The sequence below is a fragment of the Mycobacterium sp. HUMS_12744610 genome (assembly GCF_041206865.1).
In the GTDB taxonomy this organism is placed as follows: domain Bacteria; phylum Actinomycetota; class Actinomycetes; order Mycobacteriales; family Mycobacteriaceae; genus Mycobacterium; species Mycobacterium servetii.
On sequence record NZ_JBGEDP010000001.1, the window covers coordinates 5955076 to 6012746 of the forward strand.

Annotated in this window: 52 protein-coding genes and 3 pseudogenes (2 of these 55 only partly in view); 36 read left to right on the top strand and 19 right to left on the bottom strand. The window is 69.8% G+C overall.

What is annotated here, in order from left to right; translation table 11 throughout:
* Positions 1-149: the 5' end (the start) of an SAM-dependent methyltransferase gene (locus AB8998_RS28925; RefSeq protein WP_369741305.1), read on the bottom strand. The gene continues 739 nt to the left of window position 1, outside the view; the window shows 149 of its 888 coding nt (coding positions 1-149); its start codon is at positions 147-149; its stop codon lies beyond the left edge, outside the window.
* A 205-nt stretch (positions 150-354) separates the two neighbouring features.
* Between AB8998_RS28925 and AB8998_RS28930 the strand changes: the two are divergent.
* From AB8998_RS28930 to AB8998_RS28955, 6 genes and pseudogenes are all read left to right on the top strand, one after another.
* Positions 355-1108: pseudogene (locus AB8998_RS28930) on the top strand (cutinase family protein).
* 84 nt (positions 1109-1192) lie between these two features.
* Entirely contained in the window at positions 1193-2236 is a 1044-nt protein-coding gene (locus AB8998_RS28935; RefSeq protein WP_369741306.1) for an amidohydrolase family protein, read from the top strand.
* A complete protein-coding gene (locus tag AB8998_RS28940) occupies positions 2233-4470 on the top strand; it encodes a xanthine dehydrogenase family protein molybdopterin-binding subunit (RefSeq protein ID WP_369741307.1) in 2238 nt (745 codons plus the stop codon). The genes AB8998_RS28935 and AB8998_RS28940 overlap by 4 nt, the downstream gene beginning before the upstream one ends.
* The gene (locus AB8998_RS28945) at positions 4467-5324 is read left to right on the top strand and encodes an FAD binding domain-containing protein (protein WP_369741308.1); all 858 of its coding nucleotides are present in this window, start codon (positions 4467-4469) and stop codon (positions 5322-5324) included. The genes AB8998_RS28940 and AB8998_RS28945 overlap by 4 nt, the downstream gene beginning before the upstream one ends.
* A gap of 4 nt (positions 5325-5328) precedes the next feature.
* The gene (locus AB8998_RS28950) at positions 5329-5805 is read left to right on the top strand and encodes a (2Fe-2S)-binding protein (RefSeq protein WP_369741309.1); all 477 of its coding nucleotides are present in this window, start codon (positions 5329-5331) and stop codon (positions 5803-5805) included.
* Entirely contained in the window at positions 5802-6068 is a 267-nt protein-coding gene (locus AB8998_RS28955; RefSeq protein WP_369741310.1) for a YdeI/OmpD-associated family protein, read from the top strand. The genes AB8998_RS28950 and AB8998_RS28955 overlap by 4 nt, the downstream gene beginning before the upstream one ends.
* Before the next feature lie 13 nt (positions 6069-6081).
* Here the strand turns inward: AB8998_RS28955 and AB8998_RS28960 are convergent, their stop codons facing one another.
* Positions 6082-6966, bottom strand: coding sequence for a cyclopropane mycolic acid synthase family methyltransferase (locus AB8998_RS28960; protein WP_369741311.1), 885 nt, complete (start codon positions 6964-6966; stop codon positions 6082-6084).
* A 223-nt stretch (positions 6967-7189) separates the two neighbouring features.
* Here AB8998_RS28960 and AB8998_RS28965 point away from each other — a divergent pair, with 223 nt between their 5' ends.
* The 4 genes and pseudogenes from AB8998_RS28965 to AB8998_RS28980 all read left to right on the top strand — a co-directional run bounded on the left by AB8998_RS28965 (position 7190) and on the right by AB8998_RS28980 (position 13373).
* Positions 7190-8437, top strand: a complete 1248-nt coding sequence (locus tag AB8998_RS28965) for a mechanosensitive ion channel family protein (RefSeq protein WP_369741312.1) — start codon at positions 7190-7192, stop codon at positions 8435-8437.
* Between the two features lie 77 nt (positions 8438-8514).
* Positions 8515-9492, top strand: a complete 978-nt coding sequence (locus AB8998_RS28970) for a YihY/virulence factor BrkB family protein (RefSeq protein ID WP_369741313.1) — start codon at positions 8515-8517, stop codon at positions 9490-9492.
* A 409-nt stretch (positions 9493-9901) separates the two neighbouring features.
* Positions 9902-11898, top strand: a pseudogene (gene malQ, locus AB8998_RS28975) (4-alpha-glucanotransferase).
* Between the two features lie 116 nt (positions 11899-12014).
* The gene (locus AB8998_RS28980) at positions 12015-13373 is read left to right on the top strand and encodes a WS/DGAT/MGAT family O-acyltransferase (protein WP_369741314.1); all 1359 of its coding nucleotides are present in this window, start codon (positions 12015-12017) and stop codon (positions 13371-13373) included.
* A 25-nt stretch (positions 13374-13398) separates the two neighbouring features.
* Here the strand turns inward: AB8998_RS28980 and AB8998_RS28985 are convergent, their stop codons facing one another.
* Positions 13399-13863: an ATP-binding protein gene (locus AB8998_RS28985; protein WP_369741315.1), complete on the bottom strand. Its 465-nt coding sequence runs from the start codon at positions 13861-13863 to the stop codon at positions 13399-13401.
* A gap of 132 nt (positions 13864-13995) precedes the next feature.
* Here AB8998_RS28985 and AB8998_RS28990 point away from each other — a divergent pair, with 132 nt between their 5' ends.
* Positions 13996-14928, top strand: coding sequence for an LLM class F420-dependent oxidoreductase (locus AB8998_RS28990; RefSeq protein WP_369741316.1), 933 nt, complete (start codon positions 13996-13998; stop codon positions 14926-14928).
* Positions 14929-14941: 13 nt separating this feature from the next.
* Here AB8998_RS28990 and AB8998_RS28995 read toward each other — a convergent pair.
* Positions 14942-15160 (bottom strand): annotated as a pseudogene (locus tag AB8998_RS28995) (formate/nitrite transporter family protein); the annotation flags it as partial.
* A gap of 162 nt (positions 15161-15322) precedes the next feature.
* Here AB8998_RS28995 and AB8998_RS29000 point away from each other — a divergent pair.
* The 9 genes from AB8998_RS29000 to AB8998_RS29040 all read left to right on the top strand — a co-directional run bounded on the left by AB8998_RS29000 (position 15323) and on the right by AB8998_RS29040 (position 23470).
* Positions 15323-16069 (top strand): SDR family NAD(P)-dependent oxidoreductase, encoded by a 747-nt coding sequence (locus AB8998_RS29000; RefSeq protein WP_369741317.1) that lies wholly within the window; start codon positions 15323-15325, stop codon positions 16067-16069.
* A gap of 473 nt (positions 16070-16542) precedes the next feature.
* Positions 16543-17184, top strand: coding sequence for a cutinase family protein (locus AB8998_RS29005; protein ID WP_369741818.1), 642 nt, complete (start codon positions 16543-16545; stop codon positions 17182-17184).
* A gap of 90 nt (positions 17185-17274) precedes the next feature.
* Positions 17275-17964 (top strand): class I SAM-dependent methyltransferase, encoded by a 690-nt coding sequence (locus tag AB8998_RS29010; protein ID WP_369741318.1) that lies wholly within the window; start codon positions 17275-17277, stop codon positions 17962-17964.
* A gap of 72 nt (positions 17965-18036) precedes the next feature.
* Positions 18037-18894, top strand: a complete 858-nt coding sequence (locus tag AB8998_RS29015) for an LLM class F420-dependent oxidoreductase (protein WP_369741319.1) — start codon at positions 18037-18039, stop codon at positions 18892-18894.
* Positions 18895-18975: 81 nt separating this feature from the next.
* A complete protein-coding gene (locus tag AB8998_RS29020; RefSeq protein WP_369741320.1) occupies positions 18976-19875 on the top strand; it encodes a class I SAM-dependent methyltransferase in 900 nt (299 codons plus the stop codon).
* 28 nt (positions 19876-19903) lie between these two features.
* The gene (locus AB8998_RS29025; RefSeq protein ID WP_369741321.1) at positions 19904-20845 is read left to right on the top strand and encodes a cytochrome c oxidase assembly protein; all 942 of its coding nucleotides are present in this window, start codon (positions 19904-19906) and stop codon (positions 20843-20845) included.
* 95 nt (positions 20846-20940) lie between these two features.
* Positions 20941-21813, top strand: coding sequence for an SDR family NAD(P)-dependent oxidoreductase (locus AB8998_RS29030; RefSeq protein WP_369741322.1), 873 nt, complete (start codon positions 20941-20943; stop codon positions 21811-21813).
* Positions 21810-22841, top strand: a complete 1032-nt coding sequence (locus AB8998_RS29035; protein ID WP_369741819.1) for an NAD(P)H-dependent amine dehydrogenase family protein — start codon at positions 21810-21812, stop codon at positions 22839-22841. The genes AB8998_RS29030 and AB8998_RS29035 overlap by 4 nt, the downstream gene beginning before the upstream one ends.
* A gap of 2 nt (positions 22842-22843) precedes the next feature.
* The gene (locus AB8998_RS29040) at positions 22844-23470 is read left to right on the top strand and encodes a TetR/AcrR family transcriptional regulator (RefSeq protein WP_369741323.1); all 627 of its coding nucleotides are present in this window, start codon (positions 22844-22846) and stop codon (positions 23468-23470) included.
* A gap of 1 nt (position 23471) precedes the next feature.
* Here the strand turns inward: AB8998_RS29040 and AB8998_RS29045 are convergent, their stop codons facing one another.
* Both AB8998_RS29045 and AB8998_RS29050 read right to left on the bottom strand, forming a co-directional pair.
* Entirely contained in the window at positions 23472-24191 is a 720-nt protein-coding gene (locus AB8998_RS29045; protein WP_369741324.1) for an NUDIX hydrolase, read from the bottom strand.
* 16 nt (positions 24192-24207) lie between these two features.
* Positions 24208-25065 (bottom strand): acyl-CoA thioesterase, encoded by an 858-nt coding sequence (locus AB8998_RS29050; protein WP_369741325.1) that lies wholly within the window; start codon positions 25063-25065, stop codon positions 24208-24210.
* Between the two features lie 107 nt (positions 25066-25172).
* Between AB8998_RS29050 and AB8998_RS29055 the strand changes: the two genes are divergently transcribed.
* Entirely contained in the window at positions 25173-25349 is a 177-nt protein-coding gene (locus tag AB8998_RS29055; protein ID WP_369741326.1) for a hypothetical protein, read from the top strand.
* Between the two features lie 242 nt (positions 25350-25591).
* Here AB8998_RS29055 and AB8998_RS29060 read toward each other — a convergent pair whose 3' ends face one another.
* On the bottom strand, positions 25592-26065 hold the full coding sequence (locus AB8998_RS29060) for a GtrA family protein (RefSeq protein ID WP_369741327.1): 474 nt from the start codon (positions 26063-26065) through the stop codon (positions 25592-25594).
* A gap of 79 nt (positions 26066-26144) precedes the next feature.
* Complete coding sequence (locus AB8998_RS29065) at positions 26145-26366, bottom strand: hypothetical protein (protein WP_369741328.1); 222 nt, start codon at positions 26364-26366, stop codon at positions 26145-26147.
* 173 nt (positions 26367-26539) lie between these two features.
* On the opposite strand from AB8998_RS29065, the gene AB8998_RS29070 reads away from it, so the two are divergent.
* The 3 genes from AB8998_RS29070 to AB8998_RS29080 all read left to right on the top strand — a co-directional run bounded on the left by AB8998_RS29070 (position 26540) and on the right by AB8998_RS29080 (position 28550).
* Positions 26540-26761 (top strand): hypothetical protein, encoded by a 222-nt coding sequence (locus AB8998_RS29070; RefSeq protein WP_369741329.1) that lies wholly within the window; start codon positions 26540-26542, stop codon positions 26759-26761.
* Positions 26762-27049: 288 nt separating this feature from the next.
* Positions 27050-28081, top strand: a complete 1032-nt coding sequence (locus AB8998_RS29075) for a fused (3R)-hydroxyacyl-ACP dehydratase subunits HadA/HadB (RefSeq protein WP_369741330.1) — start codon at positions 27050-27052, stop codon at positions 28079-28081.
* Between the two features lie 247 nt (positions 28082-28328).
* Complete coding sequence (locus tag AB8998_RS29080; RefSeq protein ID WP_369741331.1) at positions 28329-28550, top strand: hypothetical protein; 222 nt, start codon at positions 28329-28331, stop codon at positions 28548-28550.
* On the opposite strand, the gene AB8998_RS29085 is transcribed toward AB8998_RS29080, so the two are convergent.
* The 6 genes from AB8998_RS29085 to AB8998_RS29110 form a co-directional block, all read right to left on the bottom strand.
* Positions 28532-29020, bottom strand: a complete 489-nt coding sequence (locus AB8998_RS29085) for a hypothetical protein (protein ID WP_369741332.1) — start codon at positions 29018-29020, stop codon at positions 28532-28534. The two genes, AB8998_RS29080 and AB8998_RS29085, sit on opposite strands and share 19 nt — an antisense overlap.
* A gap of 503 nt (positions 29021-29523) precedes the next feature.
* Entirely contained in the window at positions 29524-33738 is a 4215-nt protein-coding gene (gene eccCa / locus AB8998_RS29090) for a type VII secretion protein EccCa (protein WP_369741333.1), read from the bottom strand.
* Between the two features lie 2 nt (positions 33739-33740).
* Entirely contained in the window at positions 33741-35228 is a 1488-nt protein-coding gene (eccB, locus tag AB8998_RS29095; protein WP_369741334.1) for a type VII secretion protein EccB, read from the bottom strand.
* Positions 35228-36082, bottom strand: a complete 855-nt coding sequence (locus AB8998_RS29100; RefSeq protein ID WP_369741335.1) for a transglycosylase — start codon at positions 36080-36082, stop codon at positions 35228-35230. Before AB8998_RS29100 ends, eccB begins: the two co-directional genes overlap by 1 nt.
* A 249-nt stretch (positions 36083-36331) precedes the next feature.
* A complete protein-coding gene (locus tag AB8998_RS29105; RefSeq protein WP_369741820.1) occupies positions 36332-37303 on the bottom strand; it encodes a hypothetical protein in 972 nt (323 codons plus the stop codon).
* Positions 37304-37496: 193 nt separating this feature from the next.
* Complete coding sequence (locus tag AB8998_RS29110) at positions 37497-38096, bottom strand: DUF5631 domain-containing protein (protein ID WP_369741336.1); 600 nt, start codon at positions 38094-38096, stop codon at positions 37497-37499.
* Between the two features lie 10 nt (positions 38097-38106).
* Between AB8998_RS29110 and AB8998_RS29115 the strand changes: the two genes are divergently transcribed.
* A complete protein-coding gene (locus AB8998_RS29115; RefSeq protein WP_369741337.1) occupies positions 38107-38703 on the top strand; it encodes a hypothetical protein in 597 nt (198 codons plus the stop codon).
* 1801 nt (positions 38704-40504) lie between these two features.
* Here AB8998_RS29115 and AB8998_RS29120 read toward each other — a convergent pair.
* From AB8998_RS29120 to AB8998_RS29135, 4 genes are all read right to left on the bottom strand, one after another.
* Positions 40505-41068: a hypothetical protein gene (locus AB8998_RS29120; RefSeq protein ID WP_369741338.1), complete on the bottom strand. Its 564-nt coding sequence runs from the start codon at positions 41066-41068 to the stop codon at positions 40505-40507.
* Positions 41069-41160: 92 nt separating this feature from the next.
* On the bottom strand, positions 41161-41475 hold the full coding sequence (locus AB8998_RS29125; protein WP_369741339.1) for a DUF2563 family protein: 315 nt from the start codon (positions 41473-41475) through the stop codon (positions 41161-41163).
* A 74-nt stretch (positions 41476-41549) separates the two neighbouring features.
* Positions 41550-42059, bottom strand: a complete 510-nt coding sequence (locus AB8998_RS29130; protein WP_369741340.1) for a pullulanase — start codon at positions 42057-42059, stop codon at positions 41550-41552.
* A gap of 24 nt (positions 42060-42083) precedes the next feature.
* On the bottom strand, positions 42084-43520 hold the full coding sequence (locus AB8998_RS29135; RefSeq protein ID WP_369741341.1) for a CCA tRNA nucleotidyltransferase: 1437 nt from the start codon (positions 43518-43520) through the stop codon (positions 42084-42086).
* Between the two features lie 281 nt (positions 43521-43801).
* Here AB8998_RS29135 and AB8998_RS29140 point away from each other — a divergent pair, with 281 nt between their 5' ends.
* The 11 genes from AB8998_RS29140 (at position 43802) to AB8998_RS29190 (ending at position 57371) form a co-directional block, all read left to right on the top strand.
* The gene (locus tag AB8998_RS29140; protein WP_369741342.1) at positions 43802-45325 is read left to right on the top strand and encodes a putative alpha/beta hydrolase; all 1524 of its coding nucleotides are present in this window, start codon (positions 43802-43804) and stop codon (positions 45323-45325) included.
* A gap of 28 nt (positions 45326-45353) precedes the next feature.
* A complete protein-coding gene (locus AB8998_RS29145; RefSeq protein WP_369741343.1) occupies positions 45354-45686 on the top strand; it encodes a hypothetical protein in 333 nt (110 codons plus the stop codon).
* Positions 45687-45696: 10 nt separating this feature from the next.
* Entirely contained in the window at positions 45697-45996 is a 300-nt protein-coding gene (locus AB8998_RS29150; protein WP_369741344.1) for a hypothetical protein, read from the top strand.
* 355 nt (positions 45997-46351) lie between these two features.
* Positions 46352-47086, top strand: a complete 735-nt coding sequence (locus tag AB8998_RS29155) for an NUDIX hydrolase (RefSeq protein WP_369741345.1) — start codon at positions 46352-46354, stop codon at positions 47084-47086.
* Between the two features lie 29 nt (positions 47087-47115).
* A complete protein-coding gene (locus AB8998_RS29160; RefSeq protein ID WP_369741346.1) occupies positions 47116-49500 on the top strand; it encodes a hypothetical protein in 2385 nt (794 codons plus the stop codon).
* Positions 49497-53132 (top strand): lipid II flippase MurJ, encoded by a 3636-nt coding sequence (locus AB8998_RS29165; protein WP_369741347.1) that lies wholly within the window; start codon positions 49497-49499, stop codon positions 53130-53132. The genes AB8998_RS29160 and AB8998_RS29165 overlap by 4 nt, the downstream gene beginning before the upstream one ends.
* 67 nt (positions 53133-53199) lie before the next feature.
* On the top strand, positions 53200-53778 hold the full coding sequence (gene sigM / locus AB8998_RS29170; RefSeq protein ID WP_369741348.1) for an RNA polymerase sigma factor SigM: 579 nt from the start codon (positions 53200-53202) through the stop codon (positions 53776-53778).
* Positions 53779-53818: 40 nt separating this feature from the next.
* The gene (locus AB8998_RS29175; protein ID WP_369741349.1) at positions 53819-54586 is read left to right on the top strand and encodes a hypothetical protein; all 768 of its coding nucleotides are present in this window, start codon (positions 53819-53821) and stop codon (positions 54584-54586) included.
* A gap of 96 nt (positions 54587-54682) precedes the next feature.
* Positions 54683-55687 (top strand): thioredoxin-disulfide reductase, encoded by a 1005-nt coding sequence (gene trxB / locus AB8998_RS29180; protein WP_369738150.1) that lies wholly within the window; start codon positions 54683-54685, stop codon positions 55685-55687.
* The gene (gene trxA, locus AB8998_RS29185) at positions 55680-56018 is read left to right on the top strand and encodes a thioredoxin (protein WP_369741350.1); all 339 of its coding nucleotides are present in this window, start codon (positions 55680-55682) and stop codon (positions 56016-56018) included. The genes trxB and trxA overlap by 8 nt, the downstream gene beginning before the upstream one ends.
* A gap of 132 nt (positions 56019-56150) precedes the next feature.
* Positions 56151-57371 carry an N-acetylmuramoyl-L-alanine amidase gene (locus tag AB8998_RS29190; RefSeq protein WP_369741351.1) on the top strand — a complete coding sequence of 407 codons (1221 nt, stop codon included), beginning with the start codon at positions 56151-56153 and terminating at the stop codon, positions 57369-57371.
* Here AB8998_RS29190 and AB8998_RS29195 read toward each other — a convergent pair.
* On the bottom strand, positions 57368-57671 hold the end of the coding sequence (locus AB8998_RS29195; RefSeq protein ID WP_369741352.1) for an acetyltransferase. The gene runs 449 nt beyond the window's last position; the window shows 304 of its 753 coding nt (coding positions 450-753); the start codon falls outside the window, past its right edge — the gene reads right to left on this strand; it ends in the stop codon at positions 57368-57370. The genes AB8998_RS29190 and AB8998_RS29195 overlap by 4 nt on opposite strands.

Here is a 57671-nt window from a genome sequence, read left to right on the forward strand (position 1 = left end):
CCGGCGGCGGCGACGAAGCCGGCCGCGAAGGCGTCGTCCGCCAGCGGCGGGTCCAGCGCGGCATCGAGCGCCCGCGCCGCACACACGGCCAGCGCCGTGAAGCCGACGCTCGTGACGATGTCCCAGGTGTCACCGGCAGTGCGGGCCACCACGACCTCCCCTCTTCGCCGGTACCGCGCGGGTCTGCGCGCGCAGCACCACACACGGCAACCGGCATTTCGTTTGTTTAGCTAACGACAGCGTACGCCCGATTCCGTCGCGGTCGCCGCCGGGCGTGCCGGTGTGCGACGACGGTCACGAGCCGCGCATGATCTCGCAGGTTTGGCATCCGCGGGTGGGGGGGATTATCCCGTCATGATCGCACGCCACATCGCTCGTTTTCTCGGTCCGGCCGTCGTCGCCGCCTCCGGACTCAGCGCCTCCGCCCTCACCTCTGCCGCCGTCCCGTTCGCCGCCGCCGCCGGCTGCCCCGACGTCCAGGTGGTCGCCGCCCGCGGCACCGGGGAAGACCCCGGCCCCGGCCCGACCGTGCAGGCCTTCATCGACAACCTGCGCCCCCGCGTGGCCGGCAAGTCCTTCGACGTCTACTCGGTCAACTACCCCGCCAGCGACCAATGGGACACCGGGGTCGAGGGCGTCAAAGACGCTGGGGCACACGTCCTCTCCATGCCAACAATGCCCCAACACCAAGATGGTGCTCAGCGGCTACTCCCAGGGCGCGGCCATCATGGGCTTCGTCACCTCCCCCGCCGTACCCGACGGCATCGACCCCACCAGCGTGCCCAAACCCCTGAGCCCCGAGATCGCCAACCACGTCTCCTCGGTCGTGCTGTTCGGCACCCCCAACGAGCGCGCCATGAACTTCCTCGGCGAGCCGCCGCTGGCCATCGGCCCGCTGTATCAGGCCAAGACCATCAAGGTCTGCGTCCAGGACGACCCGGTGTGCTCCGACGGGCTCAACTTCGCCGCCCACAACACCTACATCGACGACGTCAGCATGATCGACAAGGGCGCCGCCTTCGCCGCCAGCCGCATCAACGGCACCCCCGACCCCCAGGCACCGGTCTCGGTGGCCGGCGCCACCACCGGCGGCGGCTTCGGCGACTGAGACCCATCGGCCGCGGCGCCTCCGGAATGACAGGTCCCCGTTCGCGTTGACTAGTGCGGGTGAACGCGACAGCCAGGAGGTGGCGTGAAGGTCATCGGTTTCGAGGAGCACTACAAGCTTGCGGCCGTGTCGGAGGAACATCGCAGGCGGGGCAGCACGTCGGCGACCGACCTGCTCGGGGCAGCCGGTTACGGGGGCACCGGCACCCAGGGCGAGTGGCCACCGGGCATCTACGACCTGGGTGCGGGGCGGATCGCGGCCATGGACGCCGCGGGCATCGACATGCAGATCCTCTCGCACAGCGTCCCGGGACCCGAGACCCTCGAGCCGCCGGTGGCGGTCGAGCTGGCCAGGCAGGCCAATGACGCCGTGGCCGCCGCGGTCGGCGAGTACCCCGACCGGTTCCGTGGCTTCGCCACGCTGCCGATGCTCGCCCCGGAAGCGGCCGCGGCCGAACTCGAACGCACTGTCCGCGAGGGCGGCTTCGTCGGGGCGTTGGTCAACGGTCACGTCAACGGCCGCTATCTCGACGACCGCTTCTTCTGGCCGGTCTTCGAGGCCGCCGAAAGTCTGGGCGTGCCAATCTATTTGCATCCAACCATCCCGCCGCAGCCGGTGATCGACGCGTGCTACGGCGGCTTCGACCCGAAGATATCGGCGCGGTTGGCGGCCGCCGGCGTCGGCTGGCACATCGACACCGGGATCCACTGCCTGCGCCTGATCCTGGGCGGGGTGTTCGACCGGTTCCCGACGCTGCAGGTCATCGTCGGACACCATTTCGAGGCGCTGACCTGGATGGGCTGGCGCGCCGACTACTCGTTCCCGCGCGAAGCGACCGGCCTCGAGCGCACCGTCAAGGACTACCTTCGGGAGAACTTCTACGGCGGCATCCTCGCCGGCGACTTCTACAGCCAGGATCCCGGCGCGATGGACCCGACGTGGAGCCTGTCCTTCACCGCCTATCGGGCCATGGTCGACGCCATCGGCATCGACCGCATCGTGTTCACCGCCGACTATCCCTACGGCAACATGACCGCGTGCCGGCGGTTTCTCGACCAGATGCCGATCAGCCCCGCCGACAAGGAGAAGATCGCCCACCGCAACGCCGAGCGCCTGCTCGGGCTGTGAGCCGACGGCCGATGGCCCGGCTGATCGGCGCCCGCCTGCAGCGCCGCGAGGATCCGCCCCTGGTGCGCGGGGCCGGCGCCTACGTCGGGGACCTGCGCGTGCCCGGCTGCCTGGAGGCCGCGTTCGTGCGCAGCGACGTCGCCCACGGTGAGCTGCGCGCGGTGGACCTGGCGCCGGCCCGGCGGCTGCCGGAGGTGGCCGGCGCCTGGTCGCACGCCGACCTGCCGGCCCTGCCCGACACCCCGCCGATGCTGGATCGGGAGTCCGTGCGCGGGCGCCCCTGGCCGGCCCTGGCCACCGGGCGCGTGCGCTACGTCGGGGAGCCGCTGGCGATCGTCGTCGCCGCCGACCGCTACCTGGCCGAGGACGCCCGCGACGCCGCACGGATCGACATCGCGCCGCTGCCGGTCGTCCTCGACCCGACCGAGGCCGCCGCGAGCGCCGTGCGGCTGTTCCCCGGCTCCGACAACGTGGCGCTGCAGCGGGATTTCGGCGAGCCGATCGGCGACCCGGTGTGGCGCGCCGCGGCCGTGGTGGTCGAGGCCCGCTACCGCCAGCAATTGCTCGCCCACACCTATCTGGAGGCCAGGGCGATCCTGGTCAGTCCCCGCCCCGACGGCGGACTGACCGTCTGGGCGTCGCACCAGGCGCCGCACCGGCTGCGCGGCGACCTGGCCGGCGCGTTCGGGCTGCGGACCGAACAGGTCCGCGTCATCGTGCCCGACGTGGGCGGCGCCTTCGGCGGGAAGAGCCAGACCTGGCCCGAATACCTCGCGGTGGCGGCGGCGGCGCTCCAGCTGGGCCGGCCGGTGCGGTGGACGGAGGATCGCGCCGAGGCCCTGGCCGGCCCCCCGCACGGACGCGGCCAGAACCAGTGGGCCCGCATGGCCGCCGACGCCGACGGCCGCATCCTGGCCTACGAGCTGCACATCGACGCCGACGTGGGCGCCTATCCGCACACCGGCGCGTTCGTGCCGGTGATCTCGGCGATGATCGCCACCGGCGCCTACTCGATCCCCCAGGTGCACGTGAAGACCCGCTCGGTCGTCACCAACACCGCCCCGACCAGCCCCTACCGGGGCGCCGGGCGACCGGAGGCCGCGGCGGCGATCGAGCGCACCGTCGAATTGCTGGCCCGGCGGCTGGGCATTGACCCGGCGGAGCTGCGGCGGCGCAATTTCATTGCGCCGCAGGACTTTCCCTATACCACCCCGACCGGGTTCACCTACGACAGCGGCGACTACGCGGCCGCCCTGGACGTGGCCCTGCGGGAACTGGGCTACGACCGGTGGCGCGCCGAGCAGGCCCGCCGCCGCGACACCGCCGCGCCACCCCTCGGCATCGGGCTGTGCGCCTATGTCGAACGCTCGGGCATCGGCGAGGAATTCGGTGCCGTCGAGGCGTGCCCCGACGGCACCTTCGTGGCGTTGTCGGGTTGCTGTTCCACCGGCCAGGGCCACGCGACGTCGTTCCCGCAGGTTGTCGCCGACGTGCTGGACGTCGACGTCGACCGGGTGCGGCTGGTCGAGCGCGACACCGCCGTGATCCCGCGGGGCACCGGCTCGTTCGCCAGCCGGTCGATGCAGATCGGGGGCGCCGCGCTGTACCGGGCGGCCGGTGAGCTCATCGACCTCGCCCGGCGGCGGGCGGCCGAGAAGTGGGCGGTGCCAGTCGACGACGTCGGCTACGACGGCGGCGAGTTGGTCGCCGGGGACCGGCGGATGCCGCTGGGCGAGCTGGCCGGTGCCGCGCAGCTGCGGGCGGAAGTGACCACCTCGGCGCCGGAGGCCTTCCCCTTCGGCGCCTACGCCGCAGTGGTGGAGGTGGACCCGGAGCTGGGCGACGTCACGGTGTTGCGGATCGTCGCCGTGGACGACTACGGCGTCGTGGTCAACCCGCTGATCGTCGACGGGCAGGCCTACGGCTCGACCATGCAGGGCCTCGGCCAGGCGCTCTACGAGGACGTCCGCTACGAACGCGACGGCACCCCCGCCGCCCGCAGCCTGCTCGACTACCTCATCCCCACGGTGTCCGAGCTGCCGCCGCTGGCCTTCGCCGAAACGTGCACCCCGAACCCGAACACGCCGCTGGGCGCCAAGGGCGCCGGCGAGTCCGGCTGCATCGGGGTGCCCCCGGCGATCGTCAACGCCGTCGTCGACGCGCTCGGCCTCGACGACCCGTCGGCGCTGCAGATGCCCCTGACCCCGTACACCTGCTGGAGCGCCGCGCAATGAAGCCCGCGCCGTTCGACTACGTCGCCGCGCAGAGCCCCGACGACGCCGTGGCCACCCTCGCCGACGGCAACACCCACGTGCTGGCGGGCGGGCAGAGCCTGGTGCTGGAGATGAACTTCCGCCGCGCGCGGCCGCGCCGGCTCGTCGACATCAACGGCGTAGCCGGCTTCGGCGCCATCGCCGTGGACGGGTCGGTCCTGCGGGTCGGCCCGCTGGCGCGCCACCGCGCCTTCGAGTCCGCCCCGTTAGCCGGTCCGCTGGGCGCGCTGCTGCAGCGGGTCGCCCACCACATCGCCCATCCGCCCATCCGCGCCCGTGGCACGATGGCGGGGAGCCTCGCCTACGCCCACCCGGCCGCCGAGTGGCCCGCGGTCGCCGCCGCGCTGGACGCCGAGATCGAGTTGCGCGGCCCCGGCGGCAGTCGCCTCGTGCGGGCCGGCGAGTTCTTCACCGGCCCGTTCCGCACCGCCCGACGCCCCGACGAACTGCTCGCCGAGGTGCGCCTGCCGTTGCTGCCGCCCGGCACCGGCGTGGGTTTCGTCGAACACCGGCGGACCCACGCCGGCTTCGCCGAGCTCGCGGTGCTGGCCGCGGTCACCGTCGGCGACGGCCGTGTCGTGTCCGCCTCGGTGGGGTTGGTCAACGCCGCCGATCGCCCGGTGCGGGCGGCGTCGGCCGAGGCGGCGCTGATCGGCCGGCCGTTCGACGACGACGCCATCGCCGGCGCGGCGGCGGCCGCCGCCGCGCACGACGCCGACCCGCGCCCGCAGCCCCACGCCGACATCGCCTACCAGCGCCACGCGGTGGCCGTGCTCACCCGGCGCGCGCTCACCCAGGCCCGGGACGGAGACTGACGGGATGCGAATAGCGTTGCGGGTCAACGGGGCCGGTTACGACATCGAGGTGCCGCCGCGCCGCACGCTGGCCGACGCGCTGCGCGAGGAGTGCGGGTTGACCGGAACCCACCTCGGCTGCGAGCACGGCGTCTGCGGAGCGTGCACGGTGCTGGTGGACGGCGACGCGGTGCGCTCGTGCCTGATGTTCGCCGTGCAGTGCGACGGCCGGCAGGTCCGCACCGTGGAGGGGCTGGCCGCGGCGGACGGTTCCGAGCACCCGCTGCAGGCGGCGTTCACGGCCGAACACGCTTTGCAGTGCGGCTTCTGCACGCCGGGCTTCCTGATGCTGGCCGCGGGCGCGCTGGAAGCCGATCCGGGCGTCGCCGAGGATCCCGAGCGGCTGCGGGAGCTGCTCACCTCCAACCTGTGCCGCTGCACCGGTTACGAGGCGATCCGCCGCGCCGTCATCCGCGCCGCCCGCGATACCCTGAGCCGGTGAGCGACCAGCGGGTGCTCGGCGGGGTGGTCCACGAACTCCCCGCGGACCTGCGCGACTCGCTCGTGGCCAACCCGACGGCACTCGCGGCGTGGCAGGACATCACCCCGCTGGCGCGCAACGAGTTCATCTGCTGGGTCGAGGACGCCAAGCAGGAGAAGACCCGGCAGCGCCGCATCCGCCGCACCGGCGAGGAGCTGGAGGAGGACAAGCGCCGGCCCTGCTGCTGGCCCGGCTGCAACCACCGTGAGCGCACCAGACGGTAGCCGTCCCCGTCGGTCAGCCCTTGGCGAGTGTGAACTGCGCGACGTCGGTGTAGCCCTCGCGGAACAGGTCGGCGCAACCGGTCAGGTACTTCATGTACCGGTCGTAGACCTCCTGGGACTGGATCGCGACGGCCTCGTCGCGGTGCGACTCGAGCGCGACCGCCCAGGTGTCCAGGGTGCGCGCGTAGTGCAGGCGCAGCTGCTGGATCCGCGTGACGGCGAAACCGGCGGCCTGCGCGTGGTCCACGACGGCCTTGGCATTGGGCAGGTCTCCGCCCGGAAAGATCTCGTCCATGATGAATTTCATGAACCGGATCTTGGTCATGGTGATGGGCAGGCCGCGCTCGGCGAACTCCTCGTCGCTGGGCTTGATGATGGTGTGCAGCAGCATCACGCCGTCAGCGGGAAGCGCCTCGTAGGCCATCTTGAAGAAGTCGGTGTAGCGGTCGCGCCCGAAGTGCTCGAAGGCCCCGATCGACACGATCCGGTCCACCTTGTCGCCGAACTGCTCCCAGCCTTGCAGGAGCACCCGCTTGTCGCGTGCGGACGGATGCTGGTCGAGGCGTTGCTGCACATGGGCCTGCTGGTTCCGGCTCAGCGTCAGGCCGATCACGTTGACGTCGTGGCGCTCGAGCGCGCGGACCATCGTGGTGCCCCACCCGCAACCGACGTCGAGGAGGGTCATCCCCGGCTGCAGCCCCAGCTTGCCCAGTGAGAGGTCGACCTTGGCGAGCTGCGCCTCCTCCAGCGTCATGTCGTCGCGCTCGAAATAGGCACAGCTGTAGGTCTGCGTCGGGTCCAGGAACAGCCGGTAGAACTCGTCGGAGAGGTCGTAATGGGCTTGTACGTCCTCGAAATGCGGTTCCAGGCTGTCGGATTCGCTGCGTTCGTCGGGCAAGTCACAACCTCTGGTTTCGTGTCGGGTACGGCCGCGCGCGCTCGAAGCCGGCCGGCGCTGCCGTGCTAGTCTATCTGGCCCGTTCGACCAGGCCAGAGGCCGCGACCGGTGTGACCCCGGTCTCGATCGCGAAACACCTCCGCCCGACGTTTTCTTGTTCGCGCACAACGGGAACGTCTATCTGCGGACCATGCCCACCCCCGATCCAGGAGCAGACTTCTTCATGCCCCAAGCGATCCAGCTCGAACCGGTAACCCACGTCGCCATCAACGTCGCCTGGGTGGTCGGCGCCGTGGCGGTCGCCTACGGCCTCGGCATGGCGCTGTCGTGGCTGCTGCAGCGCATCCACGGCCGCAGCGCCGTCGTCGACGACATCGAGGAACTGACGCGGCGCCCGCTGCGCGCGACACTGATGGTGATCGCCGCCAAGACCGCGGTGCACCACACCTCGGATCCGTCTTCGGTGTGGCGCGAAGGAATCGACCACGCGCTGGTCATCGCGCTGATGGCGACCAACACCTGGCTGGTCGCCAGCCTGATCCTGGTCGTCGAGCGGCGCGCGATCGCCAGTTTCGCCGGTGGGGACAAGGCGATGACCGACGCCGACCGGCACCGGCGCAAGGTCCGGACCCAGATCACGGTGCTGCGCCGGCTGGTCGTCGCACTGGTCGTGGTGTTCGGTCTGGCGTCGGTGCTGATGACGTTCCCGGCCTTCACCAACATCGGCAAGACGCTGTTCGCCTCGGCCGGCGTGTTCTCGGTGGTCGCCGGCCTGGCCGCGCAGACCTCGCTCGGTGCCGCGTTCGCGGGAATCCAGATCTCGTTCTCCGATGCCATTCGCGTCGGCGACGTCGTGGTGGTGGAAGGCGAATGGGGCCGCATCGAGGAGATCACGCTGACCTACGTGGTCGTGCACATCTGGGACGAACGGCGCCTGGTGCTGCCGTGCACCTACTTCATCAAGACGCCGTTCCAGAACTGGACCCGCAACGCCACCGCGCTATTGGGCACGGTCCAGCTCGACGTCGACTTCACGGTGCCGCTGGAGGCCATGCGCGCCGAACTGGACCGCCTCCTGCGCGCCGACGAGCTGTGGGACGGCCGCGCCGGCGTGCTGCAGGTCATCGATGCGGTGGACGGCTCGGTGCGGGTGCGCATCCTGGTCAGCGCCGCCGACGCGGGTGCGCTGTTCGACCTGCGCTGTCACGTCCGCGAGGGCATGGTCACCTGGCTGCAGCGCACCCAGCCGGGGGCGTTGTTGCGCCACCGGCTCGAGCACGCGACGGCCCGCACCGCCGACACCGTGCGGCCCCACGTCGGCGCCGGGCAGCCGCGCGCGGATTCCGGTCTGTTCACCGGCAGCCCCGGGGCCGAGGAACGCGGCCGCGCCTTCGAGGGCCCGGACAGCGCGGATGACGAGGACCGCGCCGACGGCCGGGAGTTCGCGCACGCCCGCTCCCGCGGCGAGTGAGGCCGCGCACCCGCGCGGTTGGGGGTTGACCGATCCGGGTATGCCGCGCCCGACCCATCTACGTGCGGGGAAGGGCGATGGTCGGGTGGCTTGACAGGCTCCAGCGACGGAACCGGGCCGTCGGGCTGATGATCGCCGTCATCTACAAGTACGCCGACGACCAGGGCGGTTATCTGGCCGCGCTGATCGCCTACTACGGGTTCGTGTCGCTGTTTCCGCTCCTGCTGCTGTTGACCACAGGCCTCGGCGTGGTGCTGGCGGGCCGGCCCGGCCTACAGGAGCAGATCGTGCACAGCACGCTGAGCCAGTTCCCGGTCATCGGCAGCCAGCTGCACCAACCCGAGGGGCTCAGCGGCGGCGCGGCCGCCGTGATCATCGGCCTGCTGGGAGCCCTGTACGGCGGCCTGGGCGTCGGCCAGGCGGTACAGAACGCGATGGACTCGATCTGGGCCGTCCCCCGGGACCGGCGCCCCAACCCGATCCGATCGCGGCTGCGCAGCCTGCTGTTGCTGCTGGTGCTCGGCTCGGCGGCCATCACGGCGACCCTGCTGTCCGCGGTCGGCCAGGTGACCGGAACCCTGGGTGTCTTCGGCCAGATCGTCGCCACCGTGGCGGCGGTGGTGATCAACGCCTTCATCTGCCTGGTCGCCTACCGGGTCACGACCGCGCGCGACCTCACCTACCGCCAGGTGCTGCCCGGGGCGCTGGCGGCCGCGTTCGTCTGGCAGCTGCTGCAGTCGTTCGGAGCCGGATTCGTCGGTCACACCGTGAAGAAGGCCAGCGCCATCAACAGCGTCTTCGCGTTGGTGCTCGGGTTGCTGGGCTTCCTTTTTCTGGTGTCGGTGACGCTGGTGCTGTGCGCCGAGATCAACGTCGTCCTGGTGGAGCGACTACACCCCCGGGCGTTGCTGAGCCCGTTCACCGGCGACGCGGACCTGACCCCCGCCGACCGCAGGATCTACGCCAAGAAGGTCCGGGCCGAACGGCTCAAGGGTTTTCAGCGCGTCAGCGTCAGGTTCGGCGACCTCGACGACAGACCGACCCGCGTGCGGTGAGCCGAAGGACCCGCCGAATCCGCTGCGGCAGAAAGCCTTCGGCATGCGCCCGCGGTGGGCCGGTCACCGACGGGCCGGTCGGCGAGGCCATGCGACGGTCGGGGCCGGCCCGGCGGCGAGCGTCCGGGGCTGCGCTCCTGCCAACCCGGCGACCGCCATCGTGACCCGCTGACGGGGTGATCTCCAGCAAACGGATCGCCCCGTGGCATGCGGCGCCGGAGACCGCGCCCTCGGGGCCGGTGGGCCACATCCGGCGAGGGCCGGCGTGGCAGCGTCGATCGTGTGGAAAATTCCCACGCGGGTATACCACTCGGGTGTCGACCGCTCAGGATCGTGCCAGCTCCCACGTCGTGTCCCCGAACAGCATGGCGCCGGCCGCCGCCGTCGCCGTGCCGGTGCGGACGCGGTGATGGCAAATCCCCGACCGGTCTCCGACGAGCTGCGCCGGCTGGCCGCGGCGCACGGGGTGGCGACCTCCTACCGCAACGAGCGCCGCGAACCGGTCGAGGTCGACGCCGACGTGGTGGTCCGGGTCCTCGGGCTGCTCGAGGTCGACGCCGGCACCGACGCCGGCCGGCGCCGCGAGTTGGCCCGCCTGGTCGAGCGCGACCGGGCGGGGGCGTTGCCGCCGACCGTAGCCGTGCGGGTGGACGGCCGCCCCCGTCCGATGCCCGGGGCCGCCGCGCTGGTGCGCGAGGACGGCTACCGGTTCGAGGTGCGCGACGAGATACCGGCGGGGCTGTTGCCCGGCTGGTACCGGCTGCACACGGGCGACGGCCGGGAGTCCACCCTGGTGGCCGCCCCGCCACAGGTGCCCACGGCCCCGGCCGCCTGGGGCTGGATGCTGCAGCTGTATGCGCTGCGCTCGGCCCGCTCATGGGGCGTCGGCGACCTGGGCGACCTGCGGGAGTTCGTCGAGTGGACCGCCGCCGAGCACGGGGCCGGCGCGGTGCTGCTCAACCCGCTGCATGCGCCCGGGCCGACGCACCCCGTGCAGCCTTCGCCCTACACGCCGTCGAGCCGGCGGTTCGCCAACCCGCTCGCCCTGCGCGTCGAGGACCTCGACGCCTACCGGCGAGCCGATCCGGTCACGCGCGCCGAGGTGGACGCGCTGCGGGTCTCGCCCACGACCGAGCGGATCGACTACGACCTGGTGTGGGCCGCCAAGCGGTCGGCGCGGAGTTGCTCTGGCGCGCCGAGGGCCGCCCCGACCCGTTCGACGCGACGCCGGTCGGCGCGGCCGCGCTGGCCGACTTCGCCACCTACTGCGCGCTGGCCGAGCGGCACGGCGGCCGGTGGTCCCGGTGGCCGCAGCCGCTGCGCGACGTCGCGGGGCCCGCAGTGGCCGCCGCGCGCCGGGAGCTGGCGCCGAGGGTGGCGTTTCACGCGTGGGTCCAGCAACGCTGCGCCGAGCAGCTGGTCGCGGTGCGCGACGCGGCACAGGGCGCGGGCATGGCCCTGGGCGTGCTGCACGACCTCGCGGTGGGAGTCGACGCCGACGGCGCCGACGCGTGGGCGCTGGCCGACGTGCTCGCCACCGGGGCGAGCGTGGGGGCGCCGCCGGACAACTTCACCCCGCGCGGCCAGGACTGGGGGCTGCCGCCGTGGCGGCCGGATCGCCTGGCGCGCACGGGCTATGCGGCGCTGCGCGACATGCTGCGCGCAGTCCTGTCCCACGCCGACGGTCTGCGGATCGACCACGTCGCCGGTTTGTGGCGGCTGTGGTGGATCCCGCCGGGCGACGGCCCGGACCGCGGCACCTACGTGCACTACGACGCCGACGTGATGCTCGCGGTGCTGGCGCTGGAGGCGCACCGGGCCGGCGCCACCGTCGTCGGCGAGGATTTGGGCACCGTCGAACCTGAGGTCACCGACGCGCTGGCCGGCAACGGGATGCTCGGGTGCGCGGTGTCGTGGTTCACCCGCGACGACACCGCGCCCGGCGAGCCGCTGCTGCCGCCGCAGCGGTGGCCGTCGCGAGCGGCCGCCAGCCTATCCACCCACGACCTGCCCACCGCGGCGGGATTCCTGCGGGGCGAGCACGTGCGGGCGCGCGCCGATCTGGGGCTGCTCGACGACGTGCCGGCCGAACGGGCCGCGGCCGACCGGGAGCGGGCCGAGTGGCTGGCGTTGCTGCGCTCCGAGGGCCTGCTGCCGGATGCCGGCGAGCCCGACGAGCCGGCGATCATCGCCGCGATGCACAGGCTGCTGGCGGCGACCCCGTGCCGGCTCAAGTTCGTCTCGCCCTACGACGTGCTCGCCGAACCCCGCCAGCCAAACCTGCCCGGCACGGTCGACGCGTACCCGAACTGGCGGTTGCCGCTGCCGCAAACCCTCGAGCAGCTGCGCGCCGATCCCCGGGTCGCCGAGATCGTCGACGCGTTCGCGGCCCGCGACAGCCCCTAGGGCGGCCCGGAAAGTCCGTTGCGGCATTCGCGTGTAGCCGGCGCCCGCATTGGCTAAAGGTGAGTAGAGCGGTTCTGCGGTGGACGGCTCAGCCCGAGGGAATGGGGTCGACAACGATGAAACCGATATCGCCCATGGACGCCATGTTCCTGCTCGGCGAGTCGCGCGAACACCCGATGCACGTGGGGTCGTTGCAACTGTTCAAGCCCCCTGAGGACGCCGGACCCCACTTCGTGCGCGAGTCCTATCAGGCCCTGCTCGAACGCACGCAGATCCAGCCGACTTTCCGCAAGCATCCGGCGTTCTTCGGCGGCGTCACCAACTTCGCCTGGTCCTCGGACAAGGATGTCGAACTCGACTACCACCTGCGCCGCTCCGCCCTGCCCGAGCCGGGCCGCGTCCGCGACCTGCTCGAGTTGGCTTCCCGGCTGCACGGCAGCCTGCTCGACCGGCACCGCCCCCTGTGGGAGGCGCACCTCATCGAGGGCCTGCGCGACGGGCGCTACGCGGTGTACACGAAGTTCCATCACTCCCTCATGGACGGGGTGTCGGCGCTGCGGTTGATGCAGCGCGCGTTCACCACCGATCCCGACGACGACGAGATCCGGGCGCCGTGGAGCCTGGGCCCGCGCCAACGCAAGGCGCTCCGGCGGCGGCCGTCGCTGCTCGGGCAGGCCGGCCGCACGGCGGGTTCGGCGTTCGCGCTGGCGCCGTCCACGCTGCGGCTCGCGCGGGCCGCGCTGCTCGAACAGCAACTGACCCTGCCGTTTCGGGCGCCGCGCACGATGTTCAACGTGCGCATCGGCGGCGCGCGCCGGGTCGCCGCGCAGTCCTGGTCGCTGGACCGCATCAAGGCGGTCAAGTCCGCGGCCGGCGTGACGGTCAACGACGTCGTGCTGGCCATGTCGGCCGGGGCGCTGCGCGCCTATCTGCTGGAGCAGGGCGCCCTGCCGGACGGCCCGCTGACCGCGATGGTGCCGGTCAACCTGCGCAAAGAGGACGACGACCGCGGCGGCAACATGGTTGGCACGTTCCTGTGCAACCTGGCCACCGACCTCGACGATCCCGCCAAGCGACTCGAGGTCATCAGCGCGTCGATCCGCGACACCAAGGACGTGTTCGGCCGGCTGCCCCGGGTGCAGCAGTTGGCCCTGTCGGCGTGCAACGTCGGGGGCCTCGTCTTCGGGCTGATTCCCGGATACCTCGCCAACGCCGCACCGCCGTTCAACATCGTCATCTCCAACGTCTCGGCCGGGCGCTCCGCGCCGCTGTACTGGCGGGGCGCGCGACTGGACGGCAACTATCCGCTGTCGATCGCGCTCGACGGGCAGGCGATGAACATCACCGTGACCAACAACGCCGACAACCTCGACTTCGGGCTGGTCGGCTGCCGCCGCAGCGTCCCGCACCTACAGCGGCTGTTGGGCCACCTGGAGACGTCGCTGAAAGACCTGGAACGCGCCGCCGGCGCGTGAGACGACCCGATACCGAGACGGCGACTCAGGGCACCAACATGGCCGACCCGGACACTCCCCCGGACGCCACCCCGCCGGTGGACCCGGTGGCGTAGTCCAGGCACACCGTGGTGCCGCCGGGCCGGGCGCTGATGGTGCAGTGGTCGGCGAGGGTGTGCATCAGCATGATTCCGCGCGACGCGCCGGGGTCGGCGGGTTTCCTCGTCCGGGGCCGGTGCCAGGTTCCGCGGTCACTGACGCGCACGCTGATGCAGTGCGCGGACGGGTCGTGGCTGGCCTCGAGCCGCATGGTGCCGACCGTGTCCTGGGCGCAGTAGGCATGTTCGACGCAGTTGGCCAGCGCCTCGTTGACGCTGAGGATGATGCCCTCGCGGACCTCGGCGGAGGGCCGCGCCACCTCCTGGAGCCAGCGCCGCAGGGCGCGGCGCAGCTGCGCCGCGGTCGTGGCGTCCGCGGCGCCGGCGCAGACCAGCCGCCCGGGGGCGGCCATCGGTGAACGTCGATCCATGCCGGTGGACATACCCAGTTGCGGCCCGGGCGCTAACGTTCCAAGTCTCGGTTTGGACACAGTTGGGTACAGGTTCAAGATCGGTCGCACCCCCACGAGACACAGAAGGATGCCATGGAGTTCCGCGTTTTCGTCGAGCCGCAGCAGGGCGCACGCTACTCCGACCAGCTCGCCGTCGCCCGCGCCGCCGAACAACTCGGCTTCGCTGCCTTCTTCCGCTCCGACCACTATGTGGCGATGAGCGGCGACGGCCTGCCCGGGCCGACAGATTCCTGGGTGACGCTCGGCGCCCTCGCGCGCGAGACCTCGAGCATCCGGCTGGGCACCCTGGTGAGCTCCGCGACGTTCCGCTACCCGGGCCCGCTGGCCATCGCGGTGGCCCAGGTCGACGAGATGAGCGGCGGGCGCGTCGAACTGGGCCTGGGCAGCGGCTGGTTCGAGAAGGAGCACCGGGCCTACGGCATCCCCTTCCCGCCGCTGCGGGAGCGCTTCGACCGGCTCGCCGAACAGCTGGCGATCGTCACCGGTTTGTGGACGGCCGAACCGGGCACGACGTTCGACCACACCGGCAAGTACTACACGATCGCCGGCTCACCGGCGCTGCCCAAGCCGGTCCAGCGTCCACACCCGCCGATCGTGATCGGCGGCCTCGGCGCCAACCGCACCCCCCGGCTGGCCGCGCAGTACGCGGCCGAGTTCAACGTGCCGTTCCAGCCGCTGGACGCCGTCGCGACGCAGTTCGGGCGGGTGGCCGAGGCGGTCGTCGCGGCGGGCCGGCCGGCCGACTCGATCGTCTACTCGTGCGCGTTCGTGGTCTGCGCCGGACGCGACGACGCCGAGATCGCGCGGCGCGCCGCGGCGATCGGCCGCGACGTCGACGAGCTGCGCTCCAACAGCCCGCTGGTCGGCACGCCCGGCGAGATCGTCGAGAAGCTGGCGCCGTGGCGGGACATCGGCGTGCGCCGCGTCTACACGCAGCTGCTCGACCTGTCCGACCTGGAGCACCTGGAACTGCTGGCGGGTGAGGTCATTCCCCAGCTGCGCTGACGCCCCGCCGCCGTCACGCGCCGTTGGTCGCCTCGGCGCGTTCTTCCTGCAGCCGCTCCTTGTTGCGCAGCAGGCGCAGCAGCGTCACGAAGCCCAGCCCGCCCGCGACGTTGGCGACCACGGTGTAGCTGAACCAGCGGAGCCAGTCCAGGTAGCCGAACGGCGCCTGCTTGGTGTCGAGCGCCCCGAAGATCAGCAGCGAGTCCAGGATCGAGTGGAACAGCTGCAGGCCGGTGCGTTATGCGCCGGTGCGGCCACATGCCCGCGCTGCGAGGCGCCCGGCAGGTGCGCTGCGGGTGGGTCCGCGTCGCCGATGGCGCGGTCGGCGGCGATGCCGGTTCGGCGGCCTCGTAGCGTGGCTCACCAAATCCGTCGACGAACCGAGGAGCACCCGTTGAACACGGCCACCTTCGACTTCAGCGGGTCCCACGTCCTGGTCACCGGCGGCACCTCCGGGATCGGCAACGGCATCGCCACCGCCTTCGCCGACGCCGGCGCAGCGGTGACCATCACCGGTACCCGGTCGTCGGCGGCCGACTACGACGACGACCTGAGCGCGTTCACCTATCGGCAGTGCCAGATGCGGGACCCGGAAACCATTGACGTCCTTGCTGATTCGCTTGGCGACCTCGACGTCCTAGTGAACAACGCCGGCGGCCCCTACCCGGCCGGTGACGAGTACGACCCCGACGGCTACGTCGCCTCGGTCACCCAGAACATGTTCGGGCCGATGCGGCTGACCATGAGATGCCACGAGCGGCTCAAAGCCAGCGACGCCCCCGGCGGCGCGAGCGTGGTCAACATCGCGTCCATGTCGGCGTTCCGCTCGGCGACCCTGGTGCCGGGCTACGCCTCCTCGAAGATGGGCCTGCTCGCGCTCACCATCAACCTGGCCCGCCGCTGGGCCGGCGAGGGCATCCGGGTCAACGCCGTCGCACCCGGCATCATCGGCACCCGCATGACCCAACCGATGATGAGCATCCCCGAGATCGTGGACGCCGAGATCGGCTTCCACACCCCGCTGGGCAGGCCCGGCACCCCCCAGGATTGCGCCGGGGCGGTGCTCTTCCTGTGCACCGGGGCCGCCTCCTACATCACCGGCACCAGCATCGCCGTCGACGGCGGCTACCTGACCGTCTGACCCCAACCCCCCCGGAAGACAGTGCCGGCGGGCGAATTCGGCGACCCGCTCGCCCGCAAGTCAGCGACCGGCGCCGACCCCCGGCGGAATAACCGCGCGCGGCGCGTCGTTGTCCAGCGCGACGGTGCCGGGCTATCCCCCGGGTACCACACCATGACCGTCGCTGCGAGCGACCACTTGCCGAGAGGCGTGAAGCCGGCACCGTCGCCCCGCCACCCGGCGGGGGCCGCAGTCGCCGCAGTTGCCGACGTCACCGCGCACACACCGTTTGTGAGCATTATTCTTCGGCAATCCCCCCTTATCGGCGACGACGCCGGGAACGCAGCGCCCGGCTGGCCTCTGATCGCCCGCAGACACGGAAAGAGACCCGAGTGAACACCGCAACCCCGCCACGCGACACCACGCCCCGACTCACCGGCACGATCAAGACCCTGGCCGCGTGGGTGTTCGCGGTGGTGACGGCCGCGGCGGGCATGGTGGTGACTGCCGCGGCCAGCGCCGCCGCGGACGGCGACCCGTGTCCCGATGTCCAGGTCATCTTCGCCCGCGGCACCGGAGAACCACCCGGTCCCGGCGCGACCGGTCAGGCGTTCACCGATGCGCTGAGCGCCCGACTGCCCAACACCTCCATCGACGTCTACCCGGTCGACTACCCGGCATCGCTCGATTTCAACAGGGCCGCCGACGGCGTCGCCGACGCCAGCCACAAAGTCATCGACACGGCCGCCGGTTGCCCCAACACCAAGATCGTGGTGGGCGGCTACTCGCAGGGCGCCGCGATCGCGGCCTATCTCACCGCCGACAGCATCCCGCCCGGATACCCGCTACCGCCTGGGATCAGCGGCCCGTTGCCGGCGAGCACCGCGCGGCATGTGTCGGCGGTGACGCTGTTCGCCAAGCCGTCCAACCGCTTCCTCGACATCGTCGACCGCAGCGCCCCGCCCATGTCCATCGGGCATCTCTACGCCGGCAAGACCCTCGAATTGTGCGCCACCGACGATCCGGTGTGCTCGGCCACGGGATTCAACCGTGCCGCCCACAGCTCCTACCGGTTCAACGGAATGACCGACCAGGCGGCCGACTTCGCCGCATCGGCGATTCACGGCAACCGCTGAGCAACCCGCGCGTCCGGCAACGCGGGACGGGTCGATCCGCCTATATCAACTTGGTTGTCATAAGTCAGGCTGGTTGATATAACTGGTGGCATGTCACAGCCCACCCGAGAAATGTTCGAATCCGCCTACCGGGGCGAAACTCCCGAAATGGGCGCGGGCAACCGGCCGCCGTGGAGCATCGGCGAGCCGCAGCCCGAGATCGCGGCACTCATCGACGCCGGGAAGTTCCACGGCCACGTGCTCGACGCCGGCTGCGGCGAGGCCGCGGTGTCGCTGTACCTGGCCGAGCGCGGGTTCACCACGGTGGGCCTGGACCAGTCCCCCACCGCCATCGCCATGGCCCGCGAGGAAGCCGCCCGGCGCGGGCTGAGCAACGCCACGTTCGAGGTCGCCGACATCAGCTCCTTCGCTGGCTATGACGGCCGGTTCGGCACCATCGTGGACTCCACGCTGTTCCACTCGATGCCCGTCGAGCTGCGCGAGGGCTACCAGCGCTCGATCGTGCGGGCGGCGGCGCCCGGCGCGTCCTACTTCGTGCTGACCTTCGACCGCGAGGGCATGCCGGCCGACGGTCCGGTCAACCCGGTCACCGAAGCCGAACTGCGCGAGGCGGTTTCGCCCCACTGGGTGGTCGACGACATCCGGCCGGCGCGCATCCACGCCAACGTGCCCGAGAGCTTCGTGCAGGGCCATGACTCTTTCGCCGGCGCCGACATCCGCGACGAGGCCAACGGCCGCAAGTCAATGCGGGCGTGGCTGCTGTCCGCGCATCTGGGCTAGCCGACTGCCGATTGCCCCGCCCCGAAAGCGGGTAGGGGGAAGCAATGGCGGTGCGGCATGGTTGAACCTCGGGTGCGTATCGGAGTGGTATTCCCCCAGACGGAACTCGGCGGCGATCGGGCGGCCGTCCGCGCCTACGGCCGGCGCGTCGAAGAACTCGGCTTCACCCACATTCTCGCCTACGACCACGTGGTGGGCGCCGACCCGCGGGTGCACCGGGACTGGCAGGGCCCCTACGACATCGACTCGACGTTTCACGAGCCGTTCGTCATGTTCGGATACCTGGCCGCGGTGACCTCCCTGGAGCTCGTGACCGGCATCATCATCCTGCCGCAGCGCCAGACGGTGCTGGTGGCCAAGCAGGCCGCCGAAGTCGACCTGCTGACCGGGGGGCGCTTTCGGCTCGGTGTCGGCCTGGGCTGGAACGCCGTCGAATACGAGGCCCTCGGCGAGAGCTTCACCAACCGCGGCAGGCGCTCGGAGGAGCAGGTCGAGCTCATGCGCAGGCTGTGGACCGAGCGCTCGGTCACGTTCTCCGGGAAGTACCACACCATGACCGCGGCGGGTCTGGCCCCGCTGCCCACCCAACGGCCCATCCCGGTGTGGTTCGGCGCCGCCTCCGACCGCGCGTACGAACGTGCCGGACGCCTCGGCGACGGCTGGTTTCCGATGGTGGAGCCCGGCCCCAAACTCGACCACGCACGCGATCGCGTGAACGCCGCCGCGGCGGCCGCCGGTCGCGACGTCGACGGCCTGGGGATGGAGGGCCGGGTCAGCTGGACCGGCGACCCCGACAAGGTCGCCCGCGACCTCGAGGCCTGGAAGGCGGCCGGGGCCACCCATGTCTCGGTCAACACCATGAACGCCGGCCTGGCGACCGTCGACGACCATCTCGCCGCGCTGGAACGCGTCGCCGCCGACCTGATGTAGCGCCGCCGCGCCGCGCTCCCCGCTCTCGGTATACTTAACTCAACTAATTAATTCGCGTGGCCGCAGAGAGGGGTACGGCAGATGAGCCGCACGGAAAACGACACCTGGGATCTGGCGTCCAGCGTCGGCGCCACCGCCACGGCGGTCGCCGCATCGCGCGCGACGGCGTCCCAGGGCCCAAACGCGTTGCTGAACGACCCGTGGGCTGACCCGCTGGTCCGGGCGGTGGGCATCGACACGTTCATCAAGCTCATCGACGGCGAGATCCAGCGCTCCGACGATCCCCTGCTGAACCGCCAGGCCATGAACGAGCAGATCACCGTGCGCACCCGGTTCTTCGACGACTTCTTCATCCAGGCCACGGGCTCCGGCATCAAACAGGCGGTGATCCTGGCGTCCGGGCTCGACACCAGGGCCTACCGGCTGCCGTGGCCGGCCGACACGGTCGTCTACGAGATCGACCAGCCCCAGGTCATCGAATTCAAGACGCGGACGCTGGCCGGGTTGGGCGCCGAACCCGCCGCGCAGCGGCGCACCGTCGCGATCGACCTGCGCGGCGACTGGCCGGCCGCGCTGCAAGCGGCCGGCTTCGACGCCGGGCGACCGACGGCGTGGAGCGCCGAAGGCCTGCTGGTGTACCTGCCGCCCGAGGCGCAGGACCGCCTGTTCGACAACATCGCCGCGCTGTCGGCACCGGGCAGCCGGATCGCCACCGAACACCTGGACCTGCGCAACATCCCGTCGGACTGGGCGCAAAAGCTCACCGAGCGGTCGCGGCGGCTGGGTTCCAACATCAACCTGGCCGAGTTGTTCTACACCGGCGACCGCAACACCGCCGCCGAGTACCTCGCCGGCCACGGCTGGCGGGTCGACATCCGAACGACCGAGCAGGCCTACGCCGAGAACGGCTTCGATCTGCCGAACGACGACCTGGCCTCGTTCGGCGACGCGTCCGGCTACCTGACGGCAACCCTGACCTAACGTCTCCCCGCGCAATACGCTGTTGGCCATGCACGTCGATCCGGGACCATTGACGTGGGGCGCCACGGTGCACACCTGGCATCTGGACCTGGTGTCCGCGGTGCTGATCGCCGTGCTGGGGACCGTATACGCGTGGTGCTACCGGCGCGGCGGCGACGCCGCCGAACGCCCGGCCGGCCCCGCGCAGGCGGTGTGTTTCGGCGCGGGGATCGCGCTGTGGGTGCTGGCCACGACGAGCGCGATCGGCGCCTATTCCTATGCTCTGTTCTGGGTGCGTGCCCTGCAGGTTCTGCTGCTGCTCTACGTCGCGCCGTTGTTCCTCGCCCTGGGCAGACCGGTCACCGTGGTGCGCGGCGCGCTGGGGCAGGCCGGGCGGGCGCGCGCCGATCGGTTGCTGGCCTCGCCGATCGCCCGGGTGCTCGCGCACCCGGCGACCACGTCGCTGGCGATGCTGGGCACGCCGTGGCTGCTCTACCTGACGCCCTGGTACACCTCGGCCCTGGTGACCGAGTGGATTGGCGCTCCGACCCGGATCCTGTTGGTGGCGCTGGGCTTCGGCTACTTCTACGCCCGGCTGCAAGCCGACCCGGTGCCCCGCAGGTACTCGCAGCTGATCTCGCTGCTGATCACCGTCGGCGAAGCGCTGGGCGACGGCGTGTTGGGGTTGGTCATCTGGCAGGGGCCGCTGATCGGTGCGTCGTATTACGCGGGGCTGCACCGCTCCTGGGGCCCCGACCAGCGGCTGGATCAGACGATCGGCGCCGGCATCCTGTGGATACTCGGCGACGTGGTCGGGTTGCCGTTCGTGCTGTTGCTGATGCGCGCGCTGGCACGCGACGAGAAGGCCCACGCGGTCCGGGTCGACGCCGAGCTGGACGCGACCGAAGACGCCGGCGGGCAGGCCGCCGCCCCGTCCGGGTTGTGGTGGGAGAACGACCCGCAACTGCGCGAGCGGTTCGGTCGCGGTTGACGCCTTCGACGACCATTGCCGCGGAAAATTGAGCGTGCAATCATATTGCGGGCTCAATGCTTCGCCGGGAAGCATCGGCCGGAAGGACGGGCGCGATGGGCGACGGGACACCGCTGGAGGGCAAGGTCGCCATCGTCACGGGAACGAGCCGCGGCGTCGGGATCGGCATCGCACACGAACTGCTGCGGGCCGGGGCGACCGTCGTCGGCTGCTCCCGCGGCGCACTGGACGCGATGCCGGGGGTGAGCGACAACCCGGACTGGGCGCGGCGCTCCTCGCAGCGGGCCTGCGACCAGGGCGACTACCGCGCGATCGACGAGTTCGTCTCGGGGGTGGTGGCCGACTACGGCCGCATCGACATCCTGGTCAACAACGCCGGCGGCACGGTCCCCACCCCGCACGTCGAGGATGTCCCCGAACTGGTCCAGCGCATCCAGGGCGCACCCCAGGGGGCCGACGACCTCGAACGCACGATGTTGTTCCACGCGTTCGCGATCCAGATGAACCTGATCAGTCCCCTGTGGTTCGCGATCAGGGTATTCCGCCAGATGCGCACGCAGGACGGGGTGGGTTCGATCGTCAACATCTCCAGCGGGGCGGGTCATCCCGCGGGTTCGCCGACGCTGGTCTCCTACGGCGCCGCCAAATCCGGGCTCAACCACATGACCCGGTCGCTGGCCCAGGAGTGGGGGCCCAAGGCGCGGGTGAATTGTCTGGCGCTGGGGCCGACGATGACCGACAACTTCAAGTCGTTCGTGCTGCCCAAGGACGACCCCGACGGCGCCCGGTACTTCGCCGACGTGCCGCTGCACCGCGCCGGCGAGCCGGCCGAGGTCGGGCGCGCCACGGTGTTCCTGTGCAGCGGCGCAGCCGATTTCATCAACGGCACCACGATCGAGATCGACGGGGGCATGCTGCCGGGCGTGCTCTACGAGGCGGGCCTCAAGACGATCACGGACCTGCTCTGAAGAGCGTCGTCCAGTACTCCACCGGCAACGTCGGCCGGCACGCCCTGCAGATGATCGTCGAGCGTCCCGACCTTCGCCTGGCCGGCGTGCACGCCCACGGCGCCGACAAGGTGGGCCGCGACGCGGCACGGCTGTGCGGGCTGGCCGAGCCGACGGGGATCGTCGCCACCGACGACGTGGACGCGCTGGTGGCGCTGGGCGCCGACTGCGTGGTGTACACCGCCCAGGCCGAGACCCGCCCCCATCAGGCAATCGACGAGATCTGCCGTTTCCTGCGCGCGGGCACCAATGTGGTTGGCACATCGATGGTTTGGCTGGTCGCCCCGCGGCACGCCGACGCGTGGCTGACCGATCCGCTGACCAGCGCGTGCCGGGACGGCGGCACGTCGCTGTACATCAACGGCGTCGACCCGGGTTTCTCCGGGGACAGCCTGGTTTACACCGCGTTGACGCTGGCGGGGTGGGCCACCGCGATCACGGTGTCGGAGATCTGTGACTACGGCAGTTACGACGACGCCGAGTTCACCGGCGTCAGTTTCGGTTTCGGGTTCGCCCCGGATCAGCGTCCGATCATGTTCGAGCCGGGCGTGCTGGCCTCGCTGTGGGGCGGGCAGGTGCGGTCGCTGGCCGCCCTGCTCGGCGTCGCCCTCGGCGAGGTGCGCGAGCGGCACGAGAACTGGGTGACACCGACGCAGATCGACTGCACGATGATGACCGTCCCGCCCGGGCGGGTGGCCGCGGTCCGGTTCGCGGTGGAGGGGATCCACCGCGGCGAGCCGGTGATCACCATGGAGCACGTCAACCGGCTCACCGCCGCGGCGGCCCCCGACTGGCCCTACCCGCCCGACGGCAGGCCGGGCGTGCACCGCGTGGTGGTCCGGGGAAATCCGGGGGTGGAGATCAACACCCATCTGGGCCTCGACGGCGTCGACCACAACCAGGGCGGGGTCGTCGCCACCGCCGCGCCGCCGGGACTACTTGCCGCGCAGGATCTTCCGGCGGCCCATGCGCGCACCGCGATGTGGTGAGCGTGGCGGGCAAGATCGCGCCCCGCCGGCCACCCGGCGGCGGTCAGGAGCGCGCAGACCGCACCCGCGATCGGGTGCTCGACGAAACCGTGCGCTGCGTCAACGAGGAGGGCTTCGCCGCCGCCAGCGCCCGCCACATCGCCGAGCGGGCCGGGGTCACGTGGGGCGTGGTGCAGTACCACTTCGGTGACCGGGACGGACTGCTGATGGCGGTCGCCGACCGCGGGCTGGCCGATCTCGTCGGCGCCCTGCGCACCCTGCCGCCCGCCACGGCGGGCGCCACCCGCCACGAGCGGGTGCGCCTGGTCATCGACGCGGCCTGGGAGGTGTTCTCCAGCCCGACGACGCGGGCGTCGCTGGAAATCCTGATCGCCACCAGGGCGCGTCGCGACCGACGTGCCACCGTGCACCTGCGCCGGTTGCAGCAGGCCGTCAACGACCTGAGTCGCGCCGTCGCCGCGGGCCTCGACAGCCCGCACGCCTCCGCGATCGGCGACCTGATCTGGGCGGCGATGCGCGGGCTGGTGGTCTCTCAGCTCGTCGCCGGGATACCGGTCGACACCACCGCCGAACGGCAGGCGCTCGTCGAGGTGATCTGCGCCTACCTCGACCGGCATCGCGCGGATTGACCTACTTCCAGGCGAACACCGGTTGTTCGAGCTCGTCGACCGGGTCGTGCCGCCCCTCCAGGCCCAGCCACCGCAGTTGCAGCAGCACCGCGCCCGTGGGCGCGTGGATCAGGTCGTTGCCCAACGGGATCTGCACGACAGGGCGCGGGCTTTCGGGGATGGAGACGAAGCGCGGCGAGTCGTCGCGTTGCAGCTGGTGCAGCCCCACCCGGTAGACCGCGACCACCTCCTCGGGCGCCGGTCGCGGGTCGAGCCGGCCGCCGCCCCAGATCACCACCGGGGTGATGACGTAGCCCGACCGCGTCGGGTAGTCGTCGAGCAGCCCCAGCACGGCCGACCCGGGCAGCGCGATGCCCACCTCCTCGTCCAGCTCCCGCAGCGCGGCGTCGACCGCCGTTTCGCCGCGGTCGAGGCGGCCACCCGGCAGGGCCCACTGCGCAGAATGAGAAGACAGCCGAATAGCCCTGCGGCACAACAGGAAAGCGGCACCGCCCGACACGTCGACCATGCGGCCGTCGAGGTTGGCCTCGGGCATCGGCCGCCCACCGATCCACTCGTCGACCGGCGCCGGATCAACCCGGTCCTCGCCGACCTCGGAGTCGACCAGCACCACCGCGACGGCCGCGTGCCGCTTGCTCGGATCGGTCACGGTTCGGCGCTGGTGACAGGCCACGTGCGCGCGAATCCGCTCCCGCAGCGCCTCGTCGTAGCTGATCGTCACCGCTCGACCCTATCGTTCAGCCCTTGCCCCGGCCGAAGTAGAGCTCCTGGGTGGCGATGCAGACCAGCTGGCCGGCGCGGTTGTACATGGTCGACGTCGCAAGCCCGCGTCCCGCGACGCCGCTCGGCGAAACCTGATCGGAGAGCACCCAATCGGACAGGTCGATCGGCCGGTGAAACCACAGCGCGTGGTCGATCAACGCGTTGAACGTAGTCGGCGGGGTGGCCCGCCGCATCGCGAGCGCGGTCTCGAGCATCGTCGTGCCCGACAGGTAGGTCAGCAGGCAGCAGTGCAGCATCTCGTCGTCCGGCACGGGTTCGGTTGGCCGCCACCACATGCGGATGCGCGGCGAGGGTACCGGCGCCTCGATAGCGAGCCGCGGTGGCGCGTCGACGTAGCGCAGCTCGAACGGCTGCTCCCTGACCCAGTGCCCGCCCAGCTCGTCGGCATATTCGGCCAGCTGCTCCTGCACGGGCACCAGCGTGTCCGGGTCGGGCACCCCGGGCATGGGCTGCTGGTAGTCGAACGACTCGACCGGCGCGCTGAACGACGCGAGCGCCTCCAACAGGATCTGGCCGTCCTGACGCGCCGTGACCTGCCGGGTCGAGAGCGTGCCCCCGTCGCGTGCGACGTCGACGTGCAGGTCGACCGGCAGCCGGGCATCCCCGGCACGCACGTAGTAGACGTGGACGCTGTGGGGCATGCGGCCCGGCGCGGTCAGCCCGGCCGCCATCAGCGCCTGCCCGGCGATGTGGCCGCCGACGATGTGGTGCGCCGGGTTGTCGAGCTGGGCGGCGACGTAGTGCCGCTCGCCCGTGCGGTCGACCCGCAGCGTGGCGATGACGTCGGCGAGGGACGGCGAACGGTAGGTCACCCTGGCATCATGCCGTAGGCGACCGGAGCGCCCGCATGTTGAGCGGCTTGAACACATATCGCTAACGTGCGCAAATACCGTTCGATGCGGCCCCGGACACCAAGCCCGTGCCGAGCGCCGCCACCGGCACGCTGCGCCACCTCGGGCCGCGGGGATTCAGCCTGACCGCGGCCGGATTCATCGACACCATGGCCGACGAGGTGGCCAAGGAGGCGACCCTGGCCGGTCGGGTGGCGGCCGTGGCGGTGCTCATCTGCTGCTCGAACACGCCGGCGACGAGTTGATGCGCCGCTCGGTCGAGTTGTGGCGGCCGTTGGTCAAAGCCGCCCAGGGGGATGCCGATGCGATGCCCGACCCGGCGCGCGCCAGCGAATAGCCCGGCGCTGCCGTCAGCCAGGATCGGCAGGACGGCCCCGCCGTATCGCCATGAAGTTCCATCCCGCCGGGCTTGAACCACAACGCGTTCAGCATCGCGATCGGTGCGCCGGAGCCGGCGTTCGGTACGGACAAGTCGCTCACCTGGACTTCAGCGGCGGAACACGATCCATCGCATCGCACAGTACATGTAGGCCGCCTCGCAGGTCCCCGCCACCAGCCGCGACAGCTGGTACTGCACGCCGACGGCCGCCAGCAGGCTGGTGACCCCGAGGATGAACGCCAGATAGTTTACGACGACCACCGCGGCATACACCGCGATCTGCGGCCCGACGGGCGCGTGGGACCGGAAGTTGGCGCTGCGGTTGAGCGCATAGCCGAGGGCGAAGGCGCACACGTAGGCGAGCGTGACGGCGACCGGTACCGGAACGCCGAGCCCGCTGTGCAGTCCGGTGAGCAGCGAGAGATCCGCGCCGAAGCTCAGACCGTTGATCAGGCAGTACCCGACGAACGTCGGCGCAACGATCGAGCTGAGCCCCAACGGGAGGCGCGCGACGAACGCCTCACACCCGCCGTGGAATCGCTCGACCAGGGGCAGCCGGCCGACATTCACGTCGGATTGCACGTGTGTACCGTGCCACGCCCGGGTAGCGGCCGTGTGATCAGCTGGCCAACTCATCGCGACGCGCTCGGCCCGGTGTGCCCTAGTAGCCCTCGCCGTCGTCGGCCAGGTAGCTGACTGAATACCACCGGCCGGGCGGTCGGGTGCCCGGGTCGTACTCCTCGGTCGCGGCGGCGTCCTCCAACCGGACGTCCGTGAGCGCCGGATTCTGCGCGCGGATACGGTCCTCGAGCGCAGCCAACAGCGCATCGCCGCTCAGGGTGGCATCCACCAGCGCGCGTCCCTCGTGCCTCGCCCAACTCACGCGTTACATCTTGCTCCGGCCTTCGCGGTTCAGGGCAGTCGGTCGCGAGGAACGTCAGGGGCAGCCCCAGCACCGTCAGCTCGGATTCGTCCAGTGCGAAACCCTCGCCCTCCCGGTGCTGACGAAACTTCGTCACCGCGCCGTAGCGCGCGGCCACTTGCTCGGCGGCCGCCATGTCTGCCACGCGAACCGCGATGGAGAAGACACCGTCACCGTGCTCCGCCAGGAATTCGGCCACCGCACTGCCGCGTCCCGCCTCGGTGTCCAGGGGGCTCACCAACTCCACGCCGCCCGCCCAGTCCATCGACCCGAAGCCCCAGTTCGGCCAGTTCGAGGACCCGAGTTCGGTGAAGAACGCGGCGGCCGCGTCGAGCCGATCCGGGGCGACGGCGTAGACGACGTGGTGCATCTGCGGCAATCGGCTCATACCGGCCCCTTTGGAGGACGTCGCACCGTCAGCGGCTTTCACCGGCGCTCACCCCGGCTATCGCACGCCGCTCAGCCTAATCGCGGGCCGGCGCGCAACGCGTGGCCGCGGGAAGCCTGCGCCAAGATGGCGGTGGCGCGACTCTGCAGGGAAACAAACCGCCGAAGCGGTTCGGCACGCGTTGCCGCGGCGTCCGCACGCTAGTGTGCATGGGTCTGCCTCAGCGAACAGGCCGATAGAAGAGTTGAGCAAATTCATGACCGCAACAACCGAAGCGTCGGTGCTGGAATCCCGGGTCGGCCACTACTACCAGATGGACGGCACCTACCTGGTCGGCCGCGAAAAGGTGCGCGAGTACGCCCGCGCCGTACAGGACTACCACCCCGCGCACTGGGATGTCGCCGCCGCCGCCGACCTGGGGTATGCGGGTCTGGTGGCGCCGCTGACGTTCACCTCGGTGCCGGGCATGGCCTGTAATCGCCGCATGTTCGAGTCGGTGGTCGTCGGTTACGACACCTACATGCAGACCGAAGAGGTCTTCGAGCAGCACCGCCCGATCGTGGACGGTGACGAACTGCACGTCGACGTCGAACTGACGTCGGTGCGCCGCTTCGCCGGCCGAGACCTGATCACCGTCACCAACACCTTCACCGACACCGCCGGCGAGCGGGTGCACACCCTGCACACCACCGTCGTCGGTGTCACCGCCGAGGACGTCGACCCGGCGGTCAAATTGGCCGCGCCGAAGATCATGATGCATGACGTGGACCTCGTGGCGATCGGCAACTCCAGCGTCGCATACGAGAAGACGGTCCGTCCCGAAGGCGAGGTCCGGATCGCCGAGGCGGGCACTGCCCGCACGCCGGGGACGCGGTCCTTCGACGAACTCAAGGTCGGAGACGAGCTGCCGGTGCGGCATGCCCGGCTGTCCCGCGGAGACCTGGTCAACTATTCCGGCGTGGCCGGCGACGCCAACCCCATTCACTGGGACGAGGGCATCGCGAAGCTGGCCGGGCTGCCCGACGTGATCGCCCACGGGATGCTCACCATGGGCTTGGGCGCCGGCTTCGCCTCCGCGTGGTCGGGCGACCCCGGCGCGGTCACCCGCTACGCGGTCCGGCTGTCCCAGCCCGCGATCGTGTCCGCCGCCGAGGGTGCGGACATCGAATTCAGCGGCCGGATCAAGTCGCTGGACCCCGAGACCCGCTCCGGTGTGATCATCGTCGCCGCGAAGTCCGGCGGCCGAAAGATCTTCGGCCTGGCGACGTTGAACGTCCGCTTTTCCTGAATCGGCCATGCGCTGGTGACAGCCGCCCGGCGCGCTCGCCGTGCGCGGGTCACGACCGTAAGCCCGTGCCTGCTTGCCCTCCTTCCCCCTGACACGGGCGCGTCGGGCGCCTACCGTCGGAGTGACGAGCGCACGCTAACTGAAGGGATGGTGGCCCTGCTCGCGATTACCGATCCAGCCGCCGAGGCGATCAGCGCGTTGACCAAACCAGCAAGGCAAGCAGGAGTCCGCGGGACTGCGCTTCGCGGTGCAGGAGCACCCGGAGGGCGCTCGGCTCACGTTGTCCGTGACCGACCGGCCCGAGGCCGGTGACCAGGTCCTCGGCACCCAGAACGGTGCCAAAGTTTTTCTGGGACCGCAGGCCACCGCGTTCCGCGACGCCAAGGTCCTCGACGTCCAGCAGGACGCCCAGGGCCAGCTGAGCTTCGCGGTCACACCGCAGTCGGACAATCAGGCGCCTACGGTCTGAGACCGGTCGGAACGGTCCTGGTGCCGGCGACGGTGTTGCCGATTCGCATCGAACGACGCCGCGCCATACAGGCGGCCGCCAGCCGTAGACACTAAGGTCCTTGGGCGTAGCACATATTCACGAGTCCGACCGAATAGCTTGAAGCCATGTTGGATCAGAACCAAAAGGCGTTGGCGAAAGTCGTACTGTTTTTGCAGCGTATGTGCGGAGTCACCAAGCTCGGGCGGTTCGACGACGACCACGAGCACCTCGACGCTGGCGAACCGGATTGTGCGCGGCGTGAACCGCGGTGTCGCGGCGTACGTCTTGATCCCCGGTGCGAGGTCGGCGTGGTCGATAGCGGGGATTCCAGCCGCCGCGCTGGGTTCCACCCCCACGACCATGTACGCGACGCCGCCGAAGTTGAGCCGAGCGTCTTCGACGGAGCGGTTTGCGAAGCCGGATTCCCACGGCAGTGGCGAGAGCGACATGCAGTCTCGACACCTGACCACGCCCACCAAGGTGGGAACTTCTCGCGGCTAATTCCCCTGATATCGCGGTGTTTCGGAGGTCGGAGACGGCAGTGCTGGGCCCGGCTGTCCGCGGTCACGTGCGGACGGTCTTGAGCTCCGTCGTCGCGGGTTCGCTCCACACCTCGTAGCGCCATCCACGCCGGTCGACAAGCGTCCTCGTCCAGTCGAGAGTGAACCTGACTTTGGTTTGTCGAGTTGAGAGCTCGGCTTCACATCAACGACCACTGGTCCCTCGTCTGTCAGCAGCAGGTAGTCGGCTACGTGCTTGCGCACACGCTTGTCGATGGCGGCGCGAATCAGGGGCCCCGGGATCGAACAGTTGCGCCAGCTTGAACGACAGGTCGACCGAGTGACACGCCTCCTTCGGGACGACGATGTCAGGATCGAGTCGCCGATCTTGGCGGCGAAAAACACCGCGGGACTGCGGGACTCGAGCAACCCGCTCAGCGCGACATGTGGACTCACTGGGGCGGGATCGCCGTCGACGGCATCCCGACCAGGACGCCCTCGACGTCCCCGTCGGCGCTGAGCAGCAGCCCCCGTCCGGGTGGCAGCGCCTGGGCGCGAACGACGCGGTTGATCCTGTTCTGCGGGTCGTTGTCCATGTAGAGCTGCGACACCTTGGCCGAGTTCTGGAACCGCATCCACGGATCCATCTGCAGCGTCGCCCAGTTCGAGCTGTTACGCGTGGTGAACACATGCAAACCGATCTGGCGGGCCCGTTCGATCAGCTTCCACAGCGCCGCCCCCACCGGCGGTTTGGGCGGGTAGCTCTGATCCGGCCGCAGATCCTGCACGTCGTCGATGAGCACGAAGTGCCGTGGACCCTCCCACGGCTTGAGGGCCCGTAATTCCTCCTGGCTCAAACCTTTCGGTGGTAGCCGGGGCAACAACACCTGCTGGGCGAGCTCGGTGATCACCTCGTCGATCTCGTCCTGGTCGTAGGCGTATGCGCGCACATACCCCGGGCCGTTCAAATCCCGCAGACCGTGCGGGGCCGTCTTGGGGTCGATGAGCGTCAGTTGGGCCTCGTCGGGGCTGAACCGGCTCATGATCGCCTCACCGATGGCCACCAGCGACAACGTCTTTCCGCAGCCCTGCCTGCCCAGAATCATCAGGCCGGGGCTTTCCCGCAGCTTCAGCGGGACCGGGCCCAACTCGTGGCGCTCGCCGATGGCGAAGGCGATCGAGAGGTCGTCACCGCTCGGGTGTGCTGCCTCGTAGTCGAGGATTGCCCTGAGCTCGACCCGTTGCGGCAGCCGTTGCAGCGTCGCATGCTTGGTCACTCCGGCGACCTCGGCGATGCGGCCGCCGACCTCGGTGATCCCCACCAGCGTGCCGGTGGCGGGATCCGCGAGGGCCGGCACGCCGACGCGCAGCTCGTGCAGGCTGTCGGTCAGACCGAAGCCGGGCCGATTCACTGTCCGCCGCGCCGCTTCCCGCGACTCGATCGACGAGTGCCCCATCTGGCTCTCGCTGGGGTCAGCCAACCTCAACTGGATTCGGGCCGTGGCATTTTGCAGCAGGCTCTGGCGCTGCCCGTGGATCCAGCCGCCGGCGCTGCAGATCACGTGCACCCCGTATTCCGGGCCGCGGCTGCTCAGCGAGATGATCCGGTCACCCAACAGGGTGTCCTTCGAATACAGGTCGTCGTAGTCGTCGAGGACCACGAACACGTCGCCGAACGGGTCGGTGGGATCGGTGCCGCCCAGGCCGTCGCTGCCGGGACCGAACCGGCGCTCGCGGAAGCCGTCGAGGTCGATCTTGAGGTGGCGGAACGAGTTCTCACGCGCGTCGATCAGCGCGTCCATGCTGCTCAGGATGCGTTCGATGCCCTCGTTGTCCTTCGGCGACACGATGTCGGTGACGTGGGGCAGCGACGCCACCTGCGCCATGGTGGCCCCGCCGATGCAGAAGAACGTCACCCGTGCCGGGCTGTACATCGTTGCGGCCGAACACATCAGCGTCATCAAGGTGGTGGTCTTGCCGCGCTGCTTGGCGCCGACCACGACGATGTTGCTGCGCAGCGCGTCGACCGCGTACACGACCTGGCGGGATTCCTCCGGAATGTCCATCACGCCCACCGGGAACATCAGACCGGTGTTGCGGCCGTAGTCGATGTGCCAGGGCTTGCCCCGGTATCCCGCCACCAGCACGTCGACGGGCTCGGGGTCTTCCAGCGGTTCCAGCCACGGCCGCCGCGGCGCCCGGTGCGGCACGGCGTGCAGCGACTCGCGCAACACGTCCACGATCTTCTTCCTCTTGAAACCGTCTTCGTGGTAGAGGAATTCGTCGGGCTCCGCATCCACGGCCGCGGCGGCTTCCAGTGCCGACGCGTCGGCCGAGTCCAGCGGCTGGTACTGCCAGTTGTACAGCCGCGGCTTGGTCAGGGTCATGTCGACCGTCGTGGCCACCTGCGCCGTCTTGGGCACCACGAACGGTGCCGACAGGTAGAAGCAGCGGAACGGTTCCAGATCCCGTGGTCCCACCTTCAGCAGCGCGAAACCGTTCTCCTTCGACGGCAGGTGGTAGGCGGCGTCCGAGCCGATCACCTCGCGGCTGTCGTCGCCGGACTCGGCGCGGAGTGCGATGCGGAACGCGATGTTGGACTTGACCTTCTGCAGCGACGACAGGTCGAGCCGCTGACCGCCCAGCATGAAGAAGACGTTGGCGCCGCGGCCCTCCTGCCCGATGTGGATGATGAGGTTGATCCACTTTTCGTGGTTGGCGAACAACTCCAGGTATTCGTCGACGATGACCAGTAAGACCGGCACCGGGGGCAGGTCGCGTCCGGCGAGCCGGATCTCTTCGTAGTCGTTGGCGTCGCGTGCGCCCACCGACGTGAACAGCTCGTAACGCTGCTTGATCTCGCCGTCGATGACGCGGCGCATCCGTTCGGCCAGGTGGCGCTCGTCCTTGCCGAGGTTGGACAGCGCGGCCACCACATGCGGGATGCCCAGGATGTCTTGAGCCGCCGACTCGAACTTCATGTCGACGAAGATGACGTTGAACGCCTCCGGCGAGTGCGTCAGCGCGATCCCGTAAACAAGCGACAAGAAGAACTCCGACTTGCCCGAGCCGCTGGTTCCGATTACCACGGAGTGAAAACCGAAGCCGCCGAAGTCTTTCGCCCGCAGGATGATGTTCTGCAGCTCGCCGTTGGGTTTGGCGCCGACGGGGATCTCGCACCACCGCTCGTCGCCGCGGCCGCGCCGCTCCGCCCACAACCGGTCGACGTCCAGCTCCCGGGGGTCAACGATGCTCAGCGCCCGCAGCAGTTCTGCGGCTCCGCTGGTCGAGTCGGCAGCGTCGCTGCGGCTGGTCGGCGACCACCGCGCCATCGCGCGCGCATAGCGGTACGCCCGGTGAAGCGACAACTGGTCGGCATGCGCGAAAAACTTCCCACGCAGCCGAAGTAGCGGCGCCGGGCAGTCGTCGTCGTCAGGGTCCGATCCGTTCGTAACGGCCTTCCGCTGCTTGTTTACCGAAACCTTTGGTGCGCTGTGGCGCTCGCGCATCTCGAAGACCTGGTCGTCGGCGAAGCCCACGCCGGCGCCCACCCGGGAGGCGATGCGCAGCACGGAGATGCCGGCCTTGCCGACCTGGCCGACCACGCTCTCCCACGCGTCGGGGCTGCCGGTGTTGTCGTCGACGATCACCAGGTGCGGGCCCAAATCTGCCGCGTCGGCCCCCTGACCGGTTTCCAGTGCCGAGCCCATCGCGGTCGGGCTCGCCACCACCGGCGGCGTCCAGGCGCCCCGCTTGCCCTTCATGTGCAGCTCGGCGCCCAGGGCCGCTTCCAGTTCCTCCGGCGTGGCGAAAATCAGGCGTCGCCAACCACATGCGTCGAACAGCTCATCATGCAGGTTGTGCGGCAGCCACACCATCCACGACCACACCTCCGGATTGCGGGTCACCACCATCAATTTCATGTCGTGGGGATTGTGGAACACCGCCAGCGAACACAACACCGAGCGAAGCAGCGACCGCAGCCGGTCCAGATCCTCGCCCACGAAGCTGAATCCCGGCGCCGACCGCAGGTTCACCACCTTGGCGATGTCGCGAATCTTGCGCTGCTCCAAGATGAAGTCGCGCAGAGCCTGGCCGGTCACGGGTTCGAGCTCCTCGTCGGAGGAGATGTCGGGCCAGGTCACCGACAGCACCGAGTCCGGCGCGTGCTGCACCCCGGTGCCCAGCCGCACCTCCAGGAAGTCGGCATCCCCGCGGCCGCGCTCCCACATCCGCGGGCCACCGATGATCGCCCCGAGCCCCTGCGGGTCGGAATGCAGAGCATGCTGCCATTCGCGTTGGGCGCACACCGCGTTCTGGATCTCGTCCCGGTTGACGTCGAGGTCACGCAGGTAGCGGCGGCGCCCGCGTTCCATTTCGCCCCAGGTGATCTTGCGGGCACGCCCGAACCGCCCGGAGAAGGCCAGCATGCTGAAGGCGCCGATGCCCATCAGCGGAAAGAAGCCGGTGGTCAAACTGCGCACACCAGAGACATAGAGCATCACCACCGTGCCGATGAGCGCCACGATCAGCGCCGGCACGCCGATCATCACCCAGATGTTGCGCGGCTCGCGTTCCGGAAGCGCGATCGGCGCGCTGGGCGCCACCCGTACCGGTATGGGCGGATCGATCTTGACACGGTTGATGGCAAATGCCCTCTTCGACATCGCTAGCCTCCGGCCTTCGCTGTTGTCGTCACCACGGCCACCCTTCCGAGCGCGGGCACGGTATCCCGAGCCACCAACGCCGCCTGCTGCGACAACGCCGGTCCCGCAGCGAAAGTCCGCAACAGCGGCCACGGCGCCTGGACCGCAGCGGCCGGGTCGAGGCCCAACGCACGCAACGTCGTGTCGTCGGCGGCGATCCCGAACCGCACCCCGTTGGGGGAAACCCAGAACAACGATTCGCGGGAATCGGAGGTGATCACCCCGCTGGTCGACGTCACGAAGTTCGCCGCCCCGGGTAGCACCAGGACATGGTCGGCCACCACCGACGCCGGGCCACGGTCATCACGGACCAGGTGCACGATCCGGTCGTCCATCGACGCTGAGACCGGAAGGCCCCGGCCGTTGTAGACGGCCACCCGGGCCTGCGGGTCCGTCGAGGCCTTCTCCCAGCCCACGCACGTCGTCGGATTCGCCTCGGTGTCAATGAAATTCAGTCGCCCGCTCGGGTAGTAGTCCACCGGCAGGGTGTTGACCTCCGGGGTGTTTACCAGCACGTCGGGAGTCACCACTCGCGGCGCCGTCGACCCGTAGGAGTTCGCACTGCGCAGCAGATCGGCCACGAAGCTGTCGATCTTCTGCACCCCGTCGGGCAGCAGCACATAGAACTGGCTTCCCCCGCCGGCGGTTTGGGCTTGCAGCACCGCACCGACCTGGGAGCCCGCCACCCATTTCGACGGAGTGCCCGCCTCGGGAACCTGCGGAACGCTCAGCGGCTCGGTCGCCGGCAGCGCGTCGAACAGCGCCCGGGAGATCTCGACCGGTGACGTGACGCCGGGATCGAGGCCCAGGCTCAGCGTGACCGCCCGATTGGTGGGATCGATCCGCGAGCGCTTGTCGCCCCAGATCACATAGGTGTTGCTCTGGAAGGTGACCAGCAGTCCCGCGTCGCGCCGCAAAGGTGTCGCGCGGGCAACACCGTTGAGCCGGCCCGCGATCGAGGTCACCACCGGTTTGTCCCCGCTGCGCGGCCGGCCCGCCGTGTCGCACACTGACCACGCCGAAATGGCGCCGCGGTTCACCGGCATGGCCGCCGGCGCTCCCGGGATGCCGATCAGCGGTCCCGACGGATATTTCGCGATCTCGGCGGGTTTGACCCACGTCGGCTGCGCCGCCGATCCCGTCGCCAGGCGCGCCGAGGTCAGATTCAACGCCGGATAGAGCCGGCCGTCGATGCGGGCGTAGACCGCCCCGGAGTCACGGTCGCCGATGATTGCCGAATCCCCCACCACGCCCGTGGGTTTGAGCACGTTCAGCAGAATCATCCAGCCCCCGGCGATGGCCACCAACACCACCGAGAGCACCAGCGCGGCGGTCTGCTTGCGGTCGTCGTGCTTCATCCGCACCGAGAAGCGGGTGGTGGCGGCCCGCAGCCGGCGGTTGTAGAACAGGTGCCCGGAATTCTGTTCGCGGTTGGACAAACTCAGCGGCATCAGTACCCCCTGGGCGATCGGCGAGGGTCGGCCTGCTGGATCCGATCGGCCAGATTCGACCCGTCGGCGGCCACTCCGTAGCGGCCCCGCGCATAGTTGATGAACGCGCAGGCCTGCGCCACCAGATCGTGAATGTTGGTCGATGTTCCGGGCTCGTGATATGCCGCGAATGTTGGCGCGATGAACTGCCACGCTCCGCAACTCGGTGTACCGTTGGCCGCGTTGGCATCCCAGATGTTGACCGCGCCGGCGTCGTAGCCGGATTCGCGCCGGGCAACCAGGTCCATGCCGCGTCGCCAGCGGACCCGCGCGATGGGGTCGTGAATGCCCTTGATGTCCAAGGCTTTACCGATGGCCGCCTGCACGGCGGTGCGGCCGCTGGGGTGGCGGTGTCGGTGCTGCTGTAGGTAGCGCAAATGGCGCAGCCGATGCGCCAGCAGCCGTGACCGCTGCCGCGACCGAGTGATGTGCCGGTGCTGTGCCCGCAGTCGCGCCGCCATCCGGGTGATCGCCTCGCGCCGACCCACCGGGGTGTCGGCGCCCGAGGCCGCATCGGCCGTGGCCGCGTCCAGAATCATTCGAGTCACCGCTCTGGTGTGCGCGTGATCGGCCCGCGCCGCCGCCACGACCCGTTTCAGCGCCACGTCGTCGTACGCGATGCGGCGCAGCGCTTGCGTTGACCTGTTCGATCGGGCGGCCGCTGTCGGGATATTGGGCGCCGCCGATATCGAATCGGCGTGGGCGTGAATTCGCGCGGGCACGTCACCGACATCGCTGCCGGTGACTTCTCCGGCGAATAGGGAATGGCCGCGGGATAAGGCCGCCACGGCTTCGGTGATAAACGGCTCGGTCAACAACGCGCCCGTTCATGCCGTGTTGTCGTCGCGCCCCCGCGCACCCTATCCATACCGGGCAACTCCCACATTTTCCCGCCGGCGCCGTCACCTAACAGCATGCCTGAGACGGCGACGCTCTTGTCTAGAACGGGCAATCCCAGCCCAGCCGATCCCGTCGGGTTTTACGTGGCGAGACTACTGCCGTTCGGAGCGGCTCACCACTCACCCCCGGTGCCAGCGATTGCGCCGGTCACGGCGCTGAAGCGGCTATTCTTTCGCCTCGTCCTCGCTCGGCATGATCACGATCCGCCGATTGGGCCTGTTGGTTACCACGGTCGGTTTCCCGTCGGCATGCTTGGCGACAGGCGCGCTCGGCGGCAGCGCCGTCAAGCGGCCCTTGACCGGCTGGCCGTTGGGCACCCCGGGCGCCGAAACCCGCTTTTCGACCGGCTTGTCTTTTGCGCCCTCGCCGCCAGCGCCGGCGACACCCGGCATCATCGGCATGCCGGTCATCCCCGTGGAACCCCTGGCCGGGGCGGTGCCGTCGGCCGGTGGCATCGCGACGGGCTTCGCCGGCGCCCCGGCGGGGCTCGTCGGCGGCGACGATCCCGGCACGGGCGGGGGACCCAGCGATGCAGCCGGTGTCGTGCCGCCGAGGCCGCCGATTCCGCCGCCACCACCACCGGCACCCAGCTCCGAGCCGGAGCCGACGCTGTCCACCAGCGTGGGATCCCCGGCCGCCAGCGCCTCGGCACCGTGAGAGGCCTGCTGGACCGCGCTCATCAGCGGCTGCATCGCGCTTTGGCCGGCCTGCATGGCCTGCTGCGGAAGCTGCGTCAGCGGGCCCATGATGCCGCCGAGGGCACCGGTGAGCGCGCCGGTGACGCTCGAGACCATCTGCTGAACCATTTGCATGCCCTGCTGACCGCCCGCCTGCGCACCGACAGCTTGCATCTGCTGCGCCGAATTCGCTTCATTGGCAGGGAATTTCGCCAGCGCATCCGCCGCGTGCGCCCGGCGGTCGGCGTCCGCTTCGGTGCTGGACGCCACGTCACCCGGCACGCCGGCGTTGCTTGCGGCGACCAGAGCGCCGGACGCCGCATCGGCGGGTGAGGTTCCGGTCGGAGGCGCCGGAGTCGGTGCGATCGGGGGCGGCAGCGGTACCCCGTACAAGGCCTGCGACAGCGTGTCCGGCGTGACCTTGATCGTGGTACCGGGCGGGAGGTTGGGGCCTGGGATGGAGGACAGGAGCGACGGGTTAGGGCCTCCCGGCGCTCCTGGTGCGGGGACCGGCGCGGAATTGTCTCCGGTCATGTGTTCACCTCATCCCTGCCGTTCAGAGCCTGGGGCCCGCCATGCGCATAGTCGGCCGTCTAGGCCATTTTGGCACAGCACGAGTCTCACGGTATTCACGTCGACCGAGGCAGATGGCCTACGAGACGCAGCGGCGGGTAAGTGCGTTGAACCAGGCCAGGTGGTAGTTCGCCAGGTACTCGTGGTCGTCGATGAGCGCCTCGATTGCGGCCAGCAGCATCCAGTCCGCCACGGCGGCCGGGTCGTGGCGGGGGTATGCACTCGACACCGAGTGCCGGACGTCGCTCAGGCATGCGCGCAAGAGTTTGGCTTCGTTGGCCAGCACACCCGTCTTGCGCACTGCCGGGCTCGCGACTGCTTGAGCTATCCGCGGCAGGCCGTCGCGGCGCCGCACGGCGTCCACGAGGCTGGGCCCGAGTTCGTCGACCCTGGGTGCGGCGGAGCGCGCCGCCCGGTCACCACTCAACACCGGTGCGTCCGGGCCGGGCTCGGCGACGTAGGCATCGGGCTCATGTGCGGCCGCGGTCACTACGGCTCCCAACAGATCGACGACGCTGGCATCGCCGCGCCGCGCCGCCGGTTCGAGCACCGTCACGTGGGCAGGCAGGCGGACGTGCGGCGGAATCCACCCGCCGGCCAGATCGGTGACCAGCAGGCTCGTCGTGCCGTCATCGCGCAGCCCCGCCGCCCACGACAGACGCGGTTCCTGGCGCGCCACTGCGTCAACAATGCGCTGTAGGCGTTGTTGTTCGGCGGCCCGGCTCGAGGCCGCGCCGGCAGTCGCTCCGGTCGCAGTCGACGCCGCCGATGCACCGGCCAGCGCGGGGGAACTCGCGCCGGCCTGGCCCGCTGCGGTTTGGGAGGCGGCCCGTTCCACCGGAGAAACCATTGGCCCGCCCGCTGACGGGGACGACGGTGCCGAAGGTGCGACTGCGGCCCCCGAGACCGGTGCGGTCGGGGCCGAAGCCACGGCGGGCGGCGCGACCATCGACGGCCGCAGATCCGATCCGTACGCGGGCAGCGGTCCAGCGGGGACGACGGGGCCGCCGGCCACCGGCGCCGCGGGCGTCGACCACGAGCCGCCTGTCATCACCGCGGGCGCCACCGGCACACCGCCGCCGGTCGTCGGCGCCAGCGGAGGTGAAGTGACTGCGGCGTCTACGGGAGTGCTTGCGGCAGTGAACGATTCACCACCGGCCATGGGGATGGACGGCGCGACGGGCGGCACCAGCGGTGGCGAGGCCTGCGGCGGCGGCGCCGACCCTGTTCCCATCGCCTGCATCGCGCCCGAGGACAACGACTGCGCGCCAGCGCCCGCTGGTTGACCTGTCGCCATTCCGGACATGAACGACTGGCTTAAAGAGTTGGGCGACAAGCCTTGGCCTAGGGATGCTGGGGATACGCCCATCCCCGGTAGCGGCGGACCAGTTAGCGAACCGCTGGGTACGTGTACACCCCCAGACGGAACAGCCGTAACCTGTCCGCTTGCGCCGACACCACCAAACCCAGAGCCGTTCCCTTGGCTACCTAAGCTCGGCCCGCCGAGAGTAGGCCCGTTACCGGCATGCGGGCTGCTTGCCCTTCCGCCCGAGTCGGATCCTTGAGCGGTGCCACCCAACGCACTACTCGTTTCGAGCTGTCCGCTGCGAGCGTTAGGACCGTTTCCTTGGCTTCCAAGCGCTGCTCCGCCATTATTATTCTCAACCGCCTGGCTGGAATTCGGGGCCGTCGGCATGGCGGTCCTTAACTCGTGGTGGTTACCGTATTGCTGCGCTGATGCCGCAATGCCTTCGGCGTTGAGTACCTTCTGAGTTGCGTCCGCGATTGATGCAACCGCGACACCTGATTTATGCGCCGCGAATCCGTTAGCTTCAGTAACAAGGGCCGATATTTCCGCCGCTTTCACAGGCTCGGGCTGCTTCGAATTTTCGACCTCAGCAATTCGTCGATTATATTCATCGGCAACCCCACGCAGGCCTTCTCGAAGGCCATCGACAGCATCAGCGCCCTTGGAAAAGGCGTCGGCTTTTGCTTTATATTTTTCGGCTAAGTCAAGATGGCTTTTTTCGCCCCGTTGGAAACGGGATACCAGATCATCTATGGTCTGTCCCTGGTTCCTTGACGCCAGCTGGGACCACTGCATATGCAGTTCCTGTGCATAATGCTCTTGCTCCTGCTGCTGCATCCGCCAATGCTCAGCGGCGGTGTGCAACGCTGACGACGGCTGCGGGTACCATGTGCCGATAAGCAGCGCTGTGTATTTTCCCGAAGGCAAGTCCCCCGTCATGAGCCCTCCTCGCAAGCCGCCGGTTTCGAGACAACTCAGAGCACCGGTTAACGTTGCGGTTTCTATGTTGAACCATCCCAAGATGAGAAGCAAATCACGCAACGCGTGTGTGCAGGCAGATCAACTTATGGCCGTGTGGTCCGACGAATTCACGCGCACGCTTCACGAAGTGCCGATGTCGCTGACTCCACATCACCTCCATCGGCTTTTTCTTCTGCAAACGCGGTAATTACGTAGTTCAAGTAGGCATCAGCCAATTTTCTAGCCAATGTGGTTAGAGTTGTCGGCGTTGCTGGTTCTATCGAGGTAGTCAGTGCGAGCGCACCACCAACCAGAGCCGCACGCGCATTCGCGGCGGCTGCTACCGGTTCCGCCCCGTCTGGCGCAGACGTCGCTACCTTGACCGCCTTGCTTACACTCTGGAACGTCGAACACAACCGCTTATTGGCCGCCGCTACGTCCGCCGCACTGAAGCTCGAGGGCATCGAGGAGGTTGTCGGGGGGTGCTGCGCCCTGTTGCCCCCGGACTCGGCTGAGTCAGAGAAATGATGCCGACGGCAAGCGCAGCCAACGAAATCAGCGCAATAGCGGCGATGACGCTTATTAGACCGTTCCCTAAAGTACGCCGGGGGCGCCCTGGTGTCCCATCTTGTCCAGCGGCGGGAGTTTGAGGATTCGTCACGACACCAGGCTAATCGCAGCTTTGCGTCGTTATCATCCGAATCTCTGCGTTAGCAACGATCGCTTGTTGCAGCGCGAGGCGGCATCTCAGCTTGAATCTCCTGTCGCACGTAGCCGATCAACTCGACCCGCCAACGGCTCGATTTGGACCCAGCCCTTCATCCCCCAACCAATTGGTCCTTCACGCTGAACCCGCTGTCACGGCGGTGGTCATTCATATTGCGGCACTGGCCCAGAAGCTTTACGGACCCATCGGCGTCGGGGTAGGGACTGATGCCGATCGTGGCCATCACGTCGTCTTGGTGGATCACCGTGCCGGTCGCGTGCTGCCCATGGGGCGGACCCGCAGACCAGCCGTTGGACTCCATCGTGTTGGCGATCCGCTGGAAGTACGCACTGTGGTCGGAGCCCTGCGGCACGACGAACGTCATGTCGAGCCGGCCTCGATAAGGCTTCTCCCCCTGGTCATTACACGACTCCCAGCGAAAGCTGCCCGAAACATCCTGCAACCGAGACACATCGGCGATCTGCTTGGCCGCAGCGACCACCTGGGCGACGGATTGGCCGTCCGACAGCGGCTGCTCGGGCTTATCGGCCTGGTGTCGGGACGGGAACCGCACCGAACACCCCCCGAGCATCAAGGCGCTTGCGATCAGCACCGCGACCCCGACCGCGAGCCGCGCGGGCCATCGCCGAAGACGCTTACCCAACACCGTGGTCACTTAGCACAGCAATCACCCTAGCGGCCCGGTTATTCCATTCCGGGTAGCCGTTCGCCGAATCGGCGCAGCAGTGCGATGGCCCGGAAACCTAGCTAGCTCACGGACTTGTCCCGCACCGCGCGCAGCTGCTCGGCGCCGCGTTCGTCCATCCCGGTGAACTCCGCGGCGGCGTAGGCCGCCTTGGAGCCCACCGCGGAAAGCGCCTCGTAGTGGACCTGCAGGCTCCTCAACTGCTCGGCGTGGGCCGCGCTGAGGGCCTCGTGAAAGGTCTCGGCGGCGGCGAAGTCGCCGAACATGCCCGCGGCGAGCGGCCCCCGGGCAAGGTGATCGGCCCCGTCGCGGGCGTGCCCTCCGGCGCGGTGGGACTCGTTGGCTCCCAGCCGCAGCAATCCCGGGTCGACGAACATCGTGGCCCCCTTTCCGCGCCGTGCCGACCAGGCTAACCACGACGCCAGTGCCGATCAATTCACCGAAGCGGTCCTCACAACGGGCTGGCGCCGTCGGCCAGGCCGTCGCCGTCGCTGTCGGTCAGCCGCACGTTCCACTTGCCGTCGCCGTCGGTGTCGACGTAACCGGTCACCCCGTTCTCCCCCGGGCACAACACCCGGTCGGCCACGCCGTCGCCGTCGGTGTCGAGCAGCCGGTCGTCGGCGCCGCCATGCCCGTCGAAGTCCACCAGGGGGCCGCCGGTGTGCTCCACGCCGTCCAGCCCGTACCAGCGCAGCTGCCCGCTTCGGTCCACGGCGACCGACCACATGCCCGTCCCGTCGTCGGTGAACGACGCCTCGCGCGTGCCGTCGTTGTCGACATCGAGCCATGCGTGGTCGGCCACCCCGTCACCGTCGAGGTCGGCCAGGGCGTCGTCGCGCAGCCCGTCGCCGTCGAGATCCACGCCTACCGCGTCGAAGTGGCCGTCGCCGTCCAGATCCACGTCAGGCGTGCCGTGCAGCATCGACGCTGTGCCGTCGTCTCCACCGATGCAGTAGTCCACGACTACTCCGACGCCGGCCCGCCGCTAGGGGTTCCCGCGGGACTGCCACCACGACAGCAGCTCGGCGGTGGCCTCCTCGGTGCTCAGCGGCCCGCGCTCGAGCCGCAGCTCCTTGAGAAAGCGCCACGCCTCGCCCACCTGCGGGCCGGCCGGGATGCCGAGCAGCTCCATGATCTGGTTGCCGTCGAGGTCGGGGCGCACCCGCGCCAGATCCTCCTGCGCGGCCAACTCGGCGATCCGCGCTTCCAGCCGGTCATAGCTGGCCTGCAGCCGCGCCGCCCGGCGCTTGTTGCGGGTGGTGCAGTCCGCGCGCACCAGCTTGTGCAGGCGCGGCAGCAGCGGACCGGCGTCGGTGACGTAGCGGCGCACCGCCGAATCGGTCCACGTGCCGTCGCCATACCCGTGGAAACGCAGATGCAGATACACCAGGTGCGCGACGTCCTCGACCATCTGTTTGGAAAACTTCAACGCCCGCAAGCGCTTTCGCACCATCTTCGCCCCGACCACCTCGTGGTGGTGAAAGCTGACGCCGCCGTTGGGTTCGTGGCGCCGCGTCGCCGGCTTGCCGATGTCGTGCAGCAGCGCCGCCCAGCGCAGCACCAGATCCGGGCCCTCATCCTCCAGTGCGATCGCCTGGCGCAGCACCGTCAGCGAATGCTGGTAGACGTCCTTGTGCTGGTGGTGCTCGTCGATGGCCATCTGCATGCCGCCGACCTCGGGCAGCACCACCTCACCCATCCCGGTCTGCACCAGCAGGTCGATGCCGGCCACCGGGTCGGCGCCGAGTAGCAGCTTGTCCAGTTCGGTCGCGACCCGTTCGGCGCTGACCCGGCCCAGCTGCGGGGCCATCTCGGCGATCGCCTCGGCTACCCGCGGGGCCAGGGTGAATCCCAGCTGCGACACGAAACGCGCGGCCCGCAGCATCCGCAGCGGGTCGTCGCCGAAAGACACCGACGGGGCCGCCGGGGTATCGAGCGCCTGCTCGCGCAGGGCCGCCAAACCGCCGAGCGGGTCGAGGAATTCGCCCGGCCCGCCGGGCGTCACCCGCACCGCCATCGCGTTGACGGTGAAGTCGCGGCGCACCAGGTCGTCCTCGAGGCGATCCCCGTAGCGCACCTCGGGGTGACGCGACACCTGGTCGTAGCTGTCGGCGCGGAAGGTGGTGATCTCCAGGCGGTGTTCGCCCTTGCCGACGCCTACGGTGCCGAACTCGATGCCGGTATCCCACACCGCGTCAGCCCATCCGCGCATGATCTGCTGCACCTGCTCGGGGCGGGCGTCGGTGGTGAAGTCCAGGTCGGGACTCAGCCTGCCCAGCAGCGCGTCGCGGACGGACCCGCCGACCAGGTACAGCTCGCGGCCCGCGGCGTCGAACGCCGTGCCCAGCTCGCGCAGCATGGGGGCGTGCCGATTGAGGGCCACCGCCGCGGCGGTCAACAGGTCGGTATCGGTTTCAGGCACGTTCGATCAGCCTAGTCGGACGACGATCGCGGCTGGGATGAGCGCTATCCCCGAGGCAGAACTCCCGGGATTTCGATGTTCGGAACCTCTATGAATCGCTTCCGGCAACTGCGCCGACATCTCAAGAGTGAATTGACCTGGCACCGGGTCCCAGTAGCGTTACGCGAGACAGGGAGGGTCGGCGGTGTTTTCCTACCCACACTGGTGGGCGGCCCCACATTGGTGGGCTGCGAAGTCGCCTGCGCGAAGGTGCGTGGCGCCGTGACGTTAAGGATGACGCGATGCAGCTTCGGTACATGAGCCAGGCAGCGCTGATCATGTTCGCCGGCGGCGATCCGTGGAAGGTCAATGCGACCTTGCAAAGCGGGCTGCCGGCTCGAATCTCCGATCTCGCCCAAGCGTTTTACGACGCAGGTCTGTCCACGGCCGAAGCTGACGCTGCATTTGGTCGTGCGACGGACCGCTTTCAGAGGTCCTGGACCCACCGGGGCAGGGATAACCCGATCAACGGCTCGTTCGAAGTTCGTCGCGCCACCAGAGCGCTGGGGCTTCAAGTGGCCCAGCTTCGCAGGATCGGCGTTGATCTGGAGGAGGTTGCGGCGGCCCTGGCCGAGGCGCAGCGCGCCGGAAATGACGCGATCTCTTCTCTCGAAGGCCAGCTGCAAAACATCGATGATCAACTGGGGCAAGCCGTAGAGCTCGAGAAAGACCCTGCCTTGAGCGCGGTGGAACGGCGGCTCCTCGACGAACACATCACCGGACTCGAAGATCGGGCCATCGGTGACACCCAGCAGTCACTCACCAAGGTCGAGGGGATCCGGGATCAGTATTCGCGGCAACTCCACCTCGCAAAAGTCAACTTGCAGAAGCAGGACGGCTACGACCTGGCGCCGATCGAAGGGTTCGACGGCGACAAACCGGAAACCGTTCCGGAACAAGACGAACGCCGGCACAACCAGATCGAGGCGTTCAAGCAGATCTTCGGTCGCGAACCGGTTGCGGCCGCCGACTGGGAGACAGCGGCCGCTCTCGACCCGCACAGTTACGACCCGAAGTTCCAGGGCACCGGACCACAGATCGAAGTGGCGAAAATCCGCACGGTGCCCGGGCAGGGCCTGGTCCGGGTCTCGCAATGGATCGAGCAGCGGGATGTGACCAGCTTTCCGTTCTGGAGGCGCGACCTCGGGAACAACAGGGTTGCAAACGCTCATTTCGACCCAGAGGACACGAAGGTCGCGACCTACATCGACTACGAGAACGGCCTCGTGGTGCTGCGGCAGAATCCGTCCGTCGAGGAGACCTCGACCGGTGGACCGGGCACGGTGAAGGTCGGCACACCCAAGGGCAGCGTGACCCAGCTCCCCGACGGTTCGGTCCGGATCAAATACGACGCCGGCAACCCGTTCGCCCCGGGCATCACAGCCGATCCCACGGGGCCGTTTGCCAATCATACGATCACCGTCAACGGCGATCTGGTGTTCACACCCGGACCGGACGGAGTGCAAGTCAACGGGACTCGCACCGACTACCCGTCCATGGAGGTGTATCAAGACCTCCCGAACGGCAGCACCCTCACAGCGCTGATCGACCACGCGAAGTCGGGCAGATCGTGGGGGCCTGCCCTCAACCTCTCCGGCCATCACGACATCGGTCCGCTGGGCGGCAAAGCATTCGCGCCGTTCGACACCGGCGGGTGGAATCCCACATACGATGTGCCTTCTGGGTTGCCGCCCACACAGTTCGGCCCAGCTTCCAACCCGCCGTCGGTGTTTGCCCTGCCCGTCGGTGAGGGTGTACCGGCCTGATCGCACAGGGACAGGGGAGCGATAACGGATGAGATCCTTCGTCAGGCGGTACGGCCTGGACGCCCGGGGGTGGCGCACGGCGACGGTGTCGGCGCCATTCGTCGTCCAAATTGTCTTGGCCCTGCTTCTCCTCGTCATGTGGGCGTTGGGTAAGTGGCTGTTCACGACCGAAAGTGGGCGCAGCGAACGGGCCTGGATGCTGACGGCTCTGCTAGTCACGACCGTGGTCACGCTGGCGGTCAGCGGCGCGCTGCTACGGTCACCGTCGCCAGCTCGTCGCGGGCTTTCCCTCAGCATCGCGGGCTCGTTAGCCATCGTCCTCAGCGGCGGTGCTGTCTACGCGTACATGATCTTGCGGTGAAGGCGTCAGGATGACGAATGACTCTGCCGCCGGCCGCGCGAACGGTCGCTACGGCCCCCTGAGCTTCACGGTGACGCTGCTGCACATTCTCATCGTGAACGGCGCCACGTGGCTTTTCATGCCCTATTCGATCGTGCTTGTACTTCCGGCGGTGCTCATCTACATGGGGATTGCGGCCGTTCTCGCGCGGAATCCGGGGAAGGTCGGTCAGATCGGGCGGGGAATGTTCCTCGGCAGCCTGTCGGCGCCGCTTTCGCTGATCGTCTTCGCTTCGGCCTGGGCTGTCGCAAAGGGGATAGGCGCGCTTTGACCCGCGCTTGGCCGAGCTGGCGATGTCGTCGGCCGCCCCGCCGAACGCATCGCGGCTACCACGGCAAACCCACTGAGCACCAACAGGACCAGCACCGGCAACACGGCGTCGGTGTGCGGCGCGATCTCACCGAGCCTCACCCCGGCTGGCGAACGGGGTGGCCGAGGCGGCCGGACGCAGGGGCAGTTCGGCCAGGAGGGTGGGGTCGGCACGGACGGATACGGATGCATCGGGAGTCAAGGGAGCGGCATCAGGTTACGGAAAGCTCAATGAGGGCGCGATCCCGTGATCGGACCGTGACGACAACCGGCGAGGATGCCAAGAGCACCGGCCCGTGCCAGCTACTATCGCTTGGGTGTCCGACGGCGAACAAGCCAAACCGCGTCGGCGCCGGGGCCGGCGCCGACGTCGTGGTGCCGCGGCGCCGTCGGAGAACCAGGCCGACGGCCAATCGGACGGGGACGCGGCCGCCCCGAAACCGCGGCGCTCCCGCTCGGCCCGCCGCGGGGCGGAGCGGTTACGCACGGTCCACGAGACCTCGGCCGGGGGGCTGGTCGTCGACGGTCTCGACGGGCCGCGCGACTCTCAGGTGGCGGCGCTGATCGGGCGCGTCGATCGGCGCGGACGAATGCTGTGGTCGCTGCCCAAGGGGCACATCGAACTGGGCGAAACCGCGGAACAGACGGCCATGCGTGAGGTCGCCGAGGAGACCGGGATCCGGGGCAGCGTGCTGGCCGCGCTCGGGCGCATCGACTACTGGTTCGTCACCGACGGCCGCCGGGTGCACAAGACGGTGCACCACTATCTGATGCGCTTCTCCGGCGGCGAACTGTCCGACGAGGACCTCGAAGTCGCCGAGGTGGCCTGGGTGCCGGTAGAGGAGCTGCCGTCGCGCCTTGCCTACGCCGACGAACGGCGGCTGGCGCAGGTGGCCGACGAGCTGATCGACAAGCTGCAGAGCGACGGCCCCTCCTCGCTGCCGCCGCTGCCGCCCAGCTCGCCGCGCCGGCGGCCGCAGACCCATTCGCGGGCCCGCCACGTCGACAAGCCCGCGACGGGCCGGAAGAACGGCCACGGGCCGGGCCCGTGACCGCGCCGCGACTCTGCTTGGTCGGCTCGATGCGCCTTGCCGTGGTGGTCGCCATCGTCGCCGGTTTCAGCGTGCTCACCGGCGCCGCGCCGCCCCGCGCGGCGGCCGGCGAACCCGGGGCCACACCGTTCGTGCGTGTCCGCATCGATCAGGTCACCCCGGACGTGGTCACCACGACCAGCCCACCCGTGATCACCGTCAGCGGCATGGTCACCAACATCGGGGACCGCCCGGTACGCGATGTGATGGTCCGGCTCGAGCACGCCGCGGCGGTCACCGCCTCGACGGGCCTGCGCACGTCGCTGGACGGCAGCACCGAGCAGTACCAGCCGGTGTCGGAGTTCCTGACCGTGGCCCCGGAGTTGCAGCGCGGGCAAGGGGCCGGCTTCACGCTGTCGTCGCCCCTGCGCTCGCTGACCAAGTCGTCGTTCGGCATCGACGAACCCGGGATCTACCCGGTGCTGGTCAACGTCAACGGCACGCCGGACTACGGCGCGCCCGCACGCCTGGACAACGCGCGGTTCCTGCTGCCGGTGGTCGGGGTGCCGCCCGACCGCGCCGACGACCTGGACTCCACCGTCGCCCCCGACACGTCCAAGCCCGTGTGGATCACCATGCTGTGGCCGCTGGCCGACCGGCCCCGGCTGGCCCCCGGGTTCCCCGGCGGCAGCATCCCGGTCCGGCTGGTCGACGACGACCTGGCCACCTCGCTGGCCACCGGCGGCCGGCTGGACGTCCTGCTGTCCGCCGTCGAGGTCGCCACCAGCCACGACGTCGACCCCGACGGCGCCGTCGGGCGGGCGCTGTGCCTGGCGGTCGACCCGGACCTGCTGGTCACCGTCAACGCGATGACGGTCGGCTATGTGGTGTCCGACTCGCCCGACGGACCCGCGCAACGGCCGGGCACCCCGACGCATCCGGGCACCGGCCAGGCCGCGGCGATCGCGTGGCTGAACCGGCTGCGTGCGCTGGCGCACCGGCTTTGCGTCGCGCCGCTGCCCTACGCCCAGGCCGACCTGGGCGCCCTGCAACGTGTCAACGACCCCGGGCTGAGCGCGATCGCCACCACCGGCGTCGGGGGCATCGTCGACCGGATCCTCGACGTCACCGCCACCCGCGGCGCCACGCTGCTGCCGGACGGGCCGCTGACCGGCGGCGCGGTGAACCTGCTCAGCGCCGTCGAGGGCGGCGTCAACGGCCACACCGTCGCCATCGCCGCCGCCGATCTGGCCGCGCACGACGCGCCGGGCGGGCCGGGAATTCCGCTTCCCGACGCCGCCGACACGGCACCCCGGCGGGTGTCCCCGCAAGTGGTGGTCGCACCGTTCGACCCGGCAGTCGGCGCCGCGCTGGCCGGGGCGGGAACCAACCCCGCCGTCCCGACCTATGTCGACTCGTCGCTGGCGGTGCGGCTCGCACACGACTCGGCGACCGCGCGCCGTCAGGACGCCCTGGGTTCGATCTTCTGGCAGGCGCTGCAGCACGACGCCGCGCCGCGCACCCAGTTGCTCGTCCCGCCGCCGTCGTGGAACCTGCAGGCCGATGACGCGCAGGTGATCCTGACCGCCCTGGCCACCACCATCCGCTCCGGTCTCGGGGTGCCGCGGCCGCTGCCGGCCGTGATCGCCGACGCAGCGGCACACACCGAGCCGCCGGAACCCGTGGGTCCGCACCCCGCCGCGCGCGGCCGGTTCACCAAGAACGTCACCAGCGCCATCGCCGGGCAGGTCAGCCGCCTGTGGGGGCTGACCGCCGCGCTGAGCACCGACGAACGCACCGGGCTGACCGGCATCGGCTACACCGCGCCGCTGCGGGAGGACATGCTGCGCGCACTGAGCCAGTCCGAACCCCCGGACACCCGCAACGGGCTGGCCGAGCAGCGCCTCGGGATCGTCGGCACCACGATCAACGACCTCTTCGGCGCCGTGACGATCGTGAACCCCGGTGGCTCCTACACCCTGGCCACCGAGCACAGCCCGCTGCCGCTGGCCCTGCACAACGGCCTGGCCGTCCCGATCCGGGTGCGCCTGCAAGTCGACGCTCCCCCCGGCATGACCGTCACCGACGTCGGGCAGATCGAACTGCCGCCCGGCTACCTGCCGCTGCACGTGCCCATCGAGGTCAACTTCACCAAGCGCGTCGCCGTCGACGTGACGCTGCGCACCCCCGACGGAATGCGCCTGGGTGACCCGGTGCGGTTGTCGGTGCACTCCAACGCCTACGGGCAGGTGCTGTTCACGATCACGCTGAGCGCCGCGGCAGTGCTGGTGCTGCTGGCCGGGCGCCGGCTGTGGCACCGTTTCCGCGGCCAGCCCGACCCGGCCGACCTGGACCGGCCGGATCCGCCGCACCCGCGACCGGCCGAGTTGCACGACTCGCTCGCCCCGCGGGTCGACCAAGAGCACCGCGTATGAGATCCGCCTCGCGGCGGGCCTACCCACAGCCGCACCCGAACCGGCGGCACCGGCCCGCACCTCCCGCACCACCGGCCGGGCTGGCGGCTCCCCGGCGGCCCGAACTGTCGGACTCCGCGGTGGTCTCGCGGTCGTGGGCGATCGCCTTCGCCACCCTGGTCAGCCGATTGACCGGCTTCGCGCGGATCGTGTTGCTGGCCGCCATCCTGGGGGCGGCGCTGTCGAGTGCGTTCGCAGTGGCCAATCAGCTTCCGAACCTCGTCGCGGCCCTGGTGCTCGAGGCGACGTTCACTGCGATCTTCGTGCCGGTGCTCGCCCGCGCCGAGCAGTCCGACCCCGACGGCGGCGCGGCGTTCGTGCGCCGCCTGGTCACCGTGACGACCGCGCTGCTGCTGGTGGCGACGGCGTTGTCGGTGGCGGCCGCACCGCTGCTGGTGCGGCTGATGCTGGGCCGCATCCCGCAGGTCAACGAACCGTTGACCACCGCTTTCGCCTACCTGCTGCTGCCGCAGGTGCTCGCCTACGGACTCACGTCGGTGTTCATGGCGATCCTGAACACCCGCAACGTGTTCGCGCCGACGGCCTGGGCGCCCGTCGTCAACAACGTCGTCGCGCTCGTGACGCTGGCGGTCTACGTCGCGGTCCCCGGCGAGCTGTCGGTCGACCCCGTGCGGATGGGCAACACCAAGCTGCTGGTGCTTGGCATCGGTACGACGCTGGGCGTGTTCGCCCAGGTCGTGGTGCTGCTGGTGGCGCTGCGGCGCGAGCGCGTCAGCCTGCGGCCGCTGTGGGGGATCGACGAACGGCTCAAGCGCTTCGGCACGATGGCCGCCGCCATGGTGCTCTACGTGCTGATCAGCCAGCTCGGCCTCGTCGTCGGCAACGAGATCGCCAGCACCGCGGCGGCTTCCGGGCCCGCGATCTACAACTACACCTGGCTCGTCCTGATGCTGCCCTACGGCATGATCGGGGTGACGGTGCTGACCGTGGTGATGCCGCGGCTGAGCCGCAACGCCGCGGCCGATGACGTCACAGCTGTGCTCGGCGACCTGTCGCTGGCGACCCGGCTCACCCTGGTCACGCTGATCCCGATCGTGGCGTTCATGACCGTCGGCGGCCCGGCCATCGGCAGCGCCCTGTTCGCCTACGGCCGGTTCGGCCAGGTCGACGCCGGCTATCTGGGGGCCGCCATCGCGTTGTCGGCCTTCACTCTGATCCCCTACGGCCTGGTGCTGCTGCAGTTGCGCGTGTTCTACGCGCGTGAGCAGCCGTGGACCCCGATCGTGGTCATCGTCGTCATCACGGCCGTGAAGATCGCCGGCTCGCTGCTGGTGCCGCACCTGACCGGCGACCCCAAGCTGGTGGCCGGCCTGCTGGGCCTGGCCAACGGCGTCGGTTTCCTGGCCGGGGCGATCGCGGGCTACCTGCTGCTGCGCCTGGCGTTGCTACCCCGCGGCGGCCATCTGGTCGACGTGTCCACGGTGCGAACCATCCTGGTGACGACGGCCGCATCGCTGCTGGCCGGCCTGCTCGCCCACGTCGCCGACCGCCTGCTGGGCCTGGGCCGGCTCACCGCGCACGGTGGTGGCGCCGGCTCACTGCTGCGCCTGTTGATCCTGGCAACGATCATGCTGCCGATCACGGCGACGTTCATGCTGCGCGCCCGGGTCCCCGAGGCGCAGGCGGCACTGGAGGCGGTCCGGCACCGCGTCGGGCGCCGGACCGCACACCCGGCGGGCACCGTGCCGGCCAGCAAAGAGGCCGGGCGGGAGGCATCGTCCGGGGCGGGCCCCGTCACGTACCCTGAGCAAAGGTATTCGTCCCCACCGCGGGCGAATGCGGTCAACGAGCCGCGCAGGCCGCCGGAGCGGGAAGGCCAAGGCCGGATAAACGGCCGGGCAGCGGGCCGGATAGCGAAAGGACCGGAGGTGACCGACCGCCCTAGGGAAGGCGCCGCACCGGGCGCTGCGTCAAGCACCGAGCTGCCGCGGCCGGCCGCAGACGACTTCCAGCCCGACATCCCACCAGAGCGTGACGCGAACGTGTCGGCACCGCGCCGACGCGACCCGGCCAACGGCGACCAGGCGGCCGAACCGCACCAGGGGCCGATGCCGGTGGACACGCCCCGCGAGCGTGGCGGGGAGTCCGCGGCGTCCGCGGACGTGCACCTGGTTCCCGGCGCCCGGATCGCCGGTGGGCGCTACCGCCTGCTGGTTTCCCACGGCGGCGCGCCCCCGCTGCAGTTCTGGCAGGCCCTGGACACCGCGCTGGACCGCCAGGTCGCGCTGACCTTCGTCGATCCGGACGGCACCCTGCCCGACGACATGGTGCAGGAGATCTTGTCCCGCACGCTGCGGCTGAGCCGGATCGACAAGCCCGGCGTCGCCCGGGTGCTCGACGTGGTGCACAGCGGGTCCGGCGGCTTGGTGGTCTCGGAATGGATTCGCGGTGGCTCCCTGCGGGAGGTCGCCGACACCGCGCCCTCGCCCGTCGGCGCCGTCCGGGCGATGCAGTCGCTGGCCGCCGCCGCCGAAGCGGCGCACCGTGCCGGTGTCGCCCTGTCGATCGACCACCCGAGCCGGGTGCGCGTCAGCATCGACGGCGACGTCGTGCTGGCCTATCCGGCGACCATGCCCGACGCCGGCCCGCAGGACGACATCCGCGGCATCGGCGCCGCGCTGTACGCCTTGCTGGTCAACCGCTGGCCGCTGCCGGAGTCAGGGGCACGCAGCGGGCTCGCCCCGGCCGAACGGGATTCCAACGGCGCGCCCGTCGAGCCCACCGTCATCGACCGCGCCATACCGTTCCAGATATCGGCAGTCGCCGTGCGGGCGGTGCAGGACGACGGCGGGATACGCAGCGCCTCGACGCTGCTGAACCTGCTGCAACAAGCGACCGCCGTGGCCGACCGCACCGAGGTGCTCGGTCCGATCGACGACAACCCGGCGTCGACGCACCGCCCGCCCGCCGCCGACCCCGCCGCCCTCGCGCGCCGGCGCCGCAACCTGCTGATCGGCATCGGCGCGGGCCTGGCGATCCTCGTGGTCGCCCTGCTGGTACTCGCGTCGGTGGTCAGCAAGATCTTCGGCAATGTCGGCGGCGGTCTGAACAAGGACGAACTCGGGCTGAACAGCCCCACGTCGTCGACGTCGGCGTCGACGGTCAGCACCGCCCCCGCCGGCAGCGTGGTCAAGCCCACGAAGGCCACCGTGTTCTCCCCCGATGGGCAAGCCGACAACCCGGGCCAGGCCGGGCTGGCCATCGACGGCGACCCCTCCACCTCGTGGGAAACCGACACCTACACCGACCCCGCCCCGTTCCCCTCCTTCAAAAACGGGGTCGGGTTGATGCTGCAGCTGCCGCACCCCACGGTGGTCGGCGCCGTCTCCATCGACATCTCCAGCACCGGGACGCAGGTCGAGCTTCGCTCGTCGCCCACGCCGGACCCGGCGAAGCTGGACGACACCAAGCTGCTGATGCCCGCTGCGGCGCTCAAGCCCGGTCACAACGTCCTCGCGGTCAAGTCCGCCGCACCGACGTCCAATCTGCTGGTGTGGATCTCCACGTTGGGCAGCACCGACGGCAAGAGTCGCGCGGCGATCTCGGAGATCACGGTTCAGGCCGCATCCTGACCCTGCCGTGCACAGCCCGCATACGGGTGAAGTGCCGCCGGGTGGGCGATTGGATACTGTCCGGGCCGTGGGGTGCGGGGGTCAAGACCAGCGAGAACGCACCGATGCCGAGCTGCTGGCAGCGCACGTCGCCGGCGACCGTAACGCTTTCGGCGAGCTGTTCCTGCGCCATCGGCGCCAGTTGCACCGGCTGGCGCGGCTCACCACCCGCAGCCCCGAGGACGCCGAGGACGCGCTGCAGGACGCGATGCTCTCGGCGCACCGGGCGGCGAGCGCCTTCCGTCACGACGCCGCCGTCGGGAGCTGGTTGCATCGCATCGTCGTCAACGCCTGCCTGGACCGGCTGCGCCGCGCCAAATCGCGCCCCCCGACCGCCCCACTAGAAGACGTGCACCCGGTTGCGGACCGCACCGCCCAGGTCGATACGGCGATCGTGGTGCAGCGCGCCCTGATGCGGCTTCCTGTCGAGCAGCGGGCGGCAGTGGTTGCCGTCGACATGCAGGGCTACTCGATCGCCGACACCGCCCGGCTGTTGGGCGTCGCCGAGGGCACGGTCAAGAGCCGGTGCGCCCGCGCGCGGGTACGCCTCGCCGAGTTGCTGGGATATCTCGCCGCGGGTGCCCACGTGATCCCCGACCAGGCCTGAAACGTGGCCGTCGGGCCGTCCATGACGGACACTGGGGCGGATGGACGAAACGGAGAGCGATCCGGCGCGCCACGGCGACGCGAGAGCCGACCCGCCGTTGCCGGTCGAGGTGCTCGCCGATCTTCAGGCAGGCCTGCTCGACGAAGAGGAGGCGGCGCGGCTGCGCCAGCAGATCCGCGCCGATCCCTCGGCCCAGGGGGTGCTGCAGGCCCTCAACCGGGTGCGCCGCGACGTCGCCGCCGTGGGCGCGGACCCGGCGTCGGCACCCGAACCCCCACCCGACGTCACCGCGCGGGTCTCCGCCGCGCTGCGTTCGGCTGGCCCGACACCGGGCCGCTCCCCCGGCCCCGCGCACTCCGCCCGCCCGCGCGTCCGGCCCGCGCGCGTCGTCGCGGCCTCCGCCGGTCTCATCGCGGCCCTGACCGGGATCGGGCTGGGTACGGCGGCGCTGATCCATGCGCCGGCACCCATCCCGAGCACCGAGGTCACCGCCGAACACATCACCGTGTCGACACCCCCCATGGCGATCCCGCTGTCAGGGCCGGAGATCCTCGACCTGCTCCACCAAACCCCCGATTACGGCCCGCTCGACGATCCGCAGCGGCGGGCCTCCTGCCTCGCCGGCCTCGGCTATCCGGCGTCCACAAAGGTGCTCGGCGCGCGGCCCGTCCACGTCAACGCCCGGCCCGGCGTCCTGCTGGTGCTGCCCGGCGACCCGCCCGGCGTCCTCGCAGTCTTCGCCGTCGCCCCGAATTGCAGCGCCGCCGACACCGGGCTGTTGGCCGACACCCGCGTCCCGCGCGCCTAATGTGGTGCCATGTGCTGTGCGACACGCCCGGGAACAGGGCTGCCCGCCGCGGTGTTGAGGTGAATCCATAGGGCATCCGTTCTTCGAGAGGTTCGTATGAGCGCCGACACTGTTCACGACGTGATCGTCATTGGTTCGGGTCCCGCGGGTTATACCGCGGCGCTTTACACCGCGCGGGCGGAGTTGGCGCCGCTGGTGTTTGAGGGGACGTCGTTTGGTGGCGCGTTGATGACGACCACCGAGGTGGAGAATTTTCCGGGTTTTCGTGAGGGGATCATGGGCCCGGCGTTGATGGATGAGATGCGCGAGCAGGCGTTGCGGTTCGGGGCCGATCTGCGCATGCAGGACGTCGAGGCGGTGTCGTTGCGGGGTCCGGTCAAGACGGTGACTGCTGAGGGGGTCACGCATCGGGCGCGGGCGGTGATCTTGGCGATGGGGGCTGCGGCGCGGTATCTGGGGGTGCCCGGGGAGCAGGAGTTGCTGGGCCGGGGTGTGAGTGCGTGTGCGACTTGTGACGGGTTCTTTTTCAAGGAGCAGGACATCGCGGTGGTCGGGGGTGGTGACTCGGCGATGGAGGAGGCGACGTTTTTGACCAAGTTCGCGCGCAGTGTGACGTTGGTGCATCGCCGCGAGGAGTTTCGGGCGTCGCGGATCATGTTGGATCGGGCGCGGGCCAACGACAAGATCCGGTTTTTGACCAACCACACCGTGGAGGCCGTCGAGGGTGGGGACACGATGACGGGTTTGCGGGTGCGTGATGTGGTCAGTGGGGCGGAGTCGACGTTGCCGGTGACGGGAATGTTCGTGGCGATCGGGCATGATCCGCGTTCGGAGTTGGTGCGGGACGTGCTTGAGGTCGACCCGGAGGGGTATGTCCTGGTGCAGGGGCGCTCCACGGCGACTTCGATCGAGGGGGTGTTCGCCTGCGGGGATCTGGTGGACCGCACCTACCGGCAGGCGATCACCGCGGCCGGCAGCGGCTGCGCGGCGGCCATCGACGCCGAACGCTGGCTCGCCGAGCACGTGAGCACCAGCGAAGCCGCAGACGGCGATGCGACCGAGATTCCGGACAACACGTTGACGGGGGCCCTCAATGACTGACAGCACGGTGGACGTGACCGACGCGTCGTTTGCCACGGAGGTGCTTTCCAGCGACAAGCCTGTGCTGGTTGACTTTTGGGCGACCTGGTGCGGTCCGTGCAAGATGGTGGCCCCGGTGCTCGAGCAGATCGCTTCTGAGCAGGGCGAGCAGCTGACGGTGGCCAAGCTCGACGTCGACGCCAACCCGCAGACCGCCTCCCAGTTCCAGGTGGTGTCGATCCCCACCATGATCCTGTTCAAAGGCGGGCAACCGGTGAAACGGATCGTCGGTGCGAAAGGCAAGGCCGCGTTGCTGCGTGAACTTTCCGACGCGGTTCCGGGTCTGAGCTGACCGGGTCTTCTCGCCGCTTCGCGCCTCGCGCTTCGCCTGGGGTTTTCCGGAAATTGAGAAGTATCTGCGACAATAACTGTTAGCTGTCACCCGAAATCGAGCCAGTCACCTTGCCACGAAGGGCCCTTTGGTATGTCGAGTCCGCGCCGCGAAGACGGCGACGCGCTGCGCCGTGGTGACCGCAGCGCCGTCGTGACCGAGATCCGGGCCACGCTGGCTTCGCTGGGCTTGCTCGAGGATTCCGAGGACGAGCCGACGACGGGCCGGCACGTGCCCCTCGAGCTGTTCGACGCCGAGCTCGACCACGCCGTGCGTGCATTCCAGCAGCAACGCGGACTGCTGGTCGACGGCATCGTCGGCGAAGCCACTTACCGCGCCTTGAAGGAAGCCTCCTACCGGCTCGGCGCGCGCACCCTCTATCACCAATTCGGGGCCCCTCTCTACGGTGACGACGTCGCCACACTGCAGGCCCGGCTGCAAGACCTCGGCTTCTACACCGGCCTGGTGGACGGCCACTTCGGGTTGCAGACCCACAACGCGCTGATGTCGTATCAGCGGGAGTACGGCCTTGCCTCCGACGGCATTTGTGGGCCGGAAACGCTGCGCTCCTTGTACTTTCTGAGTTCGCGGGTCACGGGGGGTTCGCTGCACGCGATCCGCGAGGAGGAACTGGTCCGGCGTTCGGGCCCCAAGCTGTCGGGTAAGCGGATCATCATCGACCCGGGCCGCGGCGGTGGCGACCACGGACTGATCTCGCAGGGTCCGTCCGGCCCCATCAGCGAAGCAGATGTGCTGTGGGACTTGGCAAGCCGACTCGAAGGGCGGATGACCGCGATCGGCATGGAGACCTTCCTGTCGCGGCCGACGAATCGCAGCCCGTCGGACGCCGAACGCGCCGCGACCGCCAACAACGTCGGTGCGGACCTGATGATCAGCCTGCGCTGCGAAAGCCAGCCCAACCCGGCCGCCAACGGTGTGGCCTCGTTCCATTTCGGGAACTCACACGGGTCGGTGTCCACCATCGGACGTAATCTGGCCGACTTCATCCAACGAGAAGTGGTGGCCCGCACGGGTTTACGCGATTGCCGCACCCATGGCAGGACGTGGGACCTGTTGCGGCTGACCAGGATGCCGACCGTGCAGGTCGACGTCGGTTACATCACCAACCCGCGCGACCGCGCCATGCTGGTGTCGACCCAGACCCGCGACGCCATCGCCGAAGGTATCCTCGCCGCGGTCAAGCGGCTCTATCTGCTCGGCAAGAACGATCGGCCCACCGGCACATTCACCTTCGCGGAGCTGCTGGCCCACGAGTTGGCCGTGGAGCGCGCGAGCCGGCTCGGTGGCTCCTAACCGCTTCCGCCGCCGCGCACCGAATTGGTGATCGTCGCGCCCGCCCCGACCGGCTGCTGGAGCTGAGCGCTCGCCAGGAGGCGTTCCAGCGCCGCCTCGACCTCGGCTTTCCACCCGAGGTCCTTGTCGAGTTCGAGCCGCAGCCGCGGGAAGTACCGATGCGGAGCGACCACCACGAAGCCGGCGTCTTTCAAGAAGTCCGCGTCGATGACGCAATGCTCGACCGAGCAGTCCCCGAGGGCTTCCAGCACCGGGCGCACGTCAGCGTCGACCATTCGCGGATCCTGTAACTCCGCGGCC

Coding starts and splice junctions, on each gene's coding strand:
- AB8998_RS28945 (WP_369741308.1), top strand. CDS start 4,467: ATGAAGCCCGCGCCGTTCGACTACGTCGCCGCGCAGAGCCCCGACGAC.
- AB8998_RS28950 (WP_369741309.1), top strand. CDS start 5,329: ATGCGAATAGCGTTGCGGGTCAACGGGGCCGGTTACGACATCGAGGTG.
- AB8998_RS28965 (WP_369741312.1), top strand. CDS start 7,190: ATGCCCCAAGCGATCCAGCTCGAACCGGTAACCCACGTCGCCATCAAC.
- AB8998_RS28970 (WP_369741313.1), top strand. CDS start 8,515: ATGGTCGGGTGGCTTGACAGGCTCCAGCGACGGAACCGGGCCGTCGGG.
- AB8998_RS28980 (WP_369741314.1), top strand. CDS start 12,015: ATGAAACCGATATCGCCCATGGACGCCATGTTCCTGCTCGGCGAGTCG.
- AB8998_RS28985 (WP_369741315.1), bottom strand. CDS start 13,863: ATGGCCGCCCCCGGGCGGCTGGTCTGCGCCGGCGCCGCGGACGCCACG.
- AB8998_RS28990 (WP_369741316.1), top strand. CDS start 13,996: ATGGAGTTCCGCGTTTTCGTCGAGCCGCAGCAGGGCGCACGCTACTCC.
- AB8998_RS29005 (WP_369741818.1), top strand. CDS start 16,543: ATGGTGGTGACTGCCGCGGCCAGCGCCGCCGCGGACGGCGACCCGTGT.
- AB8998_RS29010 (WP_369741318.1), top strand. CDS start 17,275: ATGTCACAGCCCACCCGAGAAATGTTCGAATCCGCCTACCGGGGCGAA.
- AB8998_RS29020 (WP_369741320.1), top strand. CDS start 18,976: ATGAGCCGCACGGAAAACGACACCTGGGATCTGGCGTCCAGCGTCGGC.
- AB8998_RS29025 (WP_369741321.1), top strand. CDS start 19,904: ATGCACGTCGATCCGGGACCATTGACGTGGGGCGCCACGGTGCACACC.
- AB8998_RS29030 (WP_369741322.1), top strand. CDS start 20,941: ATGGGCGACGGGACACCGCTGGAGGGCAAGGTCGCCATCGTCACGGGA.
- AB8998_RS29070 (WP_369741329.1), top strand. CDS start 26,540: ATGTCTGCCACGCGAACCGCGATGGAGAAGACACCGTCACCGTGCTCC.
- AB8998_RS29075 (WP_369741330.1), top strand. CDS start 27,050: ATGACCGCAACAACCGAAGCGTCGGTGCTGGAATCCCGGGTCGGCCAC.
- AB8998_RS29085 (WP_369741332.1), bottom strand. CDS start 29,020: ATGTCGCTCTCGCCACTGCCGTGGGAATCCGGCTTCGCAAACCGCTCC.
- eccCa (WP_369741333.1), bottom strand. CDS start 33,738: ATGTCGAAGAGGGCATTTGCCATCAACCGTGTCAAGATCGATCCGCCC.
- eccB (WP_369741334.1), bottom strand. CDS start 35,228: ATGCCGCTGAGTTTGTCCAACCGCGAACAGAATTCCGGGCACCTGTTC.
- AB8998_RS29115 (WP_369741337.1), top strand. CDS start 38,107: ATGCGCTGTAGGCGTTGTTGTTCGGCGGCCCGGCTCGAGGCCGCGCCG.
- AB8998_RS29125 (WP_369741339.1), bottom strand. CDS start 41,475: ATGTTCGTCGACCCGGGATTGCTGCGGCTGGGAGCCAACGAGTCCCAC.
- AB8998_RS29140 (WP_369741342.1), top strand. CDS start 43,802: ATGCAGCTTCGGTACATGAGCCAGGCAGCGCTGATCATGTTCGCCGGC.
- AB8998_RS29145 (WP_369741343.1), top strand. CDS start 45,354: ATGAGATCCTTCGTCAGGCGGTACGGCCTGGACGCCCGGGGGTGGCGC.
- AB8998_RS29150 (WP_369741344.1), top strand. CDS start 45,697: ATGACGAATGACTCTGCCGCCGGCCGCGCGAACGGTCGCTACGGCCCC.
- AB8998_RS29160 (WP_369741346.1), top strand. CDS start 47,116: ATGCGCCTTGCCGTGGTGGTCGCCATCGTCGCCGGTTTCAGCGTGCTC.
- AB8998_RS29165 (WP_369741347.1), top strand. CDS start 49,497: ATGAGATCCGCCTCGCGGCGGGCCTACCCACAGCCGCACCCGAACCGG.
- AB8998_RS29175 (WP_369741349.1), top strand. CDS start 53,819: ATGGACGAAACGGAGAGCGATCCGGCGCGCCACGGCGACGCGAGAGCC.
- trxB (WP_369738150.1), top strand. CDS start 54,683: ATGAGCGCCGACACTGTTCACGACGTGATCGTCATTGGTTCGGGTCCC.
- trxA (WP_369741350.1), top strand. CDS start 55,680: ATGACTGACAGCACGGTGGACGTGACCGACGCGTCGTTTGCCACGGAG.
- AB8998_RS29190 (WP_369741351.1), top strand. CDS start 56,151: ATGTCGAGTCCGCGCCGCGAAGACGGCGACGCGCTGCGCCGTGGTGAC.